Origin of the sequence: Alloalcanivorax sp. C16-2 (assembly GCF_046507615.1) — a bacterium.
Classification (GTDB): domain Bacteria; phylum Pseudomonadota; class Gammaproteobacteria; order Pseudomonadales; family Alcanivoracaceae; genus Alloalcanivorax; species Alloalcanivorax marinus_A.
The window spans coordinates 114403-169997 of record NZ_JBKFTL010000005.1 but is presented as its reverse complement, the minus strand read 5'-3'; the positions used below and the strand labels follow the sequence as shown (position 1 = coordinate 169997).

Genomic DNA, 55595 nt, shown 5'->3' with positions numbered 1-55595 from the left:
GTTGCCGTGAGGATTTGCGTGCTCTGGTGGAACAGGGCGGTGGTGAGTACCGGGCGCGCTCGGTGGCGGCCGCCGATCTGGAAGGCGTGCGGCTGGTGGTGGCCGCCACCGACGATGGTGATGCCAACGAAGCCCTGGCGCGGCTCGCCGACGAGCGCGGCCTGCCGGTGAATGTGGTGGATCGCCCGCAACTCAGCAGCTTCGTGTTCCCGGCGCTGATCGACCGCGACCCGCTGTTCGTGGCGATCAGTTCCTCCGGGGTGTCACCGGTGCTGGTACGCCGCTTGCGCGCTCGTCTGGAAGCCTGGCTGCCGGCCCGTTGGGGCCGGCTGGCACACCTGCTGGGCCGGTTCCGCGCGCCGCTGGCACGGCGGCTGCCGGTGCGCCGGGACCGGGAAGCCTTCTGGGAGGCGCAGTTGAACGGCCCCTTGGAGGAGCGCGTGCTGTCCGGCCATGAATCCGAGGCCGAAGCCGGTTTGCGTCAGGCCATCGAGCACGCCTCGGCCCGGCCCGATGGCGCCACCGGAGAGGTCTACCTGGTGGGCGCCGGCCCCGGCGACCCGGACCTGCTCACCTTCCGCGCCCTGCATCTGCTCGACAAGGCGGACGTGGTGCTCTATGACCGCCTGGTGGCCCCGGAGATCGTCGCCCTGGCCCGCGCCGACGCCGAGAAGGTCTACGTGGGCAAGGCCCGCGACCGCCACACCTTGCCCCAGGACAACATCAACGATCTGCTGGTGCACTATGCCCGCCAAGGGAAAAAAGTGTGCCGCCTGAAGGGCGGTGACCCCTTTATTTTCGGTCGCGGCGGCGAGGAACTGGAAAAGGTGGTGGCCGCCGGCATCGACTTCCAGGTGGTGCCCGGCATCACCGCCGCCAGTGGCTGCGCCGCTTACGCCGGCATCCCGCTGACCCACCGGGACCATGCCCAGTCGGTGCGTTTCGTCACCGGCCACCGCAAGGACGGCAGTGTGGACCTGGACTGGGCCGGGCTGATGGCGCCCAACGAGACGCTGGTGTTCTACATGGGGTTGGTGGGGCTGCGGCAAATCTGCGCGCGGTTGATGGAACACGGCCGCGACCCGGCCACGCCCATCGCGCTGGTGTCCCGGGGTACCACCGACCTGCAGGAAGTAATCACCGGCACCCTGGCGGATTTGCCGGACGCGGTGGAAGGGCGGGAAATCCACGCGCCCACCCTGATCATCGTCGGCGGCGTGGTGGGCCTGCACCCGCGCTACCGCTGGTTCCACTGAAACCGAACGCCGAGCGGCCGCGCCTGCCTCGTTTCCACGTGCGTAGGAGCGACTGGGCGGCATTCCGCTTCAGTCGCGATCAGCCTCGGTGCCAACATCATCGCGACTAAAGTCGCTCCTACGGCAAACCCGGGCGTTTCAGAGTGCCTGGCGGTCGCGGGCTTCCCAGAGGGCCTCGGCGGCCCGCAGGCCGGCTTCCAGCGTGTCCACCTTCTCCAGACCCCACAGCACCGTGGCCACGGTGCCACGAATCGCCGCCACGCCGTAGGCGTCCTCCGCCTTCTCGCGCCACACCGCGCGCACGTGGGCCGGCGATACCTCGCCCGGCGGCGCCTGGCGGGGCAAAGCGGCGTCCAGCACCGCCTCGGCGGGCTGGCCGTGGCGCAGGCCGGTGAGCGCGGTGCGTGCGTCCGGACGTATCTCCGGCTCACCGCCTTCGCCCTTGAACAGCAGCAGGTCCCGATCGCCGCACAGCGTCGAGGCGCCCAGGTGCAGCTCCAGATAGGCCGGGTGGAATACGCTCTGCATGCTCAGCGGCGCGCCCGACGGATTAAGGCTGCGCGCCAGGGTATTGATCGGCGAGCGCAGACCCAGTTCGAAGCGCATCATCAGCAGCGGGGCGAGAGGCGCGCAAAAATGCTTCAGATCGAGGAAGGTGAACCCGCCGTTGGCCAGTTGCGCAGCGGCCTCGCCCACGGAGCCGGGTAACGGCATGCCCAGCTCCGCCAGCATATCGTCGCTGTAGCGTCGCTGGGGCGTATGGGCGGGGCCGCCGTGCATGAGAATGCGCAGCCCGTGGCCGGCCAGTAAACGGGCGGCGGCCAGATACCATGGATGGTGCTTCTTCTTGCCCGCATAGCTGGGCCAGTCCACATCCACCGCCGGCAGGTCCGCCAGCCGTTCGGCGCAGCGTGGCCGGCAAGCGTCGAGAAAGCCGGCCAGCTCTTCCGGGGTTTCCTCCTTGACCCGCAACAGCATCAGGAAGGCACCCACCTGGGCGTCGGTGGCATGGCCCTCCAGGATCATCGCCATGGCCTCGGCGGCTTCTTCCCGGGTCAGACTGCGGCGGGCACGTTTACCGCGCCCCAAGGTGCGGACAAAAGGAGCAAAGGAATGTTCGGTCATGGTCTCAAGGGTACCAGCTCGTCACCGGCCCGTGTTCCGCCATCAGTGTCACGAAGCGGGCGTGGTCGATGGTCTCCAGGGCGGCGGGGCGGGCCGCCGGCGCGCCGCCCTCAAGCAGATAGCCGGGGCCGCGCAGCGGGAAAGCCGCCGCTACCAGGGCGCCACCGTCGGCGAACACACAGACATCGCCGTCCCGGTACAGCGCCAGGCACTGGCGGGCCAGGGCACCGTCCGGATCGTCGAAGGCAATCACATGCAGCATGGCGGCTCTCTCAGGACAACACGATAATCTGCGCGGCCTGGTCGCGCAGGGCATTCAGGTCGCCGGTGTCGAGCCATGCAATGGCCGTGGGAGCGCCGGCGCCGCGATGGGCCTGGTCGGCCACGCAGCTAACACCGAAATCCGTCAGTTCGGCGAGCAAGGCGTCGCCGTCGTCGCGGCGGGCGAGGGCGGCCACCGCGTCCGGGCCCAGCCATACCCGGGTGGGCAGGGCGAAGGCGGCGCCGGTGAGCGCCATCTCCACGGCATCCCGCCAGCGGCTGTCGCGCCCAGCCGCACCCTGAACGATATAGAGAACGGAATCAGCCAAAGTGCACCACCCGGCCGGCATGGCCCAGGGCATCCACCCAATCACCCAGGCCCGCCAGGGCGAAACCCTCGGCCAGATTGTCGCTGATCAGGCCCCGTTTCTGGGCGGCGCCCACGCACACCGTGGCCGGGGGCCGCTCGCTGGCGACCCAGTCCTGCCAGGCCCGGGCGGTGTCGCCGGCGGGGCCCGCTTCGTGAAGATAGCGGTTGGCCAGCAGCACGCCGTCGCCGTAGAAGAACAGCCGGTACAGGGAGTAGGGGGAAGCCTGGATGGCGCGGGCGGTGTGCAGGGCGGTGAGGGCGCCGGGCCGTTGGGGCCCGGCGGTCACCAGAACACTGAACTCAGTCATTCCCGCTGAGCGCGGTAAGAATGTTCAGCAGGGACAGGAAGAGGTTGTAGATGGACACGAACAGGGTGACCGTGGCCATGATGTAGTTGGTTTCACCGCCGTGCACGATGGCGCTGGTCTGCCACAGGATCAGCAGGGACGACAGCAGCACGAAAGCGGCGGACACCGCCAGCGACAGCGCCGGAATGTTGAAGAACACCGCCGCCAGCCCGGCCAGGAACGCCACGATCAGGCCCACCATCAGGAAGTTGGTGAGGAAGCTGAAATCCTTGCGCGTCACCAGGGCGATGGCGGACATCACCACGAAGATGGTGGCGGTGCCGCCCAGGGCCAGGGACACGATTTCCATGCCACCGTTGATCTGTGCGTACATGTTGATCAGCGGCCCGGTGGTGAAGCCCAGCCAGCTGGTCAGACCGAACACGGCAAGAATGCCCCAGCCGCTGTTGCGCAGCATGTTGGTGGCGATCAGCAGCACGAAATACACGCCAATGGTCACGAACGGGTTCATGTAACCGATCCCCGCGGACATGGCGAACATCGCCGCGCCGGTGGCGGCGATCAGGGACAGGCCCAACAGCATGTAGGTGTTTTTCAGCACCTGAGCGGCGCGCTCACCGCTGACCTGGGTGCCACCGGCACGAACCGGTGACGCATAGGGATTCGGATGGTTACTCATAATTGGACTCATTGCTTGTGGGTCTCCCCCGGATAATAGGGACGCCCGCGCCAAAATCAAGATTTTCCCGTTGAATCACACAGTTAGGACAGGTTTCTTGACGTGCGGGCGTTGACTGCCGGAGCCGCTCAGGTATCATGTGCGCCGACCGGAGAGGTGGCAGAGTGGTCGAATGCAGCGGTCTTGAAAACCGCCGAGGATTTGCGTCCTCCGTGGGTTCAAATCCCACCCTCTCCGCCACATCGAAAAGGCGCCCTCGCGGCGCCTTTTTTCGTAGCCTCCGCCCTCCAGCCCTGGCCCCCCGCGGCGCCGGGCATAGCCCATCGGCCTCATGCGTGCCTGTCGCCAACGCCGATTCGCCACGGTCGGGTTTCCTCGAAGTAGCCGCTTACCCGGAAGTTTGAATCTCGGCGCCTTCCATCAGGCCTTGCGGGCAAACGCGGACATGCGATCCAGCCATGTTCGCCGCTTGGCATCCGACGCATACCGCACCGGGCCCAGCACCGTCATTTCAACCGGTTTGATGCCAACGAATTCCAGAATCGTTCTACGTATCTGGTTGTGGGCCGGGCTACGGTATACCAGCTTGAAGTACCAGGGGGGCGTATCCATGGTGGTGATCACATGCGCTGACCGCCCGGCCAGCAGCTTGTCCCAGAGCTGGGAGTTCTCGCGATACTTGAAGGCATAACCAGGCAGGAAGACACGGTCGAACATGCCTTTCATGATGGCCGGCATGGAACCCCACCATACCGGGAACACCAACACCACATGCTCAGCCCAGGTGAACGCGTCCTTGATCTCCAGCAAGCCAGGTTCCAACTCCTGGCGCTGGTTGTAGCCATGACGCAAGATCGGGTCAAACTCGATCTCGCCCAAGCGAAAATACCGCACCTCATTCCCGGCCTGTTCCGCGCTTTCCGCATAGCGGTCCGCCAGCGCGCGACAGAGACTCGCCGGATCCGGACTGCCCAGAATCACCGCAATCTTCTTTCCCATGGAATTCCCTCGCACCCTTGCCGTTCTGGCACAGAGATGGGGAACGACGGACGTATGGCAAGGCTTTCAACCAAAAGAAAATGCAGGGCCGCGTCTCAGCGTGGTGATGGCCGGCGCGGAAACCCGTGCGTCGAGGCCAGGGTAACGCCGAAGGCACAGGCCAGCAGGAGCAGCAGGGCCGGCGCGAAGGCGTCGACACCGGCAGCCTCCAGCAACAGCCCGCCGATCAGCCCGCCACCGGCGATTGCCGTGTTCCACACCGTGACCAGCATGGACTGGGCCAGATCCGCCGCCGGCCCGGCGGCCTTGGCGCTGGCGGTCTGGAAGAGGGTGGCGGCACCGCCGAACGCCAGCCCCCACAGGGCGATGGCCCCGTACACCAGTGATGGCATGCCTGCGGCCACCGCCAGGAGTACGGCGGCAACCGCGAACAGCAGGATGCTGGCCAGCGTCAGGGCCCGCAGCCAGTGGTCGATCAGAGCCCCCACCACCGCGATACCGGCCAGCGAGGTGATCCCAAACACCAGCAGCACCCGGTCGGTTTGTTCGGCCATATTGAGCGCCTGGAGAAAGGGGGCGATATAGGTATAAAGCAGGTTGTGGGCGACCACGAAGCCGAGCACCACCAGCAGCACCGCGCGCACGCCGGGCAGCATCAGGACCCCCTTGAGCGGCTTGCGCTCGCCGGCGGCTTCGCCGGAAAAATCCGGCAGGGCGGCCATGATCCACACAATCAACACCACGCACAGTCCGCTGATCAGCCCGAAGCAGGCGCGCCAGCCAATCAGGGAGCCAAGAAAGGTGCCGCCGGGCACGCCCAGTGACAGCGCCAGCGGCGTGCCCGCCATGGCGATGGCGATGGCCCGGCCTTTCAGCGGCGCGGGCGCCAGGCGGGCGGCGTAGCCCGCCGCCAGTGCCCAAAGCAGGCCGGCGGAGACACCGGCGATAAAACGCGCTACCAGGGTGAGCGCATAGCTGCCGGACAGCGCGGTGGTGGTGTTGGCGATCAGAAAGCCGGCCAGGGCGGTGAGGAGCAGGGGCCGGCGGTTCAACCCCCGGGTCAGAACGGTCAGCGGTATCGCCGCCACCAGGGAGCCCACCGCATAGACGGTGACAAGCTGCCCGGCGGCGGATTCCGGCACGCCGAGGCCGGCGCTGATGCCCGGCAACAGCCCGGCGGGCAGGGCTTCGGTGAGAATGGTGATGAATGCGGCGGTGGCCAGCGCCAGCAGGCCGTTCAAGGGCAGGCCGCCGGTGGCGGCGCCGGGAGTCCGGGTGGTGGAAATCACATTGAACCTCGTCTCGGGTGGAATCAGCGGCAAAAGTGCCACGCCGTCGAATTCGGAAAAACAGGCTGTAATTCCGCATACTTCGGACTAAAGTGTCCGCATTATGTCGATTCCTCTGGACAGTCCCGGTGCCCTGAACGTCTTCGTGAAGGCGGCGGAGACCCGTGGCTTCACCGCCGCCGGCCGCCAACTGGGGCTGTCCTCCTCGGCGGTGGGCAAGGCGGTGGCGCGGCTGGAGGACCGGCTTGGCGTGCGCCTTTTTCACCGCTCCACCCGGGCCATCACGCTGACCCCGGAAGGGCTGCTGTTCCTGGAGCGTTGCCGCCGGATTCTTGGTGAGCTGGAGGCCGCCGAGCTGGAGCTTTCCCGTATGCGTGACCGGCCGGAGGGGGTGCTGAAGGTCAGCCTCCCCTTGGTGGGCATGTTGATGATGCCAACCCTGTCCGCCTTTACCCGGGCCTGGCCGGACATCGAGCTGGATCTGGATTTTTCCGACCGCATGGTGGAGGTCATCGACGAGGGCTTCGACGCGGTGATTCGCACCGGCGAGGTCAGTGATTCCCGGCTGGTCACGCGCACCCTGGGCACTTTCCGGTTCCACCTGGTGGGCGCGCCGGCGTATTTCCAGCGTCATGGCGTGCCGCGCACACCGGCGGATCTGGCCGGCCATCGGGCGCTGCGCCACCGCTACCCGACCACCGGCAAGCTGGAGCCCTGGCCGCTCACCGGCGATGACGCTGGTCTGGTGGATGCCATGACCACGGTCACGGTGGCCAACGCCATCGAGCCTTTGCTGTTCATGGCCGAGCAGGGGCTCGGTCTGGCCTGTCTGCCGGATTTCGCCGTGCGCCCGCAACGGGCGGCGGGAACACTGATCAGTGTGCTGGACGAGGTGCTTGAGCAACGCGGCGTGTTTCGCGTGCTCTGGCCTTCCAGCCGCTATCCATCCCCCAAGCTGCGAGTGTTCATCGACTTCATGGTCGATAACCTGCTGCCGTGATCACGGTCGGTGCTGCCAATTTGCGGTGAACTCAGTTACCGTGCAGCGTCATCGCGCCCGGGCGCTGACGAAACAGGTTGATGAGGGAGCCAGGCAAGGCCATGACGGAACAGAAGGTAACCCGTAAACGGCGCGGGCCGGGGCGGCCCAAGGACGACCAGGCGGTGCGCGAGGTGATTCTGGATCAGGCGGAGCTGGCCTTCGCCGAGCACGGCTTCGCCGGCACCAAGATGCGCGACATCGCTCGGGCGGCGGACGTCAACCAGAACATGATCCGTTACTATTTCGGCACCAAGGATGAGCTGTTCAACGCCGTCTACCGCCGCCACGGCGGCGTCATCTCCCGGGCCCGCCATGAGCTGCTGGATGCGCTGCTGGCCGACGACGGCCGCCCCACCGTGCCGCAACTGATCCACGCCTACCTCAAACCCCAATGGGACATGAAGTACAGCGGTCCCGGCGGCGCCGCCTTCGTGCGTTTGCAGGCACGGCTGCACGCGGAACCGGCGGAGTATGCGCTGCGTCTGCGCCGGGAGGTCTATGACGACTCCCTGCGCCGCTATATACAGGCCCTGGCCGAGGCGCTGCCCGGCATTCCGCGCCAGGTGATCAGCGTGCGCATGGCGTTCCTGGTCGGCACCTATATGTTCATGCTCAACGACCTGGGCCGCCTCAACGATCTCACCGACGGGCAGATCGGCGAGCCAGGCCGCGACGAGATGCTGCGCCAACTGGTGCTTTTTCTGAGCACCGGCTTGGCGGCACCGATCCAATAACAGTCTGTTTCAGTCAGTCCGGGTTCGGCTGCGCTGGCGCTGAGAGCGCAGGTAGAGAATCTGGCCGGCCAGGCCGACGATCAGCGTCAGCAACAACACTCCCTGAGCACCCAGCAGCAGAGGGGAGTGGAGGTCGGTGACCAGAGGGTGGCCATCCGGTACCCTCCGCAGGGTTTCACTGACCGTCGGTACCATCAGCAGGAAGACGGTCAGGGTCAGGCAGATCGTTTGTACATAGCGCGCCGCGCCAGACCCCGCCCGATACCGGATTCCGTAGCCCACCAGCAGCAGTGCCAGCGTGGCGCCGCCAATCACATAACCCACCGGCTGGTGGGTGACCAGGAATACGCTCAGGGCGCCGATCAGCATGGCCACGAAATAGATGCCGCCAGCGAGCGATGCCGGCACGATTCGACCGTGGCGAATGAGCATATACAGAGCGGCGGGAATCGCCGGAAGACTGCCCAGGGTATGGAGCCAGCCGAGAGGGGAAATGCCGAACATGGTGTTCTCCTAGGATGCGAAAAAGTAACCTCGAACAGAATGGGCTACCTACTAGATGGTAGGTTTGGGGGGCGAAGAAAATGGACGAACGGGTCATGCCTGCAGTCGCGCCAGCGTGGCGGTGGAGATCCGTTTGAAGGCTCCGGCATCACCATGGGCGCGCGCGGACAGCATGGCTCCATGAACCGTGGCGACCAGTGCCTGGGCTTCGATATCCGGGGCGGCGCTGAGCACCAATCGACCTTGCCGCAGGCCGCGTTCAAGAACCGACTCCAACCAGAGTTCCAGGGTGCGAAAGTGCATGTTCACTTCTTGCGCCACGGATTCCGGCAGGCTGGGCCGCTGCGCGGCGAGCAGTGCACAGACGCAGAACGGAGCACTGGAGTCGGCGATACAGGCTTCCCAATAACCCAGATAGCCCTGTAATTGTTGCAGCGGATCCGGTGTCAGCCGTTCAAGTTCGGCAATGCCCAGCACCGCCTCCTCGCGGTAACCGGCCACCAGGCTCTGCACCAGCTTCTCCTTGGTCGGGAAATGATGATGGATGCTGGCCTTGCGAATGCCGACTTCCTTGGAGATGTCCGCGTAGCTGAACGCGTTGTATCCACCCTTGAGCAGCAGCGCCCGTGTGCAGTGGAGGATATTGTCGTAAGTGCTGGATGAGGGATTCATGGAAAAGAAACCTACCTTCTGGTAGGCAGGTTGTCAACCAGGGTGAGACCGATTGGTGGGCGGTCGATTGAACGCCCGGTAACGGCCGTCCGCATACTGACGTTAAGGCTTGTAATTATACAGAATTATAATTTATGCTCGGACTCAACGGTCACGCCTACCCAATGCGACGAACGCGGGAGAGAAATCATGGATGCCATCAGCTTTACCGAAATCTGTTTGCACCAGCTCAAGATGTCCGGTGTGCACGAGGGCGAAAAACTGGTCGTCCTCACCCAGGGCAACGAGCGCCTTGATTACGCCGACGCCTTCATGGCGGCGGGCCAGAAACTAGGCGCGCGCATGTACCATATGCGTCTGCCGGCGCCGTCGCCCATGGGCGGCTGGAACGTGGGCCAGACCGGCCTGGCGGCGCTGCCCGAGGCGGTGGAAGCGCTCAAGCAGGCGGACATGCTGATCGATTGCGTGTTCCTGCTGTTCTCCCCGGAGCAGATGGCGATCCAGGCCGCCGGCACCCGCGTGCTCACCGCCGTGGAACCGCCGGAACTGCTGGCGCGCATGCTGCCCACCAAGGAACTGCGCGAGAAGGTGGAAATCGCCGGTGAGCTGCTGGCCAAGGCCAAGGTAATGCGCATCACCTCGCCCCACGGCACCGACGTGACCTACAAGCTCAATACCTACCCGACCATCATGGAATACGCCTGCACCGATGAGCCGGGCCGCTGGGACCACTGGCCCTCCGGGTTCGTGTTCACCGGTGGCGACGATGACGGTGTCGATGGCCAGATCGTGGTGGCCCCCGGCGACGTGCTGCTGCCGCAGAACATGTATGTGCGCGACCCGATCACCTACACCATCGAAAAGGGCTGGATCACCGACATCCGTGGCGGCCTCGACGCCGACCTGGTCAAGTCCTACATGGACAGCTTCAACGACGAGCGTGGCAAGGGCATGAGCCACGTCGGCTGGGGTATGAACCCGGACGCCAAATGGCACCGCATGACCCCGGGCGAGTTCCCCGGCGGCATGGGCATGGAGCCGCGCAGCTTCTACGGCAACGTAATGTTCTCCACCGGCCCCAACAACGAATTGGGCGGTAGCAACGACACCGCCTGTCACCTGGACATCCCGATGCGGAATTGCTCCCTGTTCCTGGACGACGAGCCGGTGGTCATCGACGGCGATATCGTGGTCAAGGAAATCCAGATGGAACGAAACTAACAGCGCTGTCATTCAGTGTTTTCGTCACGGCCCCTCCGGGGCCGTTTTTTTTTGCGCTTTTGGCCCCTGCCAACGACGCAACCGCCCATGGCCGTGGCTCCCACCTGCTGCCAGTATGCGAAACACCATTTCAACAAAACTGTTTCCAACACGGGAGAGCTCAATGATCGGTATTACCGCAGTGATGACCGCCGCCCCGGGGCAGGGCGATGCCCTGGTCGCCGCCATGCAGAAAATCGCCACCGAGGTAGTCAAGGAAGAGGGCAACCATTGCTACCTGGTGCATCAGTCCCTGGACGACGCCGACACCCTGCTGATTTACGAGCAATACACCGACGAAGCGGCGTTGCAGGCCCACCGGGAGCACATGAAGGAGTTGGGCGAGGGCCTCAAGGGCCTGCTGGCCGGCCGCCCGGATGTGAAGCTGTTTGCTCTGAAGGGCTGATCAGCCGCTGATCGACCCCAGCCATCGATGGGCGCGGCGGATCACCGGTTCGTCGATCATCTCGCCCTCCAACTGAAACGGTGGAGGCTGCTGTTCGGCGGCCTGGAGCACCCGTCGTGCCCAGTCCCGCCGGGCTTCATCAATGGCAAAGGCCGCGTGCACCGGCGGGATCTGCGTGGGATGGATGCAAAGCATGCCACCGAAGCCCATCTGCGCCGCCAGGTTCGCGCGGCGGCGCAACGGCCGCGGATCCCGGAACTCGGCCACCACGCTTTCCAAGGGTGGTGCCAGGCCTCGCGCCCGACTGTGCAGCAGTATTTGCACGCGCAGTTGGTCGAGTACCGTGGTGGCGCCTTCGCTGCCGTCCTCCAGGCTCAGATCGAGGGCGCTGTCCAGGGCTCCGAAGGCGAGCCGCTCCAGGCCCCGTGTGGCGGTCAGCTCCGGCAGCGCGAGGACTCCGGCGGCGCTTTCCACCAGAGCCCAAAGTGGCTTGCCCAGGGTGGCGACCTTGACCAGGTCGGTGTGCCGCTCCGCTTTCGGCAGCATGACGCCATGGATCGCCGGTTGCCTTGCGCACAGGGCCAGATCGTCGTCGAACCAGGGGCTGCCGGCGGCGTTAACACGTACCCATAAGGGCACTCCGCCGGGATCGTCGGTGAGCGCCTCGGCCAGGGCCCGGCGGGCGCTGTCCTTGTGCCGCGGGGGCAGGGCGTCCTCCAGGTCCACGATCACCGCGTCGGCGCCACTGGCGCGGGCCTTGGCGATACGTTCCGGCCGGCTGGCGGGAACGAACAGCGCCGAGCGTACCGGAGACTGATCATGGTTCATCCGATCACTCCTTGCCGTCGTAGCCGGTCCCGCTCCTCTTGGGCAACGCCCAGGCCGGTAAGGATGGCATCATTGTGTTCGCCCAGATCCGGTACCGCGTCCATGCGCGGCATCCAGTCACTACTGACTCCGGGCGGCAGCAGGGCGGGCAACGGCCCGGCCGGGCTGCCGATCTCGGTCCAGCGGCCACGGGCGGCCAGTTGCGGATGGCGCCACACACCGTGCATGTCGTTGACGTGAGCGTTGGCGATGCCCGCTTGATCCAGCCTTTTCAGTACCTCTTCGGCGTCCAGGTTCGCGAATTCGGTAAGAATCACCGCCTTCAGCGCGGCCCGGTGACGTACTCGAAGGGTGTTGGAGGCGAAGCGCTCGTCGTCGGCCAGGGGCGCCTGCCGCAGTACCTTGTCGCAGAACAACTTCCATTCCCGTTCGTTTTGCAGCCCCAGCATCACGGTGCCGCCGTCGCCGGTGTCGAATGGCCCGTAGGGGTAAATGGTGGCGTGGGCGGCGCCGGTGCGTGGCGGCGGTTCGGCGCCTTCGAAGGCGTAATAGAGCGGATAGCTCATCCATTCCACCAGACTCTCCAGCATCGAGACCTCGATGCGACTGCCATTGCCGGTTCGCTCGCGCATCAGCAAGGCGGAAAGGATATGGCTGTAGGCGTACATGCCCGCGGCGATGTCAGCGATCGAGCAGCCCGCCTTGGCCATCTCGTCGCCGTTGCCGGTGACCGAAAGAAAGCCGCCTTCGCTCTGGATCAGCAGGTCATAGGCTTTCTTGTGCTGGTAGGGGCCGCCTTCGCCGTAACCGGAAATATCACAGACAATCAATGACGGGAAACGCTCATGCAGGGCGTCGAAGCTTAGTCCCATGCGTGCGGCGGCGCCGGGCGCCAGGTTCTGTACCAGCACATCGGCCTCGGCCAGCAGGCCGTCCAGTATGGGGGTGGCGTCGGCGTGTTTCAGATCCAGAGTCAGGCTTTCCTTGGAGCGGTTGGTCCACACGAAGTGGGAGGCCAGTCCATGTACGCGCCCGTCATAGCCGCGCGCGAAATCGCCCACGCCAGGACGCTCGATCTTGATCACCCTGGCGCCCAGGTCCGCCAGTTGCCGCGTGCAGAACGGCGCGGCGATGGCGTGTTCCAGGCTGACCACGGTTACGCCGTCCAGTGGCCGTGAAGGGGTATCGGTCATGTTGAGTCTCCTTGGCCAGCGTTCAGAACGAGCGTGGCAATTCGAGCAGATGCTCGGCCACGTAGGACAGAATCAGGTTGGTCGAGATCGGCGCGACTTGATAGAGACGGGTCTCGCGGAACTTGCGTTCGACGTCGTATTCGCAGGCGAACCCGAAACCGCCATGGGTTTGCAGGCAGGCGTTGCCGGCCTCCCAGGAGGCCTTGGCGGCCAGGTATTTGGCCATGTTGGCGCTGGCGCCAGCGGGCATACCGGAATCGTATTCGCGGCAGGCGCGCCAGCGCATCAGGTCGGCGGCTTCCACCTCGATGTGTGCCTCCGCCAGCGGGAACTGAATGCCCTGGTTCTGACCGATGGGGCGGCCAAACACTTCCCGTTCCCGAGCGTAGTGGCGGGCCTTGTCGATGAACCAGCGGCCATCGCCAATGCACTCGGCGGCGATCAGGGTGCGTTCCGCGTTGAGGCCATCGAGGATATAGCGAAAGCCCTTGCCTTCCTCGCCAATCAGATTTTCCGCCGGGATCTCCAGGTCATCGAAGAACAGCTCATTGGTGACATGGTGCACCATATTGTCGATAGGCTGGACGGTGAGGCCGTTGCCAATGGCCTGGTGCAGGTCGACCAGGAAGATCGACATGCCATCGGTTTTCTTGCTGACCTGGTCCAGCGGCGTGGTGCGCGCCAGCAGGATCATCAGATCCGAATACTGGATGCGCGAGATCCACACTTTCTGGCCATTGATCACATACTTGTCGCCGCGGCGGATGGCGGTGGTCTTGATCCTGGTGGTATCGGTGCCGGTGGTGGGTTCGGTGACCCCCATGGATTGCAGGCGCAGCTCGCCGCTGGCCAGCCTGGGAAGGTACTCGCGCTTCTGGGCTTCGGAACCATTGCGTAGCAGCGTGAACATATTGTACATCTGGCCGTGCACGGTGCCCGAGTTGCCGCCACAACGATTCACTTCCTCCAGGATCACGGAGGCTTCCGCCAGGCCGAGGCCGGAGCCGCCGTATTGCTCGGGGATCATCGCCGCCAGCCAGCCGGCCTCGGTGAGCGCGGCGACGAATTCTTCCGGGAAGCCCTTGTCCCGGTCGATGCCACGCCAGTATTCATCGCTGAACCGTTCACACAGACCGCGAACGCCGTCGCGAATGCCGTCCAGTGCCTGTGCATCGTACTCAACCATCTTGTCTCTCCCGATCTTGTTGGTATGCCTGAAAACGCACCGGGCCGTTGGCGCCAAGCCGCCAGACCCGGGTGATAAGGTCGTCGGCGCGGGTCGCATCGACCTGCCCGAAGGCCGCCAGATGCCGGAACTTCGTCTCCAGTTCCGCCCGTGAAAGGGTATTGCCGGGGTCGCCCTTGGGCTCGTCGATGGCGCCTTGCAGGCGGCGCCCGTCGGTGGTCTCCACGGTGATCCGTCCCAGCCACCGGGCCGGGTAGGCACCGTCCACCTCAGCGTCCAGGATCATCCCCACCTTGTCCCGGAACGCGGCCACGGCCGGATTATCCAGGGGGATGTCGTGGAATTCGCCAAGGCCGGCGCGGCCATGCAGGGCGATCAACGCCAGCACCGTGCCCATGGAGAACTTCGCCTGATGAATGGTGCGCGGCGTCTCCACCCGGCCGAGCACATCCAGCGCCGCCTGGTGGACCCGAGCGGTGACGCTAACGATGTCCTCGGCCATCAGTCGTTCGCGAGTCATCAGGTCGAGCAGGGCGTCCGCCGCCGGGTGGGTGTGTCGGCAGGAGGCGTGGAATTTGAAGGAGGTTTCGGCCAGGGCCCAGCGTTCACCGAGCCGGTCGTCGAGAAACGCCGGGTCGGCGTCCCGCGACAAGCCGGCGGCCAGCCCCTGATCGCCTTCCAGAATGTCGCGGGCGCCGGTGAGGCCCTCGGCCGTGAGGCAGGCGGCGAGCACGCCGTCCGCCGCCGCTTTGCCGGTGTGCAGTTGCTTGGAATCCGCCGCGTCACGGAGGAATTCCCACAGACCGGAGGCCTGGGTGCCGGCGCTGCCGAGCAGATGGGTAAAGCCGTTCTGATCCAGTCCCAGGAGCTTGCCGGCGGCCACGGCCGCCGCCAGGGTGCCCACGGTCCCGGTGGTATGAAACACGCGGTAGTGGGAGCGGCCCAGGAATTCACCAATCCGAATACCCGCTTCATAACCCGCCACCGCCGCCGTGATCAGCGCCTGGCCGTTGCGTTCCTGATCCTGGGCCAGTGCCAGGGCGGCGGGGAACACCACCGTGGCGGGGTGCAGCACGGAACTGTTGTGTAGATCATCCTGCTCCACCACATGGGAAGCGGCACCGTTCACCAGGGCGGCGAAATAGGGTGAGGTGGTGCCACCGTCGACCAGATTCTCGCAGCGCCCCGTGCCTGGCCCCATGCGCCGGGCATAGCCAGAGAAAAGCGGAATCGGTGGCTGCGAGCGACCGGCCAGCAGAGAACCGAGCCAGTCGAGAAACAGGTCCTCGGTGCGCGCCACCACGGGCTGGGGCAGGTCCTCGAAACGCAGGCCCGCCAGAAAGGCGGTGAGATGTTCGCTGTGACGGCTCATTACGGGGTCTCCTTGAAATGCACTTCGGCGGTTTGCGACTGGCCGTCTCTATCGCCGGCGAACAGGCGGGCCTGGCCCGGTTCCTCCCGGATGCCACCGACCACGAATTGGCCGGGGCAGATCAGTGGCCGCAGACCACGAAATTGGAAGCCCGTGGGTGTGACACCCGGATGGGCATCGAGAAAGGCATCCAGCACCAGGGTCGCGATCAGCGGGCCGTGCACCACCAGGCCGGTGTAACCCTCGGCGCCAGTGGCGTAGGGCCAGTCGTAATGGATGCGGTGGCTGTTGAAGGTCACCGCTGAATAACGGAACAGCAGCACAGGGTCCGGCTTGATGTCGCGGCGCCAGTGCAGCTCTGGCAGCGGGATGCCGGGCCGGGCGGGCAAGGGGCGTGGTTCGCGGTAAACCAGATCCTGCTGTTCACGCAGCGTTTCTTCGCCGTCCTGCTCGTAATGATGATCCAGGGTCACGAACGTCATGGTCCCGGCGTTGCGGCCGGTCTTGCGTTGGATGTCCCGGACCCGGCTGTGTCGGCGAGCCGGGAAGCCGACCCGTAAAGGGCGCTGGAAGGTGAGCCGGCTGCCGGCCCACATTCGCTGCAGGCCAGGCATGGGGGGCAGGAAGCCACCGCCTTCGGGGTGCCCGTCGTTGGACAGCGTTGCCGCCGGTGCCGCCGCCTGGAAGAACGCCCAATGCCACAGCCAGGGCAGGGCATCACCTTTGTCCGGCGTGTCCCTTCCCAGGGTAGCGGCCACGCGGGCCACCGCCCCGAGGTCCAGCGTGTCCGTCTGGTTCTGCTCGGCGCCGAGCCAGGTTTGCGGTTGACCAGCAGCCATCGGGCTTCCTTTTCTTCGTTGCTTTCTTCCGTATACTGTATACGGTATACATTAAATCCTTCAACAAGAAGTGACATCGACAAAAAAAGAAACGGGAGAGGAGTTATGTCGAACAGCACTTTGCTCGATGGCAAGGCGGTGGTGGTCACCGGCGCCGGTGGCGGCATTGGGCGTGACATCGCCCTGGCCATGGCGACCGCTGGCGCGCGGGTGGTGGTCAACGATATCGGCGCGTCCCTGAGTGGCGACGGCACCGACGACGGCCCCGCCCAGGCGGTGGTGGAAGCGATCCGCGCCGCCGGAGGTGAAGCGGTGGCGAGTACTGATAGCGTGTCCGAAGCGAGCAGCGCGAACGCCGTCATAGAGATGGCTCTGGATCATTTCGGGCGCATCGATGGCGTGGTGAACAACGCGGGTATTCTGCGTGACCGTTTTTTCCACAAGATGAGCGTGGATGAATGGGATGCGGTATTGAAGGTGCACTTGTACGGTGCCTTCTACATGAGCCGCGCCGCCGCGCCACATTTCAAGGCTCAGGCAAGCGGCGCCTTCGTGCACATGACTTCCACCTCCGGGCTGATCGGCAACTTGGGACAGGCCAATTATTCCGCCGCCAAACTGGGCGTGGCCGCGCTGTCCAAATCGATCGCCCTGGACATGCAGCGTTTCAACGTGCGTTCAAACTGCATCGCGCCCTTCGCCTGGAGCCGTATGACCGGTTCCGTACCGGCGGACAGCGAGGAGGAAAAACAGCGCGTGGAACGCTTCAAGCGGATGACGCCGGCCAAGATCGCGCCCTTGGCGGTGGCTCTGATGGGCGATCAGACCACCGATGTGAGCGGGCAGATCTTCGCGGTGCGCAACAATGAGATATTCCTGATCAGCCAGCCTCGTCCGATGCGTTCGGTACACAACAGCGACGGCTGGACCCCGGACACGGTGTTGTCCCAGGCGCTGCCGGCGCTGCGCGCCAGCTTCCACGATCTCGATAAATCCGCCGACGTATTTTGCTGGGACCCGATCTGAGTCCGCTTACCGGAGAACAATGACCATGAATGACAACGCCATCAACCCGGCGGGTCCGGCGGCCCGCGTCTACGCGGAGACGCTGGCCGCCGGCCGCTTTCGGATTCAGCGCTGCCAGGACTGCGATAGCGCTATTTTCTATCCCCGTGAACTCTGCCCGGCCTGCGGTAGTGGTGACCTGCATTGGTTCGCGACCAGTGGCCGGGGTACCGTCTATGCCACCACCACGGTGCGTCGTAAGGAGGAGGCGGGCGGTGACTACAACGTGGCCCTGATCGACCTCGAGGAAGGGCCAAGATTGATGAGTCGGGTGGATGGGCTATCCCCGGACGCGGTATGTATTGGTCAGCCGGTTCGTGCGCGGGTGGCGGTGGAGGAAGACCAGGGCGTGCTGCTGTTCGATGCGGTGGAAGTGGATCGGCAGCGGGAGAAAGATCATGAATAACGCCAGCCTGAGTCATCTACGAGGCAAGACCGCGATTGCCGGCGTGGCTACCTTTGGATGCGGTGAATCCCCCGGCTACAGCGACATGGACCTGCTCGCCAACGCGGCCCGTCGCGCGGTGACGGATGCCGGTCTGACCATGAAGGATATCGACGGAGTATGCACCGCCAGTGTACTGGCCACCATGTGGCCCATGGAGGTGGTGGAACATCTGGGCATCAATGCCCGCTTTATCGACGGTACCATGATTGGAGGCTCCAGCTTCGTGGCGCATCTGATGCCAGCCATGCTGGCGCTGGAGTCCGGGCAGTGCGACGCGGTGCTGGTGTGCTACGGCAGCGCGCAACGTACTTCCACCTTGAATCGCAAGGAAGTGGCCAGGGCGCGCCGGCGTATGGACCCACAACCCTACGAGCATCCGTACCAGCCGATGCTGCCATTGTCCGCCTATGCGCTGGCGGCTTCTCGCCATATGCATGAATTCGGCACCACCAGGGAGCAATTGGCGGAAGTCGCGGTAGCCGCGCGCCAGTGGGCACGCCTTAACCCGGATGCCTTTATGCGTGACCCTCTCACGGTAGCCGACGTGCTGGGCGCGCGCATGGTTTCCGATCCGCTCACGGTACGTGACTCTTGTCTGGTCACCGATGGTGGCGGCGCCTATGTGCTGGTACGTGGCGAGCGTGCCCGCGACCTGCCCAAACCGCCGGTTTATGTGCTTGGCAGTGGCACGGCGGTCTGGCACCGGCAGATTTCATCAATGCCGGACCTCACCGTGACCGCCGCCAGGCAATCCGGTGAGCAGGCTTATCGGATGGCCGGACTGGGCCCCGCCGACATGGACATCGCGGAACTGTACGACGCCTTCACCATCAACACGGTGTTGTTCCTTGAGGACCTGGGATTTTGCGCAAAAGGGGAGGGGGGTGCCTTTGTCGCCGATGGAAATATACGCCCAGGCGGTTCGCTGCCGGTAAACACCAACGGCGGTGGTCTGTCCTGGGGGCACCCGGGCATGTACGGCATTTTCGCCACCATCGAAGCGGTACGGCAGTTGCGTGGTGACGGCGAGGAGCGCCAGGTCGCTGGAGCAAACACCGCCATCGTGCACGGTAACGGGGGGACGCTATCGAGCCAGTCCACCGCGATCCTGGGAACCAGTGCCACGGTGTAATCGACCTGACTGGCGGAAACCGTCATCCAAGGGAGTGAAACCCGCCCGGCGATGACGTTTTCCGCCAACCGGTTTGGCGCCTATCGCCATAGGCGCGGCGGTTCGCCGGGGACATGCTTTCCAGCGGCGAGGCGATAAAAACATCTAATAACAATGAGGAGGTGTGTCGTGAGCACCGATACCCGGGCGCCCGAAGTGGCGCCGTCCCGGCCCGCGTCCAAGGGCCGGCGTCTGAACCGGGGCGAGATCCTGGTGGCGATCGCCTTCACCCTGGTGGGGCTGGCCGTGGCGGGCATCGCCACAGGCTACCAGCTCGGCGATCTGCGCCGCATGGGCCCCGGCTACTTTCCCCTGATTCTCGGCCTGATGCTGGCCGCCATCGGCGTGGCGCTGGTCATCGAGGTGATACGTTCGGATAACCCGCCGCCACCCTTGTTGATGCGTCCCTTCATGATGCTGTCCCTGGGTATCATCAGCTTCGCGCAGTTAGTGGAGCGAGCCGGCATGGTGCCGGCGGTGTTCAGCCTGGTGGTGCTCAGCGCTCTCGGGGAACGCACCCTGCGACCACTGGCGATTCTGGCGATCGCGGTGGTGATGTCGGCGGTGAGCGTGATGCTGTTCATTCAGGCCCTGGGCATTCCGGTGTCCGCTTTCCCGGAGTGATACCATGGAATTGTGGAGCAACATCCTGCTGGGCCTGCATGAAGCCCTCACCCTGGAAACCTTTCTGTTTTGTTTCATCGGCGTCACCATTGGTACCTTCGTCGGCGTGTTGCCGGGGATCGGTGCTCTGGCGGCGATTTCCCTGGCGCTGCCGATCACCCACCATTTTGATCCGACCGCCGCGCTGGTGATGTTGGCGGGCATTTTCTACGGAACCATGTACGGTGGGTCCACGGCGGCTATTCTGCTGAACCTGCCAGGCAGCATTACCTCCGCAGTGACTTGCATTGATGGATTTCCCATGGCGCGTAACGGTCGTGCCGGCATCGCCCTTTTCGTTACCGCCATCGCGTCCTTCGTGGGCAGTTCCATCGCCATCGTGGTGGTGATGGGGTTCGCGCCGGTGGTGGCCGCCTTCGCCGTCAAGTTCAGTGCCTATGAATACTTCGCGATCATGTTGTTGGGCCTGGTAGCGGCATCGTCCCTGGCCAGTGGCTCGCCCCTCAAGGGCGTGGCCATGGTGATCGTGGGGGTGGTGCTTGGGCTGATTGGCACGGATGTCACCTCTGGTCAGTATCGCTATACGTTCGGCCTGGAAGGCCTGGCCGATGGCGTCAACCTGATCGCCATCGCCATGGGCCTGTTCGGCATCGGCGAGATCCTCGCCAATGTGGGCCGCGACCCGGGTGAGCGGCGTCGCCCTGAAAAAGTGACCCTGCGATCCATGATGCCCGACCGCGACGACTGGAGGCGGTTCTGGATGCCGGCCGGGCGCGGTTCGCTGCTGGGCACGGTGATCGGGGTGCTGCCCGGCGTCGGCGCGGTGCTGTCTTCCTTCCTGGCCTATATTGGCGAGAAGAAGCTGTCGCGGGAGCCGGAGCGCTTCGGCAAGGGCGCCGTGGAAGGGGTGGTGGCCCCGGAGGCGGCCAACAACGCCGCCACCCAGAGCGGTTTCATTCCTACCCTGACGCTGGGCATTCCCGGCGACGCGGTGATGGCCCTGTTGCTGGGTGCGATGATGCTACACGGTATCGTGCCGGGTCCGCGTTTTATCACCGAGAACCCTGACATGTTTTGGGGGCTGGTCATGAGTTTTTGGATCGGCAATCTGCTATTGCTGGTGCTCAATATCCCCTTGATCGGTTTGTGGGTGAGGATGGTGTCGATTCCCTACCAGATTCTCTATCCGATTATCCTGGTGTTCGTATGCGTGGGCGTTTACAGCGCGCGCAACAATGTGTTCGATCTATATGTGGCGCTTTTCTTTGGGCTGGTGGGCTATGTGCTCAGTGCTTTTCGTTATCCGGCGGCGCCATTGTTGCTCGGCTTCGTGCTGGGGCCGGCTCTTGAGGAGCATCTGCGCCGTGCCTTGCTTCTCTCGCGAGGGGATTTCATGGTGTTCATGGAGCGCCCGTTAAGCGCGACCCTGATCGTCGCCAGCATCCTGATCTTTCTGTTCTCCCTGAGAAACCTCGTGGGTCGGGGTGTTCAATTCGCGCGGGGGGTGGGCTCATGAACGCGCGCGTGGCGCCGCCCACCCATACCATCGCCATCTCCCACGTTATTGAAATTACCGAGGGGGCGCGCTCCCAGGGTGTGGATGTGCGCCGCCTTCTACGCCGCTCGGGCATCTCGCCTTCGTTACTGGAAACGCCCTTGTCGAGGGTGTCCCAGGATCAGTATGCGCGGCTGCTATCGTTGCTTGGCCGTACCTTGCGTGACGAATACTTCGGGCTGTGCAGTCAGCCGGTGCGGCTGGGCGCCTTTGCCCATATCTGCCGAGAATTGATTGGCTGCGGTACGTTGGGGGAAGCCATGCGCAAGGGCTTCTCGTTCTACCACCTGATGCTCGATGATTTCGTGGCGCGGCTTACGGTACGGCGCGGGGTTGCCCGGGTAATCATCCACCAGAACAACCGTGATCCGCGCGCGCAACACTATGCGCGCCGTACTTTCATGTTCTTCTCCTGGGGCCTGGCGTCGTGGTTGGTGGCGCGACGGCTGCCTTTGCGCGCAGTGCACTATCAGCAGCCCGGGCCCGGCAGCGGCACCGACCCTTACGTGATGTTCCAGGCGCCGGTACTCTACGACCAGCCGGTTTTCGGTTATCAGTTCGATGCCCGTTGGCTGGACCTGCCGGTGGTGCAGAACCGCCTCAGCGTGGAGGAGTTTTTCCATCAGGCGCCGGCCAATCTTCTGGTGCGTTACCGTGACGAGACCTCCTGCACCGAGCGGATTCGACGGCTACTGAGAAAGCACCTGGACAGTGGCCTGCCTACGCTGGAGCAGGTTGGCGATACTCTTGGCATGACCCCGCAGACACTACGCCGTCGACTACGCGCCGAGGGTCAGACCTATCAGGGGCTGAAGGATCGCCTCCGTCGTGATGCGGCCATCGAATACCTCTCCAATCCGGAGTTGCAGCTGCAGGACGTCGCTTTCCGGCTGGGTTTCTCCGAGCTCAGTACCTTTCATCGCGCATTCAAGAAATGGACCGGGCTGCCCCCCGGCGAATACCGCTATACCCATCTCAAACGTCGTGCCCGAAGCGGGCAAATTGTTTAGTTCGGCCAATCACTTTGAGGGGTCGGGCCATGCCGGATTCCCGGGTCGGGCGGCACCATGAGTGTCAATGAGATGGGAGAGAACAATGGCAGAACGCGTGTACGTCGCCGGGGTCGGGATGATCCCGTTCAGCAAGCCGGGTCGCAGTGAGGCCTACCATGTGATGGCGTCCCGCGCCGTCCGCGCCGCTCTGAAGGATGCCGGCATTGATTACCCCCAGGTTCGGCAAGCCTACGCCGGCTATGTGTATGGCGATTCCACCAGCGGTCAGGCCGGTCTCTATGAAGTCGGCCTTTCCGGCATCCCTGTCATCAATGTCAACAATAACTGCGCCAGCGGTTCCAGTGCGTTGTTCCTTGCCCGTCAGGCGGTTGCCCACGGTGTGGTGGACTGCGCACTGGCGGTGGGCTTCGAGCAGATGACGCCGGGCGCGCTGAGCAGCCCGTTCCCGGATCGCCGTCCGGCGGTGGCCGGCCTGGTCGACGCCATGGTCGAGGTGCAGGGCTACGATGAACAAGCCCCCCGGGCAGCTCAGTTGTTCGGTGGCGCCGCGCGTGCCTACATGAATGAGTACGGGGCCGCGCCGGAGACCTTCGCGCGCATCTCGGTCAAGGCACGCCAACATGCCGCCAACAATCCCTATGCGGTGTTTCGCGACACCGTAGCTCTGGAGCAGGTGCTGGACGCGCCGATGATTTTTGATCCGCTGACGCGCCTGCAATGCTGCCCGCCTACCTGTGGAGCGGCGGCGGCGGTGGTGTGTTCGGCGGATTTCGCCGCTCGTCAGGGCCTGACCGGGGCGGTACATATCGTCGCGCAGTCGATGACCACTGATATGCCTGGCACTTTCGAGAGCAAGGACATGCGAAAGGTAGTCGGCTACGACATGACCGAGCTGGCTGCGCGCCGGGTCTATGAGGAGGCAGGCGTAGGCCCTGGAGACGTCGACGTGGTGGAGCTGCATGACTGTTTCACCGCCAACGAACTGATCACCTACGAAGGGCTGGGACTTACCGCTCCTGGCACCGCGGAACGTTTCATCCTGGACGGTGATAACACCTACGGTGGCCGTGTCGTCACCAATCCCTCGGGCGGCCTGCTTTCCAAAGGGCATCCCCTGGGCGCCACCGGCCTCGCCCAGTGCGCCGAGCTTGTCTGGCAACTGCGTGGCGACGCAGGCCCGCGTCAGGTCGAGGGCGCGCGGGTGGCTTTGCAGCATAACCTGGGGCTGGGTGGCGCCTGCGTGGTCACTCTGTACGGCAAGGACTGAGGCGGCGCGATGATTGATACCTCTTATATCGGCACGTCCTTGCCCTCCTTCGAGGTCATGGTTGAGCGCGGCCGCCTGGCGTTGTTCGCCAAGGCCATCGGTCAGGACGATCCGCTCTACAGCGATCTCGCCACGGCTCGGGGTGCCGGCCACCCCGATCTGCCGGTGCCGCCCACCTTCCTTTTCTGTCTGGAGATGGATGCTCCGGACCCGGCGGCGTTGCGCAAGCTTTTGAGCATCGATATAGCCCGGGTGCTGCACGGTGAAGAGCACTTCCGTTACCACCGCCAGGCGCACGCCGGCGACCGGTTGCGATTCGAGCCAGTGATCGCGGATATCCATGCCAAGAAGGGTGGTGCCCTGGAATTCGTGGTGCGTGATACGCGGGTCACTAATCAGCACGGCCAGGCGGTGGCGGATCTGCGCTGCGTCACCGTGGTTCGAAATCCGCAAGGAGGAGATTCATGAACGGAATGGCCATCGACGATGTACTTCCCGAGTTGTCAGTGGGTCCTGTGTCGCGGCTGGACCTGGCACTGTATTGCGGCGCGTCCGGCGATCACAACCCGATTCACGTGGATATTGACTTCGCCCGCGCGGCGGGCATGGAGGATGTGTTCGCCCACGGGATGTTGTCGATGGCCTATCTTGGTCGGGTTCTGACCAACTGGGTCCCGCAATCCTGGATTGAAACCTACTCGGTGCGTTTCTCCTCGATTACCCCGGTGGGCGCGCGACTGCGATGCGTGGGCCGGGTGTCCGCCATCGAGCAACTGGGTGAGAGCTGTCGGGTGACGCTGGCGCTGTCGGTACGAGACCAGGGCGAGGCGCTGAAAATCAAAGGCGAGGCTACCGTGCGAGTGCCCGCCGATGGCATAACGAACAGGGGGAACAACAATGGCAAAGCTTGACGGCAAAGTGGCGCTGGTGACCGGTTCCGGGCGTGGCATAGGCCGGGAGATCGCCTTGAAACTGGCGCAAGAGGGCGCGGCGGTGGTGGTCAATGACCTGGACCCGGTGCCGGCCGCGGATACCGTGGCGGATATCGAGGCCGCCGGCGGCCGGGCCGTGAGCTTCCCCGGCAGCGTCACCGATCCGGATTTCGCCGAAGGCTTCGTGGCCACTGCCGTGGAATCCCTGGGCGGGCTGGACATCATCGTCAATAACGCCGGCTACACCTGGGACAACGTGATCCAGAAAATGGATGACGAGCAGTGGTCGGCGATTCTCGACGTGCACCTGACCGCGCCGTTCCGGATTCTGCGGGCCGCCGCGCCCTACCTGCGTGAGAGCGCTAAACGGGAGGCTGAAGAAGGTCGGGAGGTATTCCGCAAGGTGGTTAATATTTCCTCCACTTCCGGGGTCATGGGTAATGCCGGCCAGGCCAACTATTCCGCTGCCAAGGCTGGCGTCATGGGCTTTACCAAGGCGATGGCGAAGGAATGGGGTCGATACAAGGTTAATGTGAACTGTGTGGCCTTTGCCTTGATCGCCACTCGCCTGACCCAGGCAACCGAAGAGCGTAAGACCGTGAAAATCGAGGGCCGGGATATCGCGGTGGGTGTGTCCGCCCGCAATCTGCGCGCCGCCGAGGCCAGTATTCCCCTGGGCCGCGCCGGCACGCCCCGGGAAGCCGCCGACGCGGTTTATCTGTTTTGTACCCCTGAATCCAATTACATCAGCGGCCAGACCGTCGTTTGCGGCGGTGGCCGGCCCTAGGGAGCCATGCATGAGTATTCCCGCACCGGCGTGGATGGACGAGGACCTGCGCATCTTTCAGGACTCGGTGCGCCGCATGTTCGAAAACGAGTTCGTGCCCCGGGAAGCCCGCTGGCTGGCCCAGGGCTACCCTGACCGGGAAGTATGGCGCGAGCTGGGACGCCTGGGGCTGCTGTGCGCCGGCATTCCGGAACAATATGGCGGTGGTGGCGGTGGCTTTGGCCACGAAGTGGTGATTTGCCAGGAACAGTTCCGCGCCCAGCTCAACAGTTTCAGCCTCAACGTGCACAGTAATATTGTCGCCCATTATCTCCTCAACTATGGCAGCGAGGAGCAGCGGCGCCATTGGCTGCCCGGCATGGCCAGTGGCGAAACGGTGGCGGCCATCGCCATGAGTGAACCCGGTGCGGGGTCCGACCTGCAGGCGGTGCGCACCACCGCCCAACGGGACGGAGACGACTACCTTATCAACGGCGCCAAGACGTTTATCACCAACGGATACCATGCGGATCTGGTGTGCGTGGTGGCGAAAACCGATGGTCAGGCCAAGGGCAGCCGCGGTATCTCCCTGATTCTGGTGGATGCCCGGGAGGTGGACGGGTTCCGGCGTGGCCGGCTACTGAAGAAAATCGGCCAGCGCGGTCAGGATACCGCCGAGCTGTTCTTTGACCAGGTGCGCGTGCCGCGTCGCCAGTTGCTCGGTGGCGAGGAGGGAAGGGGGTTCACTCAGCTCATGGAGCAGCTTCCCCGCGAGCGCTTACTGATCGCCATTGGCGCGGCGGCGGCGATGCGTCGGGCCATCGACGACACCCTGGAGTACGTTAACCAGCGGCAAGTATTCGGTCAGCGCCTCCTTGATATGCAGAACACCCGTTTCAAGCTCGCCGAGGCTCACACCCAGGCCACCGTGGTTGATTGCTTCATCAATGACTGCATCCAGCGCGTTATGGACGGCGGCCTGGATGTACCCACCGCCGCCATGGCCAAGTGGTGGACCACCCAGTTGCACTGTCAGGTGGTGGACGAATGTCTGCAGCTGCACGGTGGCTACGGCTATATGGAGGAGTACCCGATCTCGCGCATGTACACCGACGCTCGAGTCGGCAAGGTTTACGGCGGCGCCAACGAAATCATGAAGGAAGTGATCGCCCGGGATCTGGACCGCCGCTTCGTCTGATATTCACGGAGAAACCATGAATAACAATCATCTCCAGTTCTATCCACGGGGCCTGAGGCAGGATATTCGTGTGCCTTCGATCACCCTGCCGGAGGCGCTGTCCCAATCGGCGCGCCGGTTTCCGGACAAGCCGGCGCTGGTATTCTACGAAACGGAAGTCAGTTACGCGCAACTGCAGGAGCAGGTTGAACGACTGGCGGGTTATCTGCGGCAACACTGGGGCGTGGTGCGCGGTGAAAGAGTGTTGCTGCTTGCCCAGAACTGCCCGCAATTCGTGATCGCCTTCTACGCCGTAACTTCAATTGGCGCGGCGGTGGTTCCGGTGAATGCCATGAGCACCGCCGACGAATTGCAATACTACCTGGACGACAGCGGCGCCCACCTGGCGATCTGTGCCGAGGAACTCTATCCCTCGCTGCGCCCCTGTGTGGACAATGGTACCGTGACTCGCACCCTGGTGTTCCACTACACGGACGGGCTGGGCACCCTGGGCGAGACCGATCCGCCGATGCCAGCGTGGCTTACCGCCGAGCGCCGGCCACCGCGCGACCCGGCCGTGGTGTTCTGGGATCAGGCCCTGCAAGAGGGGGGGCGTCCCGCCGCCCAGCCCTTCGATTCGGATCAGCTCTGCGTGCTGCCCTATACCTCCGGTACCACCGGCAAACCGAAGGGGTGTCGGCACAGCCACCGCACGCTGATAACCGCACTCCATGCCTCCACGCTGTGGCGCGCATTCAACTCGGAAGCGGTGTTTTTATCCGTGGCGCCCATGTTCCACATGCTGGGGCTACAGAACTCCATGAACCTGCCCCTTTTCCTCGGGGGAACCCTGGTGATTCTGCCACGTTGGGATCGGCACACCGCGGCCCGTCTGATCGAAGCCCGGGGTGTCACCATTTGGGGCGCACCGCCGTCCATGGTCATGGGCTTCTTTTCCGACCCGGAGGTGACCGGTCATGATTTGTCCAGCCTGTCGCTGATTTTCGGCGGCGGCGCCGCCATGCCGGAGGCGGTGTCGCGCAAACTCAACGACGATCACGGCATTGTCTTCAATGAGTCCTACGGCCTTACTGAAACCGCGGCCTTCCTGCACGCCAATCCGGTGCATCGCAATAAACGGCAATGCCTTGGCGTGCCTACCTTCGGTGTTCATTCGCTGATCATCCATCCCGACACCGGCGTCCCTCTCCCGGACAATGAGCAGGGCGAGCTGGTAACCAGCGGGGGGCAGGTGATGCTCGGTTACTGGAATAACGACCAGGCCAACCGGGAGGCCTTTATCGAGATCGAAGGGAGCCGCTACTTCCGAACCGGCGATCTGGCCTATCGCGACGAGGACGGCTATTTCTTCCTCACCGACCGGCTCAAGCGAATGATCACGGTATCCGGTTACAAGGTCTGGCCGGCGGAAATCGAGAACTTGATGTATCGGCATCCGGGGGTCCGTGAGGCGTGTGTCGTGGGCGTACCGGATAAAGAGAAAGGCGAGCGGGTGCAAGCGGTTCTGGTGCTTGACGACGACTACCGTGATCGACTCGGCGAGGACGACATTATCGAATGGGCCCGCTCCGAAATGGCGGTGTACAAGGCGCCACGTTCGGTCAGCTTCGTCGATGAATTGCCTAAATCCGCCGCCGGAAAGATTCTCTGGCGGCATGTTCAGGAGGAATACGCGGCCCGCGCCGTGCAGTGATTTCAACCTCAATCAAAAAAGGTGATGACAATGCCAATAACAAGATTACGGGCACCCTCGCTGGTGATGCTATGCGGGCTGATTCTGTCCAGCGTGGGGTTCGCCGATCCGGTCGACGCCCACGCCTATCCTGAACGTGAGATCGAGATCGTGGTGCCCTATCCGCCCGGCGGTGCCACCGACACCCTGGCAAGAGCAGTGTCGCAGAAACTCTCCGAGCGCTGGGGACAGGCCGTGGTGGTGGACAATCGTCCCGGCGCCAGCGGCAATATCGGCGCTTCCTACGTGGCCCGCGACCAGGGCAACCCCTACAGGCTGTTGTTCGGCATCAACTTGCTAGTGCAGGCTCCTGCCCTGTTTGACAACCTGGATTATGACGTTCGCCGGGATCTCACGCCGCTCTCCCTGGTGGCCCGTTCGCAAAGCCTGTTCGTGGCCACGCCGGACGTTCCGGCGGAGACCTTTGATGAACTGGTCCGTGAAGTCCTGGAGCATCCAGGCGAGTACGAGCTCGGCAACTACGGGATGGGCACCTCCGCCCACATCCAGGGAGAGTCACTGAATCTGCAGACTGGCATGGACCTGCTGCACGTACCCTATCCGGGCTCGGCGCCTTTGCTGAATGCCATTCTGGGTCAGCAGGTACGACTGGCCATCATCGATGCGGCCAGTTCGCGCTCCCATCTCGACAGCGACGCCTTCAAGGTGCTCGCGGTGACTGGCTCGGAGCGTCTTTCCACCCAGCCTGATGTGCCTACCTTCAAGGAGCTGGGTTATGAGGGTCTCGATGCCTACGGCTGGTTTGGCGTGCTGGCGCCAGCCGGCATTCCCGGTGACGTGCGCGATAAGTTGTCGGCGGCGATTTCAGAGGTGGTCCGTTCAGACGATGTTTCTTCGTTGCTGATTCGGTTGGGCCTGACCCCGGTGGGTAACCGCGGCGATGAATTCGCGGAGGTCATCGAGAAGGACCTGAAAACCTGGCGGACGCTGGTGGATGAAACCGGCATCAGTATTCGGTGACTTTGATGAATGAACTGAACTTTGAAAACACATCGGTATTCGTGGCTGGCGGCAGCAGCGGCATCAATCTGGCCATTGCCGAGGCATTTGCTGCCCGGGGCGCCCGCCTGTTTCTGATCAGCCGCTCGGAGGAACGGGTGGACGCCGCCGTGGCCGGGTTACGCGAGCGAGGTGGCGAGGCGCGTGGCTGCGCCGCGGATGTGCGCGATCCGGCCGCGCTGGAGGCGGCTTACCTGCAAGCCACGGAGTGGTTTGGCGAGATCGATGTGTTGATTTCCGGGGCCGCCGGTAATTTCCTGGCCGGCGCCTTGGAGATGTCCTGTAACGCCTTCAAGACCGTGATCGACATCGACCTGCTGGGTACCTTCAACGTATTGCGCTGCGGGCATGCCTTTCTGCGCAAGCCTGGCGCGTCGGTGCTGAATATCTCCGCGCCACAGGCGTTCAACCCGACCCGCTATCAGGTTCATGCCTGCGCCGCCAAGGCCGGTGTGGACATGGTTACCAGGGTGCTGGCGATGGAGTGGGGCGGGCACGGTATCCGCATCAACTCCCTGGTTCCAGGACCGATCGGCGACACCGAGGGCATTCGCCGTCTGGCGCCAAACGAGGCGGCCCTGGCGCGCATGCGTGAGACCGTGCCTCTGCGCCGTCTTGGCTCACTGGCCGAGGTAGCGAACATGGCGATGACCCTGTGTTCACCGCTGGCCGGCTTCGTCACCGGCGCGGTGCTCACCGTGGATGGCGGCAGTTCCTTGCAGGGCGGCCGCGATCTGAAGCCGGAGTAGACCATGGAAGCGTTGCGTTTACAGCGAGAGGGTGGCGTGGTGGTCGTCACCCTGTCCCGCCCTGGCACCCGCAATGCCCTTGATGAAGTGCTGCGCGAGGAACTTAGAGCAGTGGTTTCCCGCCTGGCCGACGATCAGGATCTTCGTGCCCTGGTGATTCAGGGGGAGGGAGGCGCCTTCTGCGCTGGCGGTGATCTCAAGAGCATTGGCGGGTCACGCCTGGACGCGGACGGTTGGCGCCGGCGCATGGCCCGTGGCCACGAATGGCTTAAGCCATTGCTCGCGCTCAACTGCCCGGTCATCACCGCGGTTGATGGGGCCGCTTACGGCGCGGGCTTCAGCCTGGCGCTGGTGGGCGATTTTCTGCTCGCCGGCCCCCGTGCCCGCTTTTGTATGTCATTTCTGCGTGTCGGCCTGATGCCGGACCTGGGTGGGTTGCCGGCACTGGTGGCCGCGCTCGGCCCGCGCCGTGCGCGCGAACTGGCGCTCAGCGCTCGGGAACTATCCGCCGTCGAGGCACGGACGCTGGGATTGGTGAGCGAGTGCCACGATAGCGAGCGCCTGCCAGAGCGTGCTCTGGAGATCGCCAGAGCGTTTGAAGGTGCCTCGCCGGCGGCGGTGGCGTTGATCAAAAGCGAAATCCGGAATTTGTCAGCCGGACACATCGATGATCTGTTGCATCGCGAGGCCCTGGGTCAAGCGGTGTTGTTCGACACGGTGGAGCATCGTGAAGCCGTGGACCGTTTCCTCAATAAAAAACCCGCCGCTTTTCTATGGCCGCGGGAGCGCTCGGGAGAAAGGCATGATTCGTGATCAGGACACCATGACGGCGCTGCTCGACACGGTGCGTCGCTTTGTTCGGGATACCCTGGTGCCCAGGGAAGAGTGGGTGGCGGAGCATGATCAGATCCCGGACGACGTGGTCCGCCAAATGAAGGAGATCGGGCTGTTTGGTCTTACCGTTCCTGAACAATACGGGGGCCTGGGCGTCACCATGGAAGAGGAAGCTCTGGTGATGATCGAGATGGGCAAAACATCGCCGGCGTTCCGTTCCCTGTTCGGCACCACAGTGGGCATCGGGTCCCAGGGCATCCTCATGGACGGCACCGAGGCGCAGAAAAGAGAATGGCTGCCCCGGCTCGCCAGCGGCGAACTGATCGCTTCGTTCGCGCTTACCGAGCCGGAGGCTGGTTCCGACGCGGCGTCACTCACCACCCGGGCGGTGCGCGATGGTGACGACTATGTGATCCACGGCACCAAACGCTACATCACCAATGCGCCGCACGCCGGCGTGTTCACGTTGATGGCGCGCAGCGAGCCGGACCAGCCCGGACACAAGGGCGTGTCCGCCTTTATCGTCGATGCGTGCAGCCCGGGTATCAGCCTTGGCAAGCCGGACCGCAAGATGGGTCAGCGCGGCGCGCACACCTGTGACGTGGTGTTCGATGGCTGCCGGGTGCCGGCGGAGAATATCATCGGCGGCGAGCCCGGCCGAGGCTTCAGCACCGCGATGAAGGTGTTGGAGAAGGGGCGTATTCATATCGCCGCGATCTGTGTCGGCGTCGCCGAACGCATGCTCGATGACGCCCTGCGCTACGCCATGGAGCGCAAACAGTTCGGTCAGGCGGTGGCGGAGTTCCAGCTTGTGCAGGCGATGCTCGCTGACTGCCGCACTGAGATCTACGCGGCCCGCAGCATGGTCATGGACGCGGCCCGGCGCCGCGATCTGGGAGAGAACGTGGCCACCGAGGCCTCCTGCTGCAAGTACTACGCCTCGGAGATGTGCGGTCGGGTCGCTGACCGCGCGGTACAGATTCATGGTGGCGCCGGCTACATGTCCGAATACGGAATCGAGCGCTTTTATCGGGACGTCCGTCTGTTCCGGATTTACGAGGGTACCAGCCAGATTCAGCAATTGGTGATCGCCCGCAACATGATGCGAGAAGCCGGCTGAACGTCGTGTCCATGATCATCACGATAACAAGGAGAATGATGATGAAGACTCGTTTGCTACACGCTTTGATGGCCTCCTTCTTTATCCTTTGGGTACCGTTTGCCCGCGCCGGTTTTCCCGACCAGGAGGTGCGTATCGTGGTGCCATACCCGCCCGGCGGCGCCAATGACATTCTCGCCCGCACCCTGGGTCAGGAGCTGTCCGAGCGCTGGGGAGTGCCCGTGGTGGTGGACAATCGATCAGGTGCCGCGGGCATGATCGCCACCGAGTACGTGGCCCAGGCCCAGCCGGATGGGCATACCCTGTTGTTGCCCAATATCGCCTTGATTCAGGCGCCGCATCTCTACCAGAACGTTAAGGTCGACCCGATGGAAGCGCTGAGGCCGGTGGCCGGTATCGCCACCACCAGCCTGCTGATGGTGGTGCGCTCTGATCTCGATGTTCACGACGCGGGCGAATTCGTCGAGCATGTGCGTGCCCATCCCGACGATGCCTTCTATGGCACCTACGGCGCCGGTTCAAGCGCCCATTTGTATGGCCATGTTTTCAGCGAGCAGAACGATCTGGACCTGATCCATGTGGCTTTTCGCGGCGAGGCGCCGTCCGTCAATGAGCTGTTGGCGGGACAGATTCCCATGGTGTTCATGTCAGGGAAGGGTGCCTTGCCATTGATCGAGGACGGCCAGGTGCGCGCCCTCGGGGTCACCGGTGAAAAACGCCTGCCACAATTGCCGGAGGTCAGGACCTTCCAGGAACAGGGATTCGAGCGCATGAACTACCAGGGATGGTTTGGCGTGTTCGGTCCGAGCGGCATGCCGGAGCCGGTGGTGGCGGAGATATCCGATGCGTTGATGGCGGCGGTGGCGGAACCGTCCGTGGTCGAGCGCATGGGAAAGCTGAGCCTGATCATGGAAGGAACTCCCCATGACCAGTTCGTCGACCGGGTGGAACGGGACAGCCAGGTCTGGGGCGGCATCATCGATGACGCCGGTTTGACGCTGGATTAAGGAGCGAGCCATGTACCTGACGCAAGGCCTGCACCGGGCGGTACAGCAGTTTCCCGAGCGAACGGCGGTCATCGATGATGGTCTGCGCCGTGATTACCGGACCCTAGCGGACCGATGTGCGCGCCTTGCCGGGGCGCTCGCCGAGGCCGGCCTCAAGCCCGGTGATCGAGTGGCGATTCTGGCGCTCAACGGCGCGACGCACTGGGATTACTTCGCCGGCCTTTGGTGGGGCGGGTTCGTGGCCAATCCGGTCAATACTCGCTGGAGCCTCAAGGAGATGGCCTATTCATTGGCGGACAGCGGTGCCCGGGTGTTGCTGGTCGACGACGAGTTTCTGGAGCGGGTGCCGGAGTTGCGGCAGCGATGCCCCGCGCTGGAAAGGATCATTCATGTGGGGAGTGAGCCGACACCGCCGGGACTCATACCCTACGAGCCCTGGCTCGCCGAGGCGCAGGCGGTGTCGGACCGGCGCGCCGACGGCGAGGAACTGGCGGTGATCCTGTATACCGGCGGTACCACCGGCTTTCCCAAGGGGGTGATGCTCTCGCATTCCAATCTGTGGAGTTCGGCGGTGGGGCGGCTGGCGGAAACGGAGGTGCCGTCACCCTTCGTGACGCTGATGGCGGTACCCCTGTTCCATACCGCCGGACTTGGTAAGTTGGTTTCGCAGCTGATCGTGGGTGGCACCTCGGTGGTGTTGCCTGGTTTCCGGGTCGAGAAGGCTCTGGCGGCGATCGCCCGGGAAAAGGTCACCGATGTGATTCTGGTACCGAGCATGATCCAGATGATGGTGGATGACCCCGGGTTCGCGGCTCATGACCTGAGTGCGCTGCAAACGGTGACCTACGGTGCCTCGCCAATGTCCCTGCCGCTGCTGGAGCGGGCCATGGCGGCACTTCCCGGTGCTCGTTTCATGCAGTCCTACGGCATGACCGAGGCCGCGCCGGTGATCACCGTGAACCCTTGGTGGAATCACCAGGGTGAGGCGTTACGCAACGGCAGGGTTAAATCCGCCGGGCGCGCCGGTTGGGGTCTGGAAGTGCGGATCGTCGACGAAAGTGGCACCGAGCTGCCGCGCGGTGAAATCGGCGAGGTCATCGCCCGCGGTGACAACATCATGCTCGGTTACTGGAACCAGCCGGCGCAGACCGCCGAGGTGCTGCGTGATGGCTGGCTGCACACCGGCGACGGCGGTTACATGGACGAGGGCGGCTATATCTACATCGTTGACCGCCTCAAGGACATGATTGTCAGTGGTGGCGAGAATGTGTACTGCGCGGAAGTTGAAAACCGACTCGCGCGTCATCCGGCGGTGGTCAGTTGCGCGGTGATCGGCGTGCCGCATGCCCAGTGGGGCGAAAGTGTCCATGCCGTCGTGGTGCTGCGGGAAGGCGCGCGGGCCTCCGAGGCCGAGCTGTGTGACTTCTGTCGCCAGGAACTGGCCGGTTACAAGTGCCCGCGCTCAGTGGAATATCGGGACCAGATGCCGTTGTCCGGGGCCGGCAAGATTCTCAAAAACGTGCTAGGCGAGCCGTACTGGCGGGGCCGGGACCGGCGTGTCTCCTGAGAGCGCCGGTCATCAACGCAGGTTCACCTCGCCACGGGCCACATGGTCAAGCAGCGCTCGACCGGCGGTGGCGATGTGGGCGCGCATCGCCTGCCCAGCACCGGCGCTGTCGCCGGCACGCAGCGCGGCGATGATGGCGCGGTGCTCGCGGCTGGATTCCTCCATGCGGTGTTCAATGGTGAGCGGCGTCAGGGGCGGAATGCCCTGCCACAGCGAGAGAATGATCTTTTCCGTGCGTGGCTGGGCGGCGGCATCGTACAGCGCGCGGTGGAAGCGCTGGTTGAGTGCCACATAGGCCTCCGCGTCCTGGTTCGCTTGGGCATGCTCCATTTCTTCCTGGAGCTGTTCCAGCTCGTCCAGGGCCTCCGCGCCCAGGTGTTCGCAGGCATGCGCGGCGAGGTGGCCTTCCAGCAGTTCGCGCAGGGCGTAGACCTCCTTGAGGTCGTCCGGCCCGAAGCGGGTGACGCTGTAGACGCCCCGGGCTCCGGCTTCCACCAAACCGTCCGCGTCCAGCCGTCGCAGCGCGTCGCGCACCGGGATGCGGCTGGTACCGAAACGCTGGGCGATGTCCTCCTGCACCAGGCGCTCGCCGCCAGGCAGGTCGCCCTGCAGGATCGCCTCGCGCATTCGCAGATAGACTTCTTCCTCCATGGAGCGGCGGCGGACCGGAGCGAATGGGCTGCTTTTGGACGCGGGCATAGATACCTCGAAAAACCTGGCTTGGGCGACAGTATACGCGCTCCAGGCGGGATGTGATGAACCAACGAGACACTGATGGGCCGGACTCTTGATGAGGAAATCACCTGGAAGGGGGCAATCCTTTCCGTTGCCATCTGGAGCCCGCGGACGTCAGGACAGCAGCCGGCTAGAGAAGGCCTCCAGTGCTTGCAGCCCATGGATGTCGTCGGCGAGCAGGGGCAGATGGTGACGGGGCAGGGCGCCGAGGCGTGCCTCGATGTCCGCCAGGTGACGTTGTTCCCGCTCTCTGCGGGCGCGGAAGAAGGCCCCTTCGGCGTCGTCCGGCAGCACCCGGTTGACGATGGCGCCGGCCACCGGGATGCCGGCGTCCGCCAGGCTGGCCACCGCCCGCTCGGTTTCCAGGATCGGTAGCTTCTCCGGGGTCAGTACAAACAGGAAGCCGCTGTGGGCGGCGTCCTGCAAGCGCCGGCGGGCGCGGTGAAAACGCCGTTGGCGTTCGAGCAGCGGCGCGGCGAGGCCGCGGGCCCGCTCATCCAGGTCGGCCAGTTCGCGCTGTTCCGGTTCCTCGGTGAGGCTGTCCAGATCGCGGCCCGGGGTCAGGTGGTTGAGCACCTTGCCCAATTCCTCGCCGCGCCGGTTCTGGCGTAGCAGGCCCTCGGTCCAGGCGGCCATCACTTCCGGCAGGCTGAGCAGGCGCAGGGTATGGCCGGTGGGGGCGGTGTCGAACACCATCAGGTCGTAGTCATCGACCTGATCCATCAGCGTGGTCAGCCGCTCCAGCAGTGCCGCTTCCTGGGCGCCGGGGGATTGGCGGCTGAGCCGCAGTTGGCGTTCCAGCTCCGGGCGCTGGTCCGGGGCGGCGAAGCGGGCCATGCGGGCGCGTACCGTATCCAGGTGGGCGTCCACTTCGTGATCCGGGTCGATTTCCAGGCCGAACAAATTCGGCGCCAGGGCGGTCTCCCGGTCACCGATTTCCCGGTCGAAGGCGTCGGACAGACTGTGCGCCGGGTCGGTGGAGACCAGCAGCACCCGCCGGCCCTGGCCGGCGGCGGCCAGGGCCAGGGCGGCGGCGGTGGTGGTCTTGCCGACGCCTCCCTTGCCACCCACCATCAGAAGGCGCCGCTGTTGCAGTAAAGTGGTGAAATCGAGATCGGTCATCAGCAGCAGCGGAATTGATCCAGGGGGGAATGGGGCAGCCCCATGCGCCGGTGCCAGTCGTGGAAACGGTCCAGCAGCAGAGGCTGCAACTCCAGGGTGTACCAGCCGACCGGGTTGGGAATGCCGAGGGTCTCGGCGAACACCAGCAGCATGAACAGGTCTTCCTCGTCGCGCCGGGCGCGGGCGATGGCGGCCCGGTAGGGGGCGTTGTAATACTCCGCCCCCCAATGGCTGGCGTGCCGGTACCAGCGCTTCAGCCGGCCGACGATGGGCGCGCTCTTCAAGAGCGCGCCTCCTCCTGGTGCAGGCGTTTATGGCGACGCAGGGCGGCGGCGCACTCCAGGGTCACCAGAACCGCCGCCACCAGCACCACCAGGTCCAGGCCCAGCAGGAACCAGTTCTCGTCGGTGTAGAAGCCCTTGAGCTGGATCAGCAGCGCGGCAAGGGTCATCAGCAGCAGGAACACCAGCGGCACCAACGTGTAGAAGGTGGGACGCCCGCGCCGCACCAGCATCACGGTGATCACCAGCAGGGTCAGACCGGCGAGCAACTGGTTGGTGGTGCCGAACAGAGGCCAGATCAGCAGGCCGCCGGAGCCGTCGGCGCCACCGGCGCCGAACGCCAGCACCAGGCAACTGATCACCGCCAGCATGGTGGCCGGGAACGGCTTGCGCATCCACGCCTGATCATAGATCTCGCCCCATTCCTGGAAAATGTAGCGCTGCAGACGCAGGCCGGTGTCCATGGTGGTGCCGGCGAACAGGGCGGCCATTACCGTGAGCAGGGTGGCGGCCACCTCGGCATCGAGCCCGGTGCCACCGCTGAGAATGGCGGCGCCGCCGTCCACGAAGGCGGTCAGGCTGCCCTGGCCGAACCCGGAATAGACCGCCTGCCAGTCCGCCAGGGAGGCGAAGCCGGCGGTGGCGGCGAGAATCGCGGCCAGCGCCAGGGCGCCTTCGCCCACGGCGCCGAAGTAGCCCACGAAGCGGGCATCGGTTTCCTTGTTGAGCTGCTTGGAAGTGGTGCCCGAGGCGACCAGCCCGTGGAAGCCGGAGATGGCGCCGCAGGCGATGGTCACGAACAGCAGCGGAATCATGGACGGCGTACCCACTGGCGCGTCGAAGTTGATCATCGGCGCCACCACGGTGGGGTTACCGATCAGCACCGCCGCGTACAGCAGGATCAGGCCCACGAACAGCTGCAGGCCGTTGATGTAGTCCCGGGGTTGCAGCAGCATCCATACCGGCAGCAGGGAGGCGATGGCCGCGTAGCCGAACAGGATCAGAATCCAGACCGCGTTGGCGGACAGGCCGCCCACCGTCTCCGGCAGTGCCACCGGTACCTGCGGCCCCAGGAAGATGAGCCCGTACAGGCAGGCCACGCCGAGCACGGAAACCAGCCCGAGGCCAATGACGCGGCGGCGGATCAACTGGCCGATCACCAGGGCCACGGCGATCGCGCCCCACACCGGTACCACCGCGCCGGGGTTGTTGATCAGCAGTTTGGCGATCACCACGCCGAACACCGCGTTGACCATCAACAGCACCAGGAAGATAACGATCATGAACACACTGCGGGCGCGCCCGCCGACCACCTCGCCGGTCAGGGCGCCGACGGACTTGGCGCGGTTACGCACGCTTGCCCAGATCGCGCCGGCGTCGTGTACGCCAGCGAAGAAGATGGTGCCCAGCACCACCCACAGGAACGCCGGCAACCAGCCCCAGATCACCGCGATCGCCGGCCCGACGATGGGTGCCGCCCCGGCCACGGAGGTAAAGTGGTGGCCCCAGAGCACGAATCGGTTGGTGGGCACGAAGTCCACGCCGTCCTCGAATTCGTGGGCCGGCGTGCGGAAGTCGGGATCAAGCTGATAGACCTTGGCCGCGATGAAACGGGAATAGAAAAAGTAGCCCGCGGCCATGCCACCCAGGCCGAGAACCAGAAGCAATATCGCGCTCATTTGTTTGTCCTTGTGATTGGTTCTGCCATTCCGAGCGCCAGGATGGCGCCGGTGTCCGGGGGCGTCAATCGAATCGCCCGCAAAGGGGGCGTCAATACGACCAAGGTCGAGGGTTGGCCGGGGGCCTAGGCAGGAGAGCGCCGTCGCGCTAGTCTTGGACTCTTCTGAACAGCCACTGTCAGGGACGCCAAGTGGGGGAGTAGAACAATGATCAAGGTAATGGTGGTCGACGACCACGACCTGGTGAGAACGGGCATCGCCCGTATGCTTGATGACCAGGAAGGGATTCGCGTGGTCGCCCAGGCCAGTTCCGGTGAGGACGCCGTGAGCCTGGCTCGGGAGTCTAACCCGGATGTGGTGCTCATGGACATCAAGATGCCGGGCATTGGTGGCCTGGAAGCCACCCGGCGCATGCTGCGCCAGGACGACGGGGTGCGGGTGATCGCGGTGACCGTGTGCGAGGACGAGCCGTTCCCGTCCCGGTTGATGCAGGCCGGCGCCGCCGGCTACATGAGCAAGGGCGCGGATCTGGATGAGATGCTGCGGGCCATCAAGGTGGTCAACGCGGGGCAGCGTTACATCAGCCCCGAGATCGCCCAGACCATGGCGCTGCGGCCCTACGTGCCGACCCACCACGCGCCCCTGGACATGCTCTCCGAGCGGGAATTGCAGATCATGATGCTGATCGTGAACTGTCATAAGGTCCAGGACGTGGCCGATCAGCTCTGCCTGTCACCGAAAACGGTGAATACCTACCGCTATCGCATCTTCGATAAACTGGGCATCAGCAGCGACGTGGAAATGGCCCTGGTGGCGGTGCGCCACGGCATGGTGGACGCCAACGAGCTCAATCCGGCCTGAACCGTCGGGCCCTTGACAGTTTCCCGCGCGGCGCCATCATTCGATGCCCCCATCGCGACCCGACGGAGCCGTTCTTGCCCGAGTTCGACGCCAAGCAGTTTCTGGCCCATTGCGCCCGCAAGCCGGGCGTTTACCGCATGATCGGTGCCGCCGGCGAGGTGCTGTACGTGGGCAAGGCCCGCGACCTCAAGGCCCGCCTGGGCAGCTATTTCCAGAAAAATCTGGCCAGCGCCAAGACCCGGGCCCTGGTGTCGCGCATCGCCGGCGTGGAGACCACGGTCACCGGCAGTGAGGCGGAGGCGCTGCTGCTTGAGCAGTCGCTGATCAAGGAACTGCGACCGCCCTACAACATTCTGCTGCGCGACGACAAATCCTACCCCTACATCAAGATCACCAGCTCGGACGACTACCCGCGCATCACCTTCCATCGCGGCAAGCGCCGGCCCGGCAGCCGCTACTTCGGGCCTTACCCGAGTGCCGGCAGCGTGCGCGATACCCTGGCCCTGGTGGAAAAGGTGTTCCGGGTGCGCAACTGCCGCGACAGCTTCTTCCGTAACCGAACCCGGCCTTGCCTGCAATATCAGATTCGCCGCTGCACCGCGCCCTGCGTGGGGGCGGTAAGCCGCGAGGCCTACGCCGAGCAGGTGCGCCTGGCCATGGATTTTCTCTCCGGTCGCAGCCGCGCGGTCACCGACCAGCTCACCGCCGAGATGGAGCAGGCCGCCGCCAACCTGGATTTCGAGCGCGCCGCGGAGCTGCGCGACCAGCTGGCCGCCATCCAGTCCGTGCAGCAGAAGCAGAACGTGGAGACCGATCGCGGTGGCAATGTGGATGCGGTGGCCGTGGCCGCCCGTCACGGCCTGGCGGTGGTGGAGGTGCTGATGGTGCGCCAGGGCAGGGTGCTCGGGCACCGCAGCTTCCGCCCGGATACCCGTGGCGAGGAGGATCTCACCGAGATCCTGGAGGCGTTTCTGGCCCAGTACTACCTGGGCGAGCGCGATGACCAGTCGATCCCCCACGAGGTGGTGCTGCCGGAGGCACTGCCCGGCCAGGAGGCCCTGCAGGAAGCTCTGCAAACCCGGCTCGGGCGGAGCATCCGGCTGGCCCACCGGGTTCGCGGCCAGCGCCTCGCCTGGCTGAACATGGCGCGCACCAACGCCGAGCAGTCGCTGATCGGTGATCTGGCGGCCCGGGAGCACCTGGAGGAACGTTTCCACGCTTTGGAAACCCTGCTCGAGGCGGACGCCTCCATCCGCCGCATCGAGTGCTTTGATATCAGTCATACCCGGGGCGAGCGGGCGGTGGCGTCCTGCGTGGTGTTCGATCAGCAGGGCGCGCGCAAGGCGGATTACCGCCGTTTCAACGTCAACCCGGAGCACGGTGGCGATGATTACGAAGCCCTGGAGGAAGCCGTGCGCCGGCGCTACCAGCGGGTGGTCAAGGAAGAGGGCAAGCTGCCGGATCTGCTGCTCATCGATGGCGGCAAGGGCCAGATGCGGCGCTGCTTCGAAGTGATACAGTCGCTGCAGTTGGATAACCGGGTACTGGTGATGGGTATCGGCAAGGGGCCCAGCCGTCGTCCCGGCCTGGAAGTCCTGTATCTGCCCGACGGCCGGGAACTGGTACCCGGCGGTGCCAGCGCCGCCCTGCACCTGTTGCAACAGGTGCGCGACGAGGCGCACCGCTTCGCCATTACCGGCCACCGGGCACGGCGCGGCAAGGCGCGCCGCTCCGGCCTGGAAGAGATCCCCGGCGTGGGCCCCAAGCGTCGCAAGGCGCTGCTCAACCACTTCGGCGGCCTCAAGCAACTCCGCAACGCCTCCCGGGAAGAGCTGGCGCGGGTGGAAGGGATCAATGCCCAGACCGCCGAAACGCTGTACAACTGGTTCCATGAATAGCGGGCCGGAATGCGTCGTGGAATGAGAGCCGCGCCGCTTTCCGATATACTTTCTTTTTTCGCCGACGGCACAGACGGTATTCATGTCCAAGCACGCGCCCATTCTTAATCTGCCCAACATCCTCACCCTGATCCGCGTGGCCGCGATTCCGGTGCTGGTGGCGGTGTTCTACCTGCCTTTTGGCTGGAGCGACATGCTGGCCGCCGGGCTGTTCCTGGCCGCCGGCCTCACCGATTGGCTGGACGGCTACCTGGCCCGCAAGCTCGGTCAGACAAGCCCGTTCGGCGCCTTCCTGGACCCGGTGGCGGACAAACTGATCGTGGCGGTGGCGCTGGTGGTGCTGGTGCAGGTGCACGCCACCATCTGGCTGTCGGTGCCGGCCATGGTGATCGTGTGCCGGGAAATCGCCGTGTCCGCCCTGCGTGAGTGGATGGCGGAGCTCGGCCAGCGTGCCCGGGTGGCGGTGAGCGCGGTGGGCAAGGTGAAGACCGTGGCGCAGATGGGCTCGATCACCGTGCTGCTGGCGCTCAAGCCGGCACACGGCGCCGATGGCGATATTCTCATGACGCCGGGCCTGTGGATTGGCTATGCCGCGCTCTACCTGGCCATGGTGCTCACGCTCTGGTCCATGATGCGCTATCTGCGTGCCGCCGCGCCTCAGTTCCTGGCCGCTGGCGGCGGTGACTGAGCCCGCGCCCCGGCTGCGCAAAGTTTGGCCAAGATGTTGAAAGGACAGAAAAAACAGTCTTGACAGAGAGGGTCGCTCGGGTAGAATGCGGCTTCGCATCGGGGCGATGCCCACGATGAAGAAAAAAGCGGGAATAGCTCAGTTGGTAGAGCACAACCTTGCCAAGGTTGGGGTCGCGAGTTCGAATCTCGTTTCCCGCTCCAGATTAAAAAGAACCTCGGTTCACATACCGGGGTTTTTTATTCCCCAGGTTCACGGCGCGGTGGCAGAGTGGTTATGCAGCGGACTGCAACTCCGTATACGCCGGTTCGATTCCGACCCGCGCCTCCATTTCCGCTTCACCCCACCGTGTTACACGAGTAGCCTCTGCTGTCAGGCGGGTATGGTGAAACTGGTAGACACAAGAGACTTAAAATCTCTCGGCCGTATGGCCGTGCCGGTTCGAATCCGGCTACCCGCACCATTTTTCGAGGTCTCCGCCGTATCATTCCACCCCTGACGGATTGCTCGGCGCATTCGCCAAAAGCAGATCATAAAGTGCTTGTCCGGCGACCGACAGTGAGCGCCGCCGCCTCCTGATAAGATACAATCGCCTCGCCGGTACCCTGCCGCTCAGGGGTTTGATCACCAGGCCGGGGCGCTCGAATTGAAACAGGGTCATGGCCGGAACCAACGCAATCCCCATACCGGCTTTCACCAGCCCGGTAACGGTGGCCAGGTGCGCCACTTCCAATAATGCCGAAGGTGTTTCGTCACCCAGTGCCTGTTCCAGATGCTTGCGCACGCTGCTGTTTCGCGCCGTGGCGATCCAGGGCCATTTCAAGGCGTCTCGTAGTCTGATTCGATCCCGCGACGCGAGTGGGTGGTCTTGCCTGCATACCAGAAAGAACGGGTCGGCGTGCAAGAACTGCCCCTCCAGGTCCGACATGTCCGGCCGCAGTGCCGCTACCGCGAAATCCGCCTCGCCCCGCGCGACCAGATCCAGACAGGGGTCCAGCACGGCATCGTGAACCTGCAAGGTCACGCCGGGATAGCGCTCATGAAAACGCGCCAACAGTTCCGGCAGCCAACCGGCGGCGAGAGAGGGCAGCGCGGCGACCGACACCCGGCCTCGCCGTTTGGCGGCGTGATCACGAAGATTTTCCAGCGCCAGGGACATATCGGTCAGTAGCCCGCGAGCGCTGGTTTCCAGCTCGTGTCCTTCCGCGGTGAGGTCGACATGTCGGGTGCTGCGATCAAACAGCCGCACTCCGGCTTCCTGCTCCAGTGATTGGATCAAGGCTGAAAAGGCCGGCTGGGAGAGGTGGCAGCGTTTGGCCGCGCGAGTGAAATTGCGCTCCTCCACCAGAGCCACGAACGCCTTCAATTGCCGGCTCGAAAGATTCATCCGTATTCCCGATCAAATGATCTGATTTTTCTATTTCGCAGATTAATTTGCGCTGACTATAGTGAAAAACACGCTGGTGGCCAACCGGCGTGCTCCACCTGCTGACCAACATTCAAATAAGAGGTGTCATGGGCGATTCGATTTGTCGCGTGGGTTGCGCCACCGGCTTCTCCGGTGATCGGGCGGACGGCGCGCTGCCGCTGGTACGCACTCTGGTGGCCCGCGGCGGGGGCACCTTGATTTTCGAAACCCTGGCCGAGCGCACGCTGGCGCTGGCACAACTGGCCCGGGACGAAAACCCGGCGCTCGGCTATGAATCCCAGCTCGACGACCTGATTTCACCGGTGCTCAGCGAGTGTCTTTCCCATTCCATTCCCATTATCGGCAATTTCGGTGCCGCCAATCCGCCAGCGGCAGCGGCGCGGATCCGCGAACTCGCCCGTCAACAGGGGTTGCCCGCGCCCCGCGTCGCGGTGGTGACCGGCGATCGCCTGGAAAGCGCGGAGCAGTGGGCGGTACTGCGCGAGCGCCTGGGCGCGAAGCTGGATCGTGCCGATGTCGTTAGTGCCAATGCCTATATCGGCGCCATGGATATCGCGGACGCCCTACGGGCCGGGGCCCAGGTCGTGGTTACCGGGCGGGTAGCGGACCCCTCTCTGACACTCGCCCCGGCCATCGCCCACCACGGTTGGAGCCAGCATGATTGGGCGCGCCTCGGGCGAGCCAGCATCGCTGGCCATCTATTGGAGTGCGGCGCCCAGGTAAGCGGCGGCTATTTCGCGATCCCCGGCCTGAAAGACGTACCGGATCTGCATGCCGTCGGCATGCCGATTGCTGAAATAGACCGGGATGGCGGCTTCGTGGTGGGCAAGGCGGACAACACCGGCGGTCAGGTGACATCACGTACCGTCAAGGAACAGCTCCTCTATGAGGTGCATGATCCGGCGCGCTATCTCACCCCGGATGTGATCGCTGATCTGAGCGCCGCGAGCGTGCAGGAGATGGGCGCTGATCGTGTCGCGGTGCATGGTGTTACCGGCCACCGGCGTCCGGAAGAATTAAAGGTCAATGTTTGCTATCGAGGCGGCTGGTTGGTGGAGGCGAGTATTTCATACGCCGGCCTGCAGGCGGAGGCACGCGCGCGCCTGGCGGCGGACATCGTTCGTAAACGGCTTGCCGGCGTCCTGCCGCTGCGAGTCGATCTGATCGGCGCGGTAAGCATCTTGGGCGACGATGAAGGCCGCCGTCTGGCGCGGGAGCCGGATCGGCACCGAGAGGATGTGCGCTTACGCGTGGCGGCGGTGCACCCTGACCGACGAACGGCGAGCCAGGTCGGCCGGGAAGTGCTATCGCTTTACACCTGTGGGCCGGCCGGTGGCGGAGGGGTTAGAACCACGCTTCGCCCGCGACTGAACATGTTGTCGTGCACCATTCCCCGTGGCCAGGTGCCAACCGGGTGGTACTGGCAGGAGGAGGTGGCATGAAAGGCCCGATTGAAACCACCCCCGTACCACTTTACCGGCTGGCCCATTGTCGTACCGGCGACAAAGGGGACATCGCCAATATCGCCGTGGTCGCCTGGAATGACGATTGTTATGGCGTGCTGCTGGATCAACTGACCGTGGCCCGGGTCGGCGAGTGGTTCGAGGATCGCGCGCCAACCTGTGTGCTGCGCTACACCCTGCCTGGATTACGCGCTTTTAACCTGGTGCTGGAAGGGGTGCTGGACGGCGGTGTCAACGGTGCCTTGAACCTGGATGCGCATGGCAAGGGGTTGTCGTTCTTGCTGCTGGAAATGCCTGTGCCGGTTCCCCGCTCATTGGTTCCCGGACTACCGGAAATAGCTGTCATGCCAATGGGTGATGGAGATCGGCGGTGAACCGACCTTGGGAGAATAGAATGCCAAATGACCGTTACGATTGTTTTATCGGGGGCGACTGGACGGCGGCCGCGTCCGGTGAATATCTGGATGTGCTGGACCCGGCTAATGGCCTGCGGCTGGCGGAAATCGCCCGTGGCGGAGCGCAAGAGGTGGATGCCGCCGTGGCCAGTGCCAGGTCGGCGCTGCCGGGCTGGTGTGAACGGCCGCCCGTGGAACGCTCGCGAATACTCTCCGCCATTGCGCGCCGGCTGCTCGCCGAGCAGGACCGGCTGGCGCATTTGGAAAGCCGGGATACCGGCAAACCGTTATTTCAAGCCAGAGCCGACGCGGTGGCGGCGGCCCGTTTCTTTGAATACTACGCAGGCGCCGCCGACAAGGTGCTCGGTGACGCTATCCCCATGGGGCCTGAATACGTGGACTTCACCGTGCGTGAGCCAATGGGGGTGACGGCCCAGATCGTACCCTGGAATTACCCGTTGCAGATCGCCTGCCGTGGCCTGGCTCCAGCGCTGGCCACCGGCAATACCGTGGTCATGAAACCCGCTGAACTGGCCTGCCTGAGTGTGCTGGAAGTGGCCCGAATCTGTCAGGAAGAAGGGTTGCCCGCGGGCGTACTCAATATTGTCACCGGCCTGGGGCAGGAAGCCGGGGCGGCCCTCGCTTCCCACCCCGACATCAATCTCGCGGTCTTCACGGGATCGGTTCAAACAGGCCGGTTGGTAATGAAATCAGCGGCCGAAAACATCGTTCCCGTATTGCTGGAACTGGGCGGGAAGTCGCCGAATGTCTTACTACCGGATACCGATCTGGAAAGCGCGGTACCGACGTTGATCAAGGCCGCCTTTCCTCATGCCGGCCAGACCTGCTCCGCGGCCACCCGGGTGGTGGTGCATCGCGGCCAACACGCGGAGTTGGTGGCCCGCCTGGCGGAGGCCATCGCCGAGCTCACCGTTGGTCCGGGGCTGGAAGATCCATCAATCGGAGCGTTGGTCAGCCAGGATCAGAAACAAAAGGTCACCGATTACATCCGCATCGCGGAGGAGGAGGGCGCCCGGGTTATCAGCGGAGGGCGGGCTTTGCCAGGAGCGCGGCTCGAAAATGGAAACTTCGTAATGCCAACCTTGCTGGACAACGTGAAACCGGGCATGCGCGTACACCAGGAGGAGATTTTTGGGCCGGTGCTTGCCGTGGTGCCATACGACGACGTCGAAGAAGCGGTGACGATCGCCAACGGTACTGAGTACGGATTGGTCGCCGGCGTTTGGGGCGCGGATGTAAAAGCCACCCACCGTTTGGCGTCGCGGTTGCGGGCCGGCCAGGTATTCGTCAATTGTTATGGCGCTGGTGGTGGCGTGGAGCTGCCCTTTGGAGGCTACGGCAAATCCGGGTTCGGCCGGGAGAAAGGGATGGACGCGCTGCTCGCCTACACCCAGGTCAAGAATGTCTGCGTCCGTATCGCGGGCTGACCACCTGTGCCTGGAGTTCACACCTCATGAACCGTATCAACACCTTTTTTTGTCCCACTCGTTTGTTATGCGGCGCGGACGCACACCGCCGGCTTCCGGAGATGATCGCCGATCAGGGCGCCCGGCGGGTATTCCTGGTGATCGATCCGGCGTTGGCCGACAGTCCGATCGCCGCCGCCATCGACGAGACGTTGCGGAACCGGGGCATCGCCCTTGAACGCTATACCGACATCCGGCCAGACCCGGACGATGTGATGGTGGCATCGGCCTTCGAGGGCTGTCGGGCCCACGGTGCCGACGCCATCGTGACGATTGGCGGCGGAAGTACCATGGACGTGGCGAAGGCGGTGGCGATTCTGAGCACTAATGGAGGCGCCATTGGCGATTACGAGGGCGTGGACCGTTTTTCCTTGCCCCCGCTGCCGGTTTATGCCGTTCCCACCACCGCGGGCACCGGCTCCGAGGTCTCCGGTGCCTGCGTGATCACCGATCACGCGCGTGGAGTCAAAATGGCGATTCGGCACGCCGCCTATTGCCCCGCCAAGGTGGCGATTCTGGACCCTCTGGCGGTGGCTTCGATGCCCCCTCAGGTCGCCGCTCACGCCGGCCTGGACGCCTTTGTTCACGCCTTTGAATCCTATTTGTCCAAGCTCGCCACGCCCTTTTCGGATGCGCTCAATATTCAGGCGATGACGTTGATTGCCGGTAGCATTCGGGCTTTTTTCGCCGACCGTGGTGATACCGGCGCGGCGCTGGATATGTTGTCGGGTTCGTCGATGGCGGCGATGTCGTTCGGCGTCACCGGGCTCGGCAATGTGCATTGCATGGCGTTGCCTCTTGGCGCGCTATTCCATGTTCCGCACGGGCTCGCCAATGCCATCTGCCTGCCCGCCGTGGCCGCGTTTAATCAGCCGGCGCGTCGGGAGCGGTACCTGAAAGTCGCTGAACTGATGGGCGTTAACACCGATGGCCTCGGAGAGATCGAGGGCGGCGAATGCGCTGTCGCGGCCATTCGCCAATTGTGCGTCGATCTGTCCATCCCGCCACGGCTCAGGGATGTTGGCGTGCGGGAAGAGGCATTGCCGGAACTGGCCAAACGCAGCTTCAGTGCCGACTACAACCGATGGAACCCGCGTTACACCAGCGAAGAGCAGTTCCTGTCTCTCTTTAGCGAGGCCTATTGATAAAGATCGTGCTTGATGAATAACAACTTTCTGACCAGGAGCGCCATTATGAAAAGAACACTTCTCGCGGCCACCGCCTTCCTGACACTGGGCTTGTCCGGCCCCGGCCATGCCGCAAAGAGCCTGGATGTGGCGAGTACCTATCCAAAGAATATGATCTTTCTTGGTGAGAGCCTGCAGTATTTCGCGCTTCAGGTGAATGAAATCAGTGATGGTGAGCTGAAGATCAATGTTCATGGCGCCGGTGATCTGGTACCCGCGCTGAGCGTACTGACCGCGGTAAGCGGTGGAGCCGTGGAGGCGGGCTACGATTGGGTGGGCTACTGGGGTGGCAGCATTCCGGTGGCGAACCTGGCCGGGGCATTACCGTTTGGTCCCACGCCGGAAGTCCTGGCGGAATGGATGTGGGAAGGCGGAGGCATGCGGATTGTCCAAAAAGCCTATGACAAATATAACCTTAAGTTCCTCCCGTGCTCCTTCACTCCCGCGGAACCCGCCGGCTGGTTCCGCGAGGAAATCACCGCTCCGGAGGATTTGGACGGTTTAAAAATGCGAGTGGGTGGGTTGGCTGGACGGGCGTTGGCCAAACTGGGCGTAACCCCCCAAATGATTCCCGCCGGAGAGGTGTTCGTCTCTCTCGACCGGGGGCGTATCGATGCCGCTGAATTCTCGTTGCCGGCCATCGACGAAACCATCCAACTGCAGAAGGCGGCCAAATTCTATTATTTCCCTGGCTGGCATCAACCCTCCAGCATTAATTCAGTGATCATTAATGGGAAAATCTGGGAGGGTTTTTCCAAGCTGGAGAAAGAACAGATAGTGACGGCATGCCGCTCCACGGCGATGTGGTCCCTGACCAACGGTGTGCAACCACAGATCGAGGCGCTCAAACGGATCGAGCGTCAGGGCGTAAAAATCAAACGGTTACCGGACAGCGTGCTCTCGGCCTTGCGAGATGCCGCCGATGAGGTGGTTAGGGAAGAATCCAAAAAGGACGACATATTCAAGGAAGCCTATGAATCGCTGAAGGCGCACATGGCACGCTCGGAAAGCTGGCATGACCTGCAGAGCCTCGATTGAGGAGACACCGATGAATGGTCGATCCAAGGCTGATGCGCTGGCCACTGCCGGAGAGGCATTGATGGCTATCAGCGCAAAACCCGGGCGGTACGGCGCCTGGATACTCATCGCTCTGAATCTCAGCGTGTTGGTGTCCGTGTTCGGTGCCCAGATGGGATGGAGCGATCTGCTCCGCTGGGAGGGGGACTTCCCTTTGCTAGGCAATCATTTGAACATGACCAGCATCGCCGAACTGCAATGGCACTTTTTTGCTCTCCTGGTGATGCTCTCGGGTGTTTATGCCATGCGCGCCGACCAGCATATCAGGGTGGATGTTCTATCGGTGGGTTTCTCGCCACGAACGCGGTTGGTGATTGATTTGATCGGTGACCTGTTCTTCCTGATGCCGTTCTTCGGTTTGGTGGCCTGGTATTCGATGGACTTCGTTGCCATGGCCTTTCAGTTCGGCGAGCAATCAAACAGTGGAGGTCTGGTTGATCGCTATCTGGTCAAGGCGGTGGTGCCACTCGGCGCTGGCTTGATGTTGCTATGCGGCCTGGGCCGGGTATTACGCAATCTTGGCCTGTTGTTCGCGGGTCGGGCGCGTGAGGAGCGGGTATGACCTATCTGTTGCCTTCGTTGATGATCGTCGCGCTGATGGCCGGTATCTTCTCTGGCTATTCGGTTGCGTTTCTTCTGGGCGGCCTGGCGGTGCTGTTCATGCTGCTCGGCGATATCTCGATGTTGTCCTTTTCGCTGGTCGTCAATCGTATCTTCGGGTCCGTATTGGAAAACTGGATACTCGCGGCGATTCCTTTGTTCGTGTTCATGGGCATCATGCTTGAGCGCTCAAAGATCGCGGATAACCTGCTTTTGGAGCTTGAAGGACTATTCCGGGGCCGGCCCGGAGGCTTGGCTTTGTCGGTGGTGGCGGTGGGCGTGGTGATGGCCGCGAGCACCGGTATCATCGGCGCTTCCGTGGTTCTTATGGGAACGCTGGCATTGCCGCTGATGCTGCGCCGTAATTACGACAAGACGCTGGCGGTCGGTACTGTGCTGGGCTCCGGCGTTTTGGGTATTCTGCTGCCGCCGAGCATCATGTTGGTGGTGTTCGGCGAGGTAATGCGGGTGCCGGTGGGCGACCTGTTTGTCGCCGCGATGGTGCCAAGCCTGTTGCTGGCCTCGGCCTATGCGCTGTATATCATTTATACGGGCGTGGTCCGGCCCGAGAAAGTGCCCGCCAATGTGAGCGTTGTTCGGCAACCGATGTCCGCCGCCGCTGCTCGTGTCATTAAGGACCTGGTGGTGCCGGCGGCGTTGATTTGCAGCGTGCTGGTCTCCATCATCGTGGGCGTCGCCACACCGACGGAGGGCGCCGCCATCGGGGCCACCGGCGCGATGCTTATGGCGCTGGCTAAGCGGAAGTTGAACTGGAAAGTCCTTGATCAGTCGCTGCGCTCGACCATTGGCACCACCGGCATGATCCTGTTCCTGGCGATTGGTGCTACCGCCTACAGTCTGGTGTTCAAGAAGCTGGGCGGGCAGTCAATGATCGAGGACATCGTTGCATCCTTTGGTGTCAGCCCGTACATGGTTGTGTTCGGGATTATGCTGCTGATTTTCGTGCTGGGCTTCTTCCTGGAATGGATCGAAATTTCCTTTCTGGTATTGCCGCTGTTCACACCTATCATCGCCGGTCTTGATTTCGGCGACGCCTTCGCCAACCAGGGCGAGGTGTTACTCTGGTTCGCGGTATTGGTGGCCGTTAATCTTCAGACCTCTTTCCTGACACCGCCATTCGGTTACGCCGTATTCTACCTGAAAGGCATCGCGCCGCCGGAGATCAATACCGTGGACATATATCGTGGCGTGGCGCCGATCGTATCGCTGCAATTGGTGGTGTTATTCATACTGGCGTTGTGGCCGGCGGTGATTCTCTGGCTTCCCCGCCTGTTCCAGGGGCCCTGGGGGTAATACCTTGCAGGCTTTTCAGAAAGGCATTCGATGGACGCCCCAAGCCAGCCGGTCCGCTTTCCTGGTTTTTTCGTCCTGGTACGCGGTGTACCATGGCCGATTGACCCATCCATGGCCAGGAGAGCCGGTTTGGCTTCACGACAACGCGGCAGCGGTGATAATGCGTCGACCCCTGAAGGGCTGATTGAGGCCGAGGTGCGGGGCGCCAGGAACGAAGCGCTGACGGAAACCCGCCGTGAGCAGATCTGTGACGCGGCGCTGGAACTGTTTCTCGAGAAGGGCTTCGCTTCCACCACCATCCGCGATATCTGCGCCCGCTCCGGTGTCAATCAGGCCAGCATCTACGATTACATCGCCAACAAGAACGACATCCTCCGCCGACTGCTCAATCGTCTCTGGTTCGATCACGACGTGCCTTCCCTGGCGGAGCGGCTGAGCGAGCAGGACGACCGGGCGCTTACCGATATCATCGCCGATTACCTCAGGGACACCTGGACCCACAAGCGCCAGGGCACGCTGCTGGTATACCGTTCCGTGCCTTATCTGCAGGCCGATGATCGGCGCACCATGCGTGCCCGGGACGAGGCCGTGATCGCCACCCTGGCGGCGCGTCTGCGCGAGCGGGCGGGGCTGCCCGAGGACGACCGCCGGGCGGAGGTGATGGCCAACCTGATCATCTTCATTTCCGCGTTCGGTCCGATGCGTGATTGGCTGGGCAACGATATCGACGACGGTCTCATGCTGCGGACCGTGGCGGCCGGGGTGGCCGCCATGATCAAGGAATTGGGCCGCGATCTGCCTACCGGTTGATGCTTCCCTTCGTTCAGGTCGCCTGCATGGCCGGGTCGCGGCGGTTGTCCCACCACACCAGCGCCACGAACAGCACGCACAGAACGCCGCCGATCAGAGTGCTGGTCAGTGACGGAAAGCTGAATACGAAACCGGAGATCACCAGCCCCGGACGCCAGCGGCGGCGGACCCGGCCGGCGCCCAGCAGCCAGCCTTCCAGCCCTCCGGAGATCAGCACGATGCCGGCGACGATGGACGGCAGGATGTACACCAGCGGCGTCAAATCCCCTTGCAGCACCAGTGCCGGCTGGAACAGGAAGAACAGCGGCACGAAGTAGATCACCACACCCAGCCGCATGGCGGTGAAACAGGTGCGCATCGGGCTGCTCCCGGCGATGGTGCCCGCCAGGAAGGCGGCGGTGCCCACCGGTGGCGTGATCACCGACAGCATGGCGTAGTAGACGATGAAGAAATGCACCGCCACGGTGTTCAGCCCGCCGACCTCGATGATCGCCGGCGCCAGGGTCACCGCCAGGAAGATGTAGGCGACAATGGCGAGGCCGGCCATGCCCATGATGAAACAGGCCAGCACCCCGAAGAACAGAATCAGGTACAGGTTTTCGCCGCCCAGGGCGATCAGCCCGGAGGTCACCGAACCGGTGACCCCGGTGATGGTGAGCGCGCTGACCACGAACGCCACCGGCAGGATGATGGCGGCGGTCTGGGTAACCAGAAAACCGATCTGGCGCAGCGCCTCGAACAGCTTGACCGGGGTGAGCCGGGTACTTTTCTGCAGGTAGGACAGTGCCACGATCAGCGCCGCCGCGTACCAGGGCGCGTAATACTCCCAGCGCATGTAGAGCAGCCCCCAGACCAGAAACGACAGCACCAGCAGGAACGGCCAGCCCCGTTTCAGCACGCCCTTCATGGCCGGTAGCTCTTCTTTCTTCAGCCCCTTGATGCCGGACTTGGCGGCGTAGGCGTCGACCTGCAGCAACAGTCCGAAATAGAACAGCAGAGAAGGGATCACCGCGGCCAGCAGCACGGTGGCGTAGCCCACCCCGATGGTGATCGCCATGACGAAGGCGATGGCGCCCATTACCGGCGGCATTACCACGCCACCGGTGGAGGCGCAGGCTTCGATGGCGCCGGCGTAGTGGGGTGGGTAGCCTGATTTCTTCATCGCCGGAATGGTGATCGAGCCGGTGCCGGCGATGTTGGAGAAGATCGAACCGGACAGGCTGCCAAAGAAGCCGCTGGCGACAATCGCCACCTTGGCCGGGCCGCCCCGGTGCCGGCCGAAGCCGGCGTTGGCCAGGTCGATGAAGAACTGCCCGGCGCCAGTAGCGATCAGCACGCCCGCGAACACCAGAAAGCCGAGAATAATCTCCGCCACGATCTTGGTGGTGATGCCCATCATCCCTTCGGCGCGAAAAATATGGGCATCGATCATGCGCTCGAAGTCGTAGGGAATGCCCATCAGCAGCCCGGGGAAGCGGTCCGCCACCAGCGGGTAGCTGCCCAGCAGGGCCACCACCAGCAGAAACGGCACCCCGCCACTGCGTCGCGCCAGCTCCATCATCAGCAACCAGATAACCACCGCGCTGGGCACGTGCGCCCAGCCGCTCTGCACCATGTCCCAGGCGTGCAGGGAGTAGTAGAAGCTGATCGCCATGGCCACCGCCGCCGCCGCCAGGTCGTGGAACGGGATGTGGCGCTGGCCCTTGTAGGCGGGCAGGGCGATAAAGGCGGCGGCCACGAACAGACCGATGAAGATCCAGTAATACTGGCCTTCCAGCAGTCGTTGCCCGTTCCAGGTGAAACCGAACACATAGGCCAGGCCGGTGATCAGCCCGGCGGAGCACAGCACCACGAACAGAATGCTCTGCCAGGAGAACAGCTCGCCCAGGCGGCTGATCTCCGGCTGCGGTGCCGGCTCCTCGACGGTGGACACGGAAGTGTTCATAAAGGGCGCTCCACGCTGGGTGTCAGATCCTGGAGCGGAAGCCGTCCAGACCGTCGGTGTGCTTGTTCTGGATTTCCAGGAACGCCGGGTTCTGGAAATCCACCTTGACGCCGGCCTCCCGGGCTTCTTCCACGGCGGCACGACGGGCGGCGATCCAGCGGTCCATTTTCTCGATGGCCTGCTGGTTGTGCTGCTCGTCCTGATCACTCCATTCACCGATCTCACGGAGGTATTTCACGGTGCCCTCGTGCACCGGCAGGGGGGTGCGGTCCAGATAGGCGCGGAACTGTTCCAGGGACATGCGCGCGGCGAGAGGGTGTTTACCCTGGTATTGGTCATAGGACTGGTGCATCCATTTGGACAGGTTGTAGACCAGCCCGGCATCGGCGTCGGCGGTCACCGTGTAGAGGAAATTGGAGGTCGCCCCTTCGACACCGCGAGCGGAATCCACACCCTGGTCGATGGTGGTGGGCACCAGCATCGGGCGGTGTCCCAGGTAACGCTTCCAGCCCTCGGTGTTGCTCTGCGTCATGGGCAACCAGCGAATGCCGCCGGGGGCGCCTTCCATTTCCGAGACCACCGCGCTGATCGTGGCGCAATAGGCCACGTCGGCCTTGCCTTCCACCACCGAGCGGCAGTTTTCCGCGTAGCTGCTGGCCGGCACATACTGGAAGTGCTCGGCGGTTTGAGCCTCGCTCATGCCGAGAAACGCCGGCAGTGCCTCGCGCACGGCCACGGTCATGGGCGGAGAGAACATCCCCTGGGCAACGCGCACCTTGCCGTTCTTGAGGTCGTCCAGGGCGGTCAGGTCGGAATCACCGGAAACCACATAACCCCAGGGCGAATCATTATGGTGCCAGACGATGCGCTGTGGCGCCGGGATGGTGTTGATGTAGCCGCCCACGCCCTCTACCTGGAAACGCATTTCGGCGGCGGTCACCGAACTGATGGCGATGTCCTTGCGGTCGGTCAGCCGCCGGTAGCGCATGGTTTCGCTATCCTCGGGCACGATGCGCACCACCGTGCCCACCTCCTTTTGCAGAATCGGCGCCCAGGCGTTGGTGGAGATGAAACTGCCGGAGGCGGTCCCGGGAGTGCCGATGACCAGAAGTCGTGGCCACTCGAATGCCTGATCCGCGCTGACGGCGGGGGCGGCGATCAACAGGGCACCGCCACATAACGCGCCACCCAGAATCCGTTTCAAGCCGGTTGTCTTCATCGGATGCTCCTTGTTGTTCTGATTTTGCCGAATGTTTTTTGTGAAAAACGAAATAGTTTTTCGATACTGACATTTGTCAGCCTAAGGCCGGCTTTTGATCCCCGCAACCACTAAAATCGTTTTATTGAATCAAACAAGTTGGTTGTTATTTTAACGCTGTTACCGTGTCCGGGACGCCCGTGGGCGCCGGACTTGACACCCCTGGGGAGGGCCGCTTAGCTTAGCTCCTGACAACTGTCAGTGACCGCCGGAGCAGGCATTGCCGGGGCGTTGGCCAGAACAACAAGCGGAGAACAACAATATGGGCCAGGGCCAGCAGGGCCGCCCCCCGACAGCGTCGTGGGCCGGCCCGCCAATGACCTTCGAGCAGGCGGCGGCGCACCTGGTGGCCACCGACCCTCGCTTCGCCGTCCAGGAAACCACGGTGCGTGGTGAGCGTTATACGGTATTTCGTAACACACCATTCCATTTGCGCGATTTGCTCCGCGGAACCGCCAGTGCGTTCGCTGACCGCGACGTGCTGGTCTACCAGCGGGAACGCTGGGATCACCCGGCTTTGTGCGCGGAGGTGCGCGCTCTCGCAACGGCGTTGCGCGACCAACTGGGCGTCGCCGCCGGTGACCGGGTGGCGCTGGCCATGCGCAATTACCCGGAACTGCCGATCCTGATTCTAGCGGTGGCGGCGGTGGGCGCCGTGGCGGTGCCAATGAACGCCTGGTGGGGCGAACAGGAGCTGGCTTTCGCCATGGCCGATTGCGGGGCCCGGGTGTTGTTCGCCGACCAGCCCCGCTTCCGTCTCGGGGAGGCCTTCGCCGAGCGTCTCGGGGTGACCCTGGTGGCGGTGCGCGACGTGCCCTCCGGCCATGGCGGCCATGAGTACCAGACGCTGCGCGCCGGCGCCGCGGGGGCCGAATGGCCCGACACGCCCATCGACACCGACGACGACGCCGTGGTGCTGTATTCATCCGGCTCCACCGGCCAGCCCAAGGGCGTGCAACTGACCCACCGGGGCAT

At 63.8% G+C, this 55595-nt stretch carries 56 protein-coding genes and 4 tRNA genes (2 of these 60 only partly in view); 39 read left to right on the top strand and 21 right to left on the bottom strand.

Features of this window, described 5'->3' with window-relative positions; all coding sequences use genetic code 11:
- Positions 1–1256: the 3' portion of a siroheme synthase CysG gene (gene cysG, locus ACLD02_RS17725; RefSeq protein ID WP_410299306.1), read on the top strand. The gene continues 130 nt to the left of window position 1, outside the view; only the last 1256 of its 1386 coding nucleotides appear in the window; its start codon lies beyond the left edge, outside the window; its stop codon occupies positions 1254–1256.
- 138 nt (positions 1257–1394) lie between these two features.
- Here the strand turns inward: cysG and ACLD02_RS17720 are convergent, their stop codons facing one another.
- Genes ACLD02_RS17720 through ACLD02_RS17700 form a run of 5 tightly spaced genes read right to left on the bottom strand, consistent with a single transcriptional unit; the run spans position 1395 to position 3999 of the window.
- Positions 1395–2381 carry a glycosyl transferase family protein gene (locus tag ACLD02_RS17720; protein WP_203101759.1) on the bottom strand — a complete coding sequence of 329 codons (987 nt, stop codon included), beginning with the start codon at positions 2379–2381 and terminating at the stop codon, positions 1395–1397.
- 4 nt (positions 2382–2385) lie between these two features.
- Positions 2386–2643: a hypothetical protein gene (locus ACLD02_RS17715; RefSeq protein ID WP_203101757.1), complete on the bottom strand. Its 258-nt coding sequence runs from the start codon at positions 2641–2643 to the stop codon at positions 2386–2388.
- A gap of 10 nt (positions 2644–2653) precedes the next feature.
- Entirely contained in the window at positions 2654–2971 is a 318-nt protein-coding gene (locus tag ACLD02_RS17710; protein WP_410299305.1) for a hypothetical protein, read from the bottom strand.
- On the bottom strand, positions 2964–3320 hold the full coding sequence (locus tag ACLD02_RS17705) for a DsrE/DsrF/TusD sulfur relay family protein (protein ID WP_203101753.1): 357 nt from the start codon (positions 3318–3320) through the stop codon (positions 2964–2966). The genes ACLD02_RS17710 and ACLD02_RS17705 overlap by 8 nt, the downstream gene beginning before the upstream one ends.
- Positions 3313–3999 (bottom strand): Bax inhibitor-1/YccA family protein, encoded by a 687-nt coding sequence (locus tag ACLD02_RS17700; protein WP_238400875.1) that lies wholly within the window; start codon positions 3997–3999, stop codon positions 3313–3315. Before ACLD02_RS17700 ends, ACLD02_RS17705 begins: the two co-directional genes overlap by 8 nt.
- Before the next feature lie 150 nt (positions 4000–4149).
- On the opposite strand from ACLD02_RS17700, the gene ACLD02_RS17695 reads away from it, so the two are divergent.
- A tRNA-Ser gene (locus tag ACLD02_RS17695) sits at positions 4150–4239 on the top strand.
- A gap of 180 nt (positions 4240–4419) precedes the next feature.
- On the opposite strand, the gene ACLD02_RS17690 is transcribed toward ACLD02_RS17695, so the two are convergent.
- Together ACLD02_RS17690 and ACLD02_RS17685 are read right to left on the bottom strand one after the other, a co-directional pair.
- Positions 4420–4998, bottom strand: coding sequence for an NAD(P)H-dependent oxidoreductase (locus ACLD02_RS17690; protein ID WP_203101749.1), 579 nt, complete (start codon positions 4996–4998; stop codon positions 4420–4422).
- Between the two features lie 95 nt (positions 4999–5093).
- A complete protein-coding gene (locus ACLD02_RS17685) occupies positions 5094–6287 on the bottom strand; it encodes an MFS transporter (protein WP_410299304.1) in 1194 nt (397 codons plus the stop codon).
- 103 nt (positions 6288–6390) lie between these two features.
- Here ACLD02_RS17685 and ACLD02_RS17680 point away from each other — a divergent pair, with 103 nt between their 5' ends.
- Together ACLD02_RS17680 and ACLD02_RS17675 are read left to right on the top strand one after the other, a co-directional pair.
- Entirely contained in the window at positions 6391–7287 is an 897-nt protein-coding gene (locus ACLD02_RS17680) for a LysR family transcriptional regulator (RefSeq protein WP_410299303.1), read from the top strand.
- Between the two features lie 101 nt (positions 7288–7388).
- Entirely contained in the window at positions 7389–8063 is a 675-nt protein-coding gene (locus tag ACLD02_RS17675) for a TetR/AcrR family transcriptional regulator (protein ID WP_410299302.1), read from the top strand.
- A gap of 9 nt (positions 8064–8072) precedes the next feature.
- Here the strand turns inward: ACLD02_RS17675 and ACLD02_RS17670 are convergent, their stop codons facing one another.
- Both ACLD02_RS17670 and ACLD02_RS17665 read right to left on the bottom strand, forming a co-directional pair.
- Entirely contained in the window at positions 8073–8567 is a 495-nt protein-coding gene (locus tag ACLD02_RS17670; protein WP_410299301.1) for a hypothetical protein, read from the bottom strand.
- A gap of 93 nt (positions 8568–8660) precedes the next feature.
- Positions 8661–9239, bottom strand: coding sequence for a TetR/AcrR family transcriptional regulator (locus ACLD02_RS17665; protein WP_203101738.1), 579 nt, complete (start codon positions 9237–9239; stop codon positions 8661–8663).
- Positions 9240–9428: 189 nt separating this feature from the next.
- On the opposite strand from ACLD02_RS17665, the gene ACLD02_RS17660 reads away from it, so the two are divergent.
- Together ACLD02_RS17660 and ACLD02_RS17655 are read left to right on the top strand one after the other, a co-directional pair.
- The gene (locus tag ACLD02_RS17660; protein ID WP_203101736.1) at positions 9429–10460 is read left to right on the top strand and encodes a leucyl aminopeptidase; all 1032 of its coding nucleotides are present in this window, start codon (positions 9429–9431) and stop codon (positions 10458–10460) included.
- 163 nt (positions 10461–10623) lie between these two features.
- Complete coding sequence (locus ACLD02_RS17655; RefSeq protein ID WP_203101734.1) at positions 10624–10905, top strand: putative quinol monooxygenase; 282 nt, start codon at positions 10624–10626, stop codon at positions 10903–10905.
- Here ACLD02_RS17655 and ACLD02_RS17650 read toward each other — a convergent pair whose 3' ends face one another.
- Genes ACLD02_RS17650 through ACLD02_RS17630 form a run of 5 tightly spaced genes read right to left on the bottom strand, consistent with a single transcriptional unit; the run spans position 10906 to position 16323 of the window.
- Positions 10906–11733 carry an HpcH/HpaI aldolase/citrate lyase family protein gene (locus ACLD02_RS17650; RefSeq protein ID WP_410299300.1) on the bottom strand — a complete coding sequence of 276 codons (828 nt, stop codon included), beginning with the start codon at positions 11731–11733 and terminating at the stop codon, positions 10906–10908.
- Complete coding sequence (locus ACLD02_RS17645; RefSeq protein WP_203101730.1) at positions 11730–12926, bottom strand: CaiB/BaiF CoA transferase family protein; 1197 nt, start codon at positions 12924–12926, stop codon at positions 11730–11732. The genes ACLD02_RS17650 and ACLD02_RS17645 overlap by 4 nt, the downstream gene beginning before the upstream one ends.
- Positions 12927–12948: 22 nt before the next feature.
- Positions 12949–14112, bottom strand: a complete 1164-nt coding sequence (locus ACLD02_RS17640) for an acyl-CoA dehydrogenase family protein (RefSeq protein WP_203101728.1) — start codon at positions 14110–14112, stop codon at positions 12949–12951.
- Positions 14105–15484, bottom strand: coding sequence for an MmgE/PrpD family protein (locus ACLD02_RS17635; protein ID WP_410299299.1), 1380 nt, complete (start codon positions 15482–15484; stop codon positions 14105–14107). The genes ACLD02_RS17640 and ACLD02_RS17635 overlap by 8 nt, the downstream gene beginning before the upstream one ends.
- On the bottom strand, positions 15484–16323 hold the full coding sequence (locus ACLD02_RS17630; protein ID WP_410299298.1) for a MaoC family dehydratase N-terminal domain-containing protein: 840 nt from the start codon (positions 16321–16323) through the stop codon (positions 15484–15486). The genes ACLD02_RS17635 and ACLD02_RS17630 overlap by 1 nt, the downstream gene beginning before the upstream one ends.
- Before the next feature lie 105 nt (positions 16324–16428).
- On the opposite strand from ACLD02_RS17630, the gene ACLD02_RS17625 reads away from it, so the two are divergent.
- The 18 genes from ACLD02_RS17625 to ACLD02_RS17540 all read left to right on the top strand — a co-directional run bounded on the left by ACLD02_RS17625 (position 16429) and on the right by ACLD02_RS17540 (position 34391).
- On the top strand, positions 16429–17349 hold the full coding sequence (locus ACLD02_RS17625; RefSeq protein WP_410299297.1) for an SDR family NAD(P)-dependent oxidoreductase: 921 nt from the start codon (positions 16429–16431) through the stop codon (positions 17347–17349).
- 25 nt (positions 17350–17374) lie between these two features.
- A complete protein-coding gene (locus ACLD02_RS17620; protein ID WP_410299296.1) occupies positions 17375–17794 on the top strand; it encodes a Zn-ribbon domain-containing OB-fold protein in 420 nt (139 codons plus the stop codon).
- Positions 17787–18968 carry a thiolase gene (locus tag ACLD02_RS17615; protein WP_203101725.1) on the top strand — a complete coding sequence of 394 codons (1182 nt, stop codon included), beginning with the start codon at positions 17787–17789 and terminating at the stop codon, positions 18966–18968. The genes ACLD02_RS17620 and ACLD02_RS17615 overlap by 8 nt, the downstream gene beginning before the upstream one ends.
- Positions 18969–19136: 168 nt before the next feature.
- On the top strand, positions 19137–19631 hold the full coding sequence (locus ACLD02_RS17610) for a tripartite tricarboxylate transporter TctB family protein (RefSeq protein ID WP_410299295.1): 495 nt from the start codon (positions 19137–19139) through the stop codon (positions 19629–19631).
- A gap of 4 nt (positions 19632–19635) precedes the next feature.
- Positions 19636–21147: a tripartite tricarboxylate transporter permease gene (locus tag ACLD02_RS17605; RefSeq protein ID WP_203101723.1), complete on the top strand. Its 1512-nt coding sequence runs from the start codon at positions 19636–19638 to the stop codon at positions 21145–21147.
- Positions 21144–22196 (top strand): AraC family transcriptional regulator, encoded by a 1053-nt coding sequence (locus tag ACLD02_RS17600; protein ID WP_203101722.1) that lies wholly within the window; start codon positions 21144–21146, stop codon positions 22194–22196. The genes ACLD02_RS17605 and ACLD02_RS17600 overlap by 4 nt, the downstream gene beginning before the upstream one ends.
- A gap of 85 nt (positions 22197–22281) precedes the next feature.
- A complete protein-coding gene (locus tag ACLD02_RS17595) occupies positions 22282–23466 on the top strand; it encodes a lipid-transfer protein (RefSeq protein WP_203101721.1) in 1185 nt (394 codons plus the stop codon).
- A 9-nt stretch (positions 23467–23475) separates the two neighbouring features.
- Complete coding sequence (locus tag ACLD02_RS17590; RefSeq protein ID WP_410299294.1) at positions 23476–23934, top strand: MaoC family dehydratase N-terminal domain-containing protein; 459 nt, start codon at positions 23476–23478, stop codon at positions 23932–23934.
- Positions 23931–24377, top strand: a complete 447-nt coding sequence (locus ACLD02_RS17585; protein WP_203101718.1) for a MaoC/PaaZ C-terminal domain-containing protein — start codon at positions 23931–23933, stop codon at positions 24375–24377. The genes ACLD02_RS17590 and ACLD02_RS17585 overlap by 4 nt, the downstream gene beginning before the upstream one ends.
- Entirely contained in the window at positions 24364–25185 is an 822-nt protein-coding gene (locus ACLD02_RS17580) for an SDR family NAD(P)-dependent oxidoreductase (RefSeq protein WP_203101716.1), read from the top strand. Before ACLD02_RS17585 ends, ACLD02_RS17580 begins: the two co-directional genes overlap by 14 nt.
- 10 nt (positions 25186–25195) lie before the next feature.
- Complete coding sequence (locus ACLD02_RS17575; RefSeq protein WP_410299293.1) at positions 25196–26362, top strand: acyl-CoA dehydrogenase family protein; 1167 nt, start codon at positions 25196–25198, stop codon at positions 26360–26362.
- A 16-nt stretch (positions 26363–26378) separates the two neighbouring features.
- The gene (locus ACLD02_RS17570; RefSeq protein WP_410299292.1) at positions 26379–28055 is read left to right on the top strand and encodes a long-chain-fatty-acid--CoA ligase; all 1677 of its coding nucleotides are present in this window, start codon (positions 26379–26381) and stop codon (positions 28053–28055) included.
- Positions 28056–28085: 30 nt separating this feature from the next.
- Positions 28086–29075, top strand: coding sequence for a Bug family tripartite tricarboxylate transporter substrate binding protein (locus ACLD02_RS17565; protein ID WP_410299291.1), 990 nt, complete (start codon positions 28086–28088; stop codon positions 29073–29075).
- A gap of 5 nt (positions 29076–29080) precedes the next feature.
- Positions 29081–29863, top strand: coding sequence for an SDR family oxidoreductase (locus ACLD02_RS17560; protein WP_203101708.1), 783 nt, complete (start codon positions 29081–29083; stop codon positions 29861–29863).
- A 3-nt stretch (positions 29864–29866) separates the two neighbouring features.
- A complete protein-coding gene (locus tag ACLD02_RS17555; protein WP_410299290.1) occupies positions 29867–30676 on the top strand; it encodes an enoyl-CoA hydratase/isomerase family protein in 810 nt (269 codons plus the stop codon).
- Positions 30666–31817, top strand: a complete 1152-nt coding sequence (locus tag ACLD02_RS17550; protein ID WP_410299289.1) for an acyl-CoA dehydrogenase family protein — start codon at positions 30666–30668, stop codon at positions 31815–31817. Before ACLD02_RS17555 ends, ACLD02_RS17550 begins: the two co-directional genes overlap by 11 nt.
- Before the next feature lie 41 nt (positions 31818–31858).
- Positions 31859–32824, top strand: coding sequence for a Bug family tripartite tricarboxylate transporter substrate binding protein (locus tag ACLD02_RS17545; protein WP_410299288.1), 966 nt, complete (start codon positions 31859–31861; stop codon positions 32822–32824).
- A 10-nt stretch (positions 32825–32834) separates the two neighbouring features.
- Positions 32835–34391, top strand: a complete 1557-nt coding sequence (locus ACLD02_RS17540) for a class I adenylate-forming enzyme family protein (protein ID WP_410299287.1) — start codon at positions 32835–32837, stop codon at positions 34389–34391.
- Between the two features lie 12 nt (positions 34392–34403).
- On the opposite strand, the gene ACLD02_RS17535 is transcribed toward ACLD02_RS17540, so the two are convergent.
- The 4 genes from ACLD02_RS17535 to ACLD02_RS17520 all read right to left on the bottom strand — a co-directional run bounded on the left by ACLD02_RS17535 (position 34404) and on the right by ACLD02_RS17520 (position 38208).
- Positions 34404–35090 (bottom strand): GntR family transcriptional regulator, encoded by a 687-nt coding sequence (locus ACLD02_RS17535; RefSeq protein ID WP_203101698.1) that lies wholly within the window; start codon positions 35088–35090, stop codon positions 34404–34406.
- 150 nt (positions 35091–35240) lie between these two features.
- Positions 35241–36248: an ArsA family ATPase gene (locus tag ACLD02_RS17530; protein WP_203101696.1), complete on the bottom strand. Its 1008-nt coding sequence runs from the start codon at positions 36246–36248 to the stop codon at positions 35241–35243.
- Positions 36248–36517, bottom strand: a complete 270-nt coding sequence (locus ACLD02_RS17525) for a cory-CC-star protein (protein WP_338015172.1) — start codon at positions 36515–36517, stop codon at positions 36248–36250. The genes ACLD02_RS17530 and ACLD02_RS17525 overlap by 1 nt, the downstream gene beginning before the upstream one ends.
- A gap of 11 nt (positions 36518–36528) precedes the next feature.
- A complete protein-coding gene (locus tag ACLD02_RS17520) occupies positions 36529–38208 on the bottom strand; it encodes a carbon starvation protein A (protein WP_203101692.1) in 1680 nt (559 codons plus the stop codon).
- Between the two features lie 207 nt (positions 38209–38415).
- Between ACLD02_RS17520 and uvrY the strand changes: the two genes are divergently transcribed.
- The 6 genes from uvrY (at position 38416) to ACLD02_RS17490 (ending at position 42118) form a co-directional block, all read left to right on the top strand.
- Positions 38416–39069 (top strand): UvrY/SirA/GacA family response regulator transcription factor, encoded by a 654-nt coding sequence (gene uvrY / locus ACLD02_RS17515; protein WP_203101690.1) that lies wholly within the window; start codon positions 38416–38418, stop codon positions 39067–39069.
- Positions 39070–39143: 74 nt separating this feature from the next.
- A complete protein-coding gene (gene uvrC / locus ACLD02_RS17510) occupies positions 39144–40967 on the top strand; it encodes an excinuclease ABC subunit UvrC (protein WP_410299286.1) in 1824 nt (607 codons plus the stop codon).
- Between the two features lie 82 nt (positions 40968–41049).
- Complete coding sequence (gene pgsA, locus ACLD02_RS17505) at positions 41050–41655, top strand: CDP-diacylglycerol--glycerol-3-phosphate 3-phosphatidyltransferase (RefSeq protein ID WP_203101686.1); 606 nt, start codon at positions 41050–41052, stop codon at positions 41653–41655.
- A 127-nt stretch (positions 41656–41782) separates the two neighbouring features.
- Positions 41783–41858, top strand: a tRNA-Gly gene (locus tag ACLD02_RS17500).
- A gap of 53 nt (positions 41859–41911) precedes the next feature.
- Positions 41912–41985 (top strand) — tRNA-Cys (locus ACLD02_RS17495).
- Positions 41986–42031: 46 nt separating this feature from the next.
- Positions 42032–42118: transfer RNA gene (locus tag ACLD02_RS17490), tRNA-Leu, on the top strand.
- Positions 42119–42139: 21 nt separating this feature from the next.
- Here ACLD02_RS17490 and ACLD02_RS17485 read toward each other — a convergent pair.
- Positions 42140–43042: a LysR family transcriptional regulator gene (locus tag ACLD02_RS17485; protein ID WP_203101684.1), complete on the bottom strand. Its 903-nt coding sequence runs from the start codon at positions 43040–43042 to the stop codon at positions 42140–42142.
- Positions 43043–43170: 128 nt separating this feature from the next.
- Here ACLD02_RS17485 and ACLD02_RS17480 point away from each other — a divergent pair, with 128 nt between their 5' ends.
- From ACLD02_RS17480 to ACLD02_RS17445, 8 genes are all read left to right on the top strand, one after another.
- A complete protein-coding gene (locus ACLD02_RS17480; RefSeq protein WP_203101682.1) occupies positions 43171–44526 on the top strand; it encodes an acyclic terpene utilization AtuA family protein in 1356 nt (451 codons plus the stop codon).
- On the top strand, positions 44523–44921 hold the full coding sequence (locus ACLD02_RS17475; RefSeq protein WP_203101680.1) for a hypothetical protein: 399 nt from the start codon (positions 44523–44525) through the stop codon (positions 44919–44921). Before ACLD02_RS17480 ends, ACLD02_RS17475 begins: the two co-directional genes overlap by 4 nt.
- A gap of 20 nt (positions 44922–44941) precedes the next feature.
- The gene (locus ACLD02_RS17470; protein WP_203101678.1) at positions 44942–46390 is read left to right on the top strand and encodes an aldehyde dehydrogenase family protein; all 1449 of its coding nucleotides are present in this window, start codon (positions 44942–44944) and stop codon (positions 46388–46390) included.
- A gap of 26 nt (positions 46391–46416) precedes the next feature.
- Complete coding sequence (locus ACLD02_RS17465) at positions 46417–47574, top strand: iron-containing alcohol dehydrogenase (RefSeq protein ID WP_410299285.1); 1158 nt, start codon at positions 46417–46419, stop codon at positions 47572–47574.
- 48 nt (positions 47575–47622) lie between these two features.
- Positions 47623–48654 carry a TRAP transporter substrate-binding protein gene (locus ACLD02_RS17460; protein ID WP_203101674.1) on the top strand — a complete coding sequence of 344 codons (1032 nt, stop codon included), beginning with the start codon at positions 47623–47625 and terminating at the stop codon, positions 48652–48654.
- 10 nt (positions 48655–48664) lie between these two features.
- On the top strand, positions 48665–49255 hold the full coding sequence (locus ACLD02_RS17455; RefSeq protein ID WP_410299284.1) for a TRAP transporter small permease subunit: 591 nt from the start codon (positions 48665–48667) through the stop codon (positions 49253–49255).
- Positions 49252–50607, top strand: a complete 1356-nt coding sequence (locus ACLD02_RS17450) for a TRAP transporter large permease subunit (protein ID WP_410299283.1) — start codon at positions 49252–49254, stop codon at positions 50605–50607. The genes ACLD02_RS17455 and ACLD02_RS17450 overlap by 4 nt, the downstream gene beginning before the upstream one ends.
- Positions 50608–50736: 129 nt before the next feature.
- Positions 50737–51417, top strand: coding sequence for a TetR/AcrR family transcriptional regulator (locus ACLD02_RS17445; protein ID WP_238400871.1), 681 nt, complete (start codon positions 50737–50739; stop codon positions 51415–51417).
- Positions 51418–51430: 13 nt separating this feature from the next.
- Here ACLD02_RS17445 and ACLD02_RS17440 read toward each other — a convergent pair whose 3' ends face one another.
- Together ACLD02_RS17440 and ACLD02_RS17435 are read right to left on the bottom strand one after the other, a co-directional pair.
- Positions 51431–53362: a TRAP transporter permease gene (locus tag ACLD02_RS17440; RefSeq protein WP_410299282.1), complete on the bottom strand. Its 1932-nt coding sequence runs from the start codon at positions 53360–53362 to the stop codon at positions 51431–51433.
- Positions 53363–53384: 22 nt separating this feature from the next.
- Positions 53385–54581: a TAXI family TRAP transporter solute-binding subunit gene (locus ACLD02_RS17435; protein WP_203101664.1), complete on the bottom strand. Its 1197-nt coding sequence runs from the start codon at positions 54579–54581 to the stop codon at positions 53385–53387.
- Between the two features lie 355 nt (positions 54582–54936).
- Between ACLD02_RS17435 and ACLD02_RS17430 the strand changes: the two genes are divergently transcribed.
- On the top strand, positions 54937–55595 hold the 5' portion of the coding sequence (locus tag ACLD02_RS17430; RefSeq protein ID WP_410299281.1) for a class I adenylate-forming enzyme family protein. It continues 1045 nt past the right edge of the window; 659 of the gene's 1704 nt are visible here — the first part of the coding sequence; its start codon is at positions 54937–54939; its stop codon lies off the right edge, out of view.

Coding starts and splice junctions, on each gene's coding strand:
- ACLD02_RS17720 (WP_203101759.1), bottom strand. CDS start 2,381: ATGACCGAACATTCCTTTGCTCCTTTTGTCCGCACCTTGGGGCGCGGT.
- ACLD02_RS17715 (WP_203101757.1), bottom strand. CDS start 2,643: ATGCTGCATGTGATTGCCTTCGACGATCCGGACGGTGCCCTGGCCCGC.
- ACLD02_RS17705 (WP_203101753.1), bottom strand. CDS start 3,320: ATGACTGAGTTCAGTGTTCTGGTGACCGCCGGGCCCCAACGGCCCGGC.
- ACLD02_RS17700 (WP_238400875.1), bottom strand. CDS start 3,999: ATGAGTAACCATCCGAATCCCTATGCGTCACCGGTTCGTGCCGGTGGC.
- ACLD02_RS17690 (WP_203101749.1), bottom strand. CDS start 4,998: ATGGGAAAGAAGATTGCGGTGATTCTGGGCAGTCCGGATCCGGCGAGT.
- ACLD02_RS17680 (WP_410299303.1), top strand. CDS start 6,391: ATGTCGATTCCTCTGGACAGTCCCGGTGCCCTGAACGTCTTCGTGAAG.
- ACLD02_RS17675 (WP_410299302.1), top strand. CDS start 7,389: ATGACGGAACAGAAGGTAACCCGTAAACGGCGCGGGCCGGGGCGGCCC.
- ACLD02_RS17670 (WP_410299301.1), bottom strand. CDS start 8,567: ATGTTCGGCATTTCCCCTCTCGGCTGGCTCCATACCCTGGGCAGTCTT.
- ACLD02_RS17665 (WP_203101738.1), bottom strand. CDS start 9,239: ATGAATCCCTCATCCAGCACTTACGACAATATCCTCCACTGCACACGG.
- ACLD02_RS17660 (WP_203101736.1), top strand. CDS start 9,429: ATGGATGCCATCAGCTTTACCGAAATCTGTTTGCACCAGCTCAAGATG.
- ACLD02_RS17655 (WP_203101734.1), top strand. CDS start 10,624: ATGATCGGTATTACCGCAGTGATGACCGCCGCCCCGGGGCAGGGCGAT.
- ACLD02_RS17650 (WP_410299300.1), bottom strand. CDS start 11,733: ATGAACCATGATCAGTCTCCGGTACGCTCGGCGCTGTTCGTTCCCGCC.
- ACLD02_RS17645 (WP_203101730.1), bottom strand. CDS start 12,926: ATGACCGATACCCCTTCACGGCCACTGGACGGCGTAACCGTGGTCAGC.
- ACLD02_RS17640 (WP_203101728.1), bottom strand. CDS start 14,112: ATGGTTGAGTACGATGCACAGGCACTGGACGGCATTCGCGACGGCGTT.
- ACLD02_RS17635 (WP_410299299.1), bottom strand. CDS start 15,484: ATGAGCCGTCACAGCGAACATCTCACCGCCTTTCTGGCGGGCCTGCGT.
- ACLD02_RS17630 (WP_410299298.1), bottom strand. CDS start 16,323: ATGGCTGCTGGTCAACCGCAAACCTGGCTCGGCGCCGAGCAGAACCAG.
- ACLD02_RS17625 (WP_410299297.1), top strand. CDS start 16,429: ATGTCGAACAGCACTTTGCTCGATGGCAAGGCGGTGGTGGTCACCGGC.
- ACLD02_RS17620 (WP_410299296.1), top strand. CDS start 17,375: ATGAATGACAACGCCATCAACCCGGCGGGTCCGGCGGCCCGCGTCTAC.
- ACLD02_RS17615 (WP_203101725.1), top strand. CDS start 17,787: ATGAATAACGCCAGCCTGAGTCATCTACGAGGCAAGACCGCGATTGCC.
- ACLD02_RS17605 (WP_203101723.1), top strand. CDS start 19,636: ATGGAATTGTGGAGCAACATCCTGCTGGGCCTGCATGAAGCCCTCACC.
- ACLD02_RS17600 (WP_203101722.1), top strand. CDS start 21,144: ATGAACGCGCGCGTGGCGCCGCCCACCCATACCATCGCCATCTCCCAC.
- ACLD02_RS17595 (WP_203101721.1), top strand. CDS start 22,282: ATGGCAGAACGCGTGTACGTCGCCGGGGTCGGGATGATCCCGTTCAGC.
- ACLD02_RS17590 (WP_410299294.1), top strand. CDS start 23,476: ATGATTGATACCTCTTATATCGGCACGTCCTTGCCCTCCTTCGAGGTC.
- ACLD02_RS17585 (WP_203101718.1), top strand. CDS start 23,931: ATGAACGGAATGGCCATCGACGATGTACTTCCCGAGTTGTCAGTGGGT.
- ACLD02_RS17580 (WP_203101716.1), top strand. CDS start 24,364: ATGGCAAAGCTTGACGGCAAAGTGGCGCTGGTGACCGGTTCCGGGCGT.
- ACLD02_RS17575 (WP_410299293.1), top strand. CDS start 25,196: ATGAGTATTCCCGCACCGGCGTGGATGGACGAGGACCTGCGCATCTTT.
- ACLD02_RS17570 (WP_410299292.1), top strand. CDS start 26,379: ATGAATAACAATCATCTCCAGTTCTATCCACGGGGCCTGAGGCAGGAT.
- ACLD02_RS17565 (WP_410299291.1), top strand. CDS start 28,086: ATGCCAATAACAAGATTACGGGCACCCTCGCTGGTGATGCTATGCGGG.
- ACLD02_RS17560 (WP_203101708.1), top strand. CDS start 29,081: ATGAATGAACTGAACTTTGAAAACACATCGGTATTCGTGGCTGGCGGC.
- ACLD02_RS17555 (WP_410299290.1), top strand. CDS start 29,867: ATGGAAGCGTTGCGTTTACAGCGAGAGGGTGGCGTGGTGGTCGTCACC.
- ACLD02_RS17550 (WP_410299289.1), top strand. CDS start 30,666: ATGATTCGTGATCAGGACACCATGACGGCGCTGCTCGACACGGTGCGT.
- ACLD02_RS17545 (WP_410299288.1), top strand. CDS start 31,859: ATGAAGACTCGTTTGCTACACGCTTTGATGGCCTCCTTCTTTATCCTT.
- ACLD02_RS17540 (WP_410299287.1), top strand. CDS start 32,835: ATGTACCTGACGCAAGGCCTGCACCGGGCGGTACAGCAGTTTCCCGAG.
- ACLD02_RS17535 (WP_203101698.1), bottom strand. CDS start 35,090: ATGCCCGCGTCCAAAAGCAGCCCATTCGCTCCGGTCCGCCGCCGCTCC.
- ACLD02_RS17530 (WP_203101696.1), bottom strand. CDS start 36,248: ATGACCGATCTCGATTTCACCACTTTACTGCAACAGCGGCGCCTTCTG.
- ACLD02_RS17520 (WP_203101692.1), bottom strand. CDS start 38,208: ATGAGCGCGATATTGCTTCTGGTTCTCGGCCTGGGTGGCATGGCCGCG.
- uvrY (WP_203101690.1), top strand. CDS start 38,416: ATGATCAAGGTAATGGTGGTCGACGACCACGACCTGGTGAGAACGGGC.
- pgsA (WP_203101686.1), top strand. CDS start 41,050: ATGTCCAAGCACGCGCCCATTCTTAATCTGCCCAACATCCTCACCCTG.
- ACLD02_RS17485 (WP_203101684.1), bottom strand. CDS start 43,042: ATGAATCTTTCGAGCCGGCAATTGAAGGCGTTCGTGGCTCTGGTGGAG.
- ACLD02_RS17480 (WP_203101682.1), top strand. CDS start 43,171: ATGGGCGATTCGATTTGTCGCGTGGGTTGCGCCACCGGCTTCTCCGGT.
- ACLD02_RS17475 (WP_203101680.1), top strand. CDS start 44,523: ATGAAAGGCCCGATTGAAACCACCCCCGTACCACTTTACCGGCTGGCC.
- ACLD02_RS17470 (WP_203101678.1), top strand. CDS start 44,942: ATGCCAAATGACCGTTACGATTGTTTTATCGGGGGCGACTGGACGGCG.
- ACLD02_RS17465 (WP_410299285.1), top strand. CDS start 46,417: ATGAACCGTATCAACACCTTTTTTTGTCCCACTCGTTTGTTATGCGGC.
- ACLD02_RS17460 (WP_203101674.1), top strand. CDS start 47,623: ATGAAAAGAACACTTCTCGCGGCCACCGCCTTCCTGACACTGGGCTTG.
- ACLD02_RS17455 (WP_410299284.1), top strand. CDS start 48,665: ATGAATGGTCGATCCAAGGCTGATGCGCTGGCCACTGCCGGAGAGGCA.
- ACLD02_RS17450 (WP_410299283.1), top strand. CDS start 49,252: ATGACCTATCTGTTGCCTTCGTTGATGATCGTCGCGCTGATGGCCGGT.
- ACLD02_RS17440 (WP_410299282.1), bottom strand. CDS start 53,362: ATGAACACTTCCGTGTCCACCGTCGAGGAGCCGGCACCGCAGCCGGAG.
- ACLD02_RS17435 (WP_203101664.1), bottom strand. CDS start 54,581: ATGAAGACAACCGGCTTGAAACGGATTCTGGGTGGCGCGTTATGTGGC.